The organism is Nitrososphaera sp., from assembly GCF_036397675.1.
In the GTDB taxonomy this organism is placed as follows: Archaea; Thermoproteota; Nitrososphaeria; order Nitrososphaerales; family Nitrososphaeraceae; genus Nitrososphaera.
On the sequence record NZ_DASWIL010000007.1, the window covers coordinates 1 to 53,677 of the forward strand.

General features: G+C 53.6%; 59 protein-coding genes and 2 tRNA genes. 21 read left to right on the top strand and 40 right to left on the bottom strand.

The genetic code is table 11. The features are described 5' to 3' along the window. Window positions 1-112: 112 nt before the first annotated feature. Window positions 113-952 carry an alpha/beta hydrolase gene (locus tag VGA14_RS00750; RefSeq protein WP_331001827.1) on the bottom strand — a complete coding sequence of 280 codons (840 nt, stop codon included), beginning with the start codon at window positions 950-952 and terminating at the stop codon, window positions 113-115. A 781-nt stretch (window positions 953-1,733) separates the two neighbouring features. Between VGA14_RS00750 and VGA14_RS00755 the strand changes: the two genes are divergently transcribed. After that, a complete protein-coding gene (locus tag VGA14_RS00755) occupies window positions 1,734-2,273 on the top strand; it encodes a nucleoside 2-deoxyribosyltransferase (RefSeq protein WP_331001828.1) in 540 nt (179 codons plus the stop codon). 14 nt (window positions 2,274-2,287) lie between these two features. Continuing rightward, a complete protein-coding gene (locus VGA14_RS00760) occupies window positions 2,288-3,346 on the top strand; it encodes a hypothetical protein (protein ID WP_331001829.1) in 1,059 nt (352 codons plus the stop codon). 481 nt (window positions 3,347-3,827) lie between these two features. Here the strand turns inward: VGA14_RS00760 and VGA14_RS00765 are convergent, their stop codons facing one another. The 14 genes from VGA14_RS00765 to VGA14_RS00830 all read right to left on the bottom strand — a co-directional run bounded on the left by VGA14_RS00765 (window position 3,828) and on the right by VGA14_RS00830 (window position 15,768). Then, window positions 3,828-4,349, bottom strand: coding sequence for a PH domain-containing protein (locus VGA14_RS00765; protein WP_331001830.1), 522 nt, complete (start codon window positions 4,347-4,349; stop codon window positions 3,828-3,830). Between the two features lie 364 nt (window positions 4,350-4,713). Next, window positions 4,714-5,370, bottom strand: a complete 657-nt coding sequence (locus VGA14_RS00770) for a hypothetical protein (RefSeq protein ID WP_331001831.1) — start codon at window positions 5,368-5,370, stop codon at window positions 4,714-4,716. A 3-nt stretch (window positions 5,371-5,373) separates the two neighbouring features. After that, window positions 5,374-5,883, bottom strand: coding sequence for a helix-turn-helix transcriptional regulator (locus VGA14_RS00775; RefSeq protein WP_331001832.1), 510 nt, complete (start codon window positions 5,881-5,883; stop codon window positions 5,374-5,376). A 968-nt stretch (window positions 5,884-6,851) separates the two neighbouring features. Next, entirely contained in the window at window positions 6,852-7,463 is a 612-nt protein-coding gene (locus VGA14_RS00780; RefSeq protein ID WP_331001833.1) for a hypothetical protein, read from the bottom strand. Between the two features lie 67 nt (window positions 7,464-7,530). Further along, complete coding sequence (locus VGA14_RS00785) at window positions 7,531-8,379, bottom strand: hypothetical protein (protein WP_331001834.1); 849 nt, start codon at window positions 8,377-8,379, stop codon at window positions 7,531-7,533. A gap of 95 nt (window positions 8,380-8,474) precedes the next feature. Next, window positions 8,475-9,923, bottom strand: a complete 1,449-nt coding sequence (locus VGA14_RS00790; protein WP_331001835.1) for a hypothetical protein — start codon at window positions 9,921-9,923, stop codon at window positions 8,475-8,477. Between the two features lie 59 nt (window positions 9,924-9,982). After that, a tRNA-Pro gene (locus VGA14_RS00795) sits at window positions 9,983-10,056 on the bottom strand. Between the two features lie 33 nt (window positions 10,057-10,089). Continuing rightward, window positions 10,090-10,854, bottom strand: coding sequence for an ABC transporter permease (locus VGA14_RS00800; RefSeq protein WP_331001836.1), 765 nt, complete (start codon window positions 10,852-10,854; stop codon window positions 10,090-10,092). Continuing rightward, window positions 10,847-11,797: an ATP-binding cassette domain-containing protein gene (locus VGA14_RS00805; protein WP_331001837.1), complete on the bottom strand. Its 951-nt coding sequence runs from the start codon at window positions 11,795-11,797 to the stop codon at window positions 10,847-10,849. Before VGA14_RS00805 ends, VGA14_RS00800 begins: the two co-directional genes overlap by 8 nt. 68 nt (window positions 11,798-11,865) lie before the next feature. Continuing rightward, window positions 11,866-12,003 (bottom strand): DUF5679 domain-containing protein, encoded by a 138-nt coding sequence (locus VGA14_RS00810; protein WP_292643083.1) that lies wholly within the window; start codon window positions 12,001-12,003, stop codon window positions 11,866-11,868. A 32-nt stretch (window positions 12,004-12,035) separates the two neighbouring features. After that, a complete protein-coding gene (locus tag VGA14_RS00815; RefSeq protein WP_331001838.1) occupies window positions 12,036-12,440 on the bottom strand; it encodes an RNA-binding domain-containing protein in 405 nt (134 codons plus the stop codon). Continuing rightward, window positions 12,437-12,997: an AAA family ATPase gene (locus tag VGA14_RS00820; RefSeq protein ID WP_331001839.1), complete on the bottom strand. Its 561-nt coding sequence runs from the start codon at window positions 12,995-12,997 to the stop codon at window positions 12,437-12,439. The genes VGA14_RS00815 and VGA14_RS00820 overlap by 4 nt, the downstream gene beginning before the upstream one ends. A gap of 30 nt (window positions 12,998-13,027) precedes the next feature. Beyond that, window positions 13,028-13,924: a sulfurtransferase gene (locus VGA14_RS00825; RefSeq protein ID WP_331001840.1), complete on the bottom strand. Its 897-nt coding sequence runs from the start codon at window positions 13,922-13,924 to the stop codon at window positions 13,028-13,030. After that, complete coding sequence (locus VGA14_RS00830) at window positions 13,921-15,768, bottom strand: nitrite/sulfite reductase (RefSeq protein ID WP_331001841.1); 1,848 nt, start codon at window positions 15,766-15,768, stop codon at window positions 13,921-13,923. Before VGA14_RS00830 ends, VGA14_RS00825 begins: the two co-directional genes overlap by 4 nt. Window positions 15,769-15,906: 138 nt before the next feature. On the opposite strand from VGA14_RS00830, the gene VGA14_RS00835 reads away from it, so the two are divergent. Genes VGA14_RS00835 through VGA14_RS00845 form a run of 3 tightly spaced genes read left to right on the top strand, consistent with a single transcriptional unit; the run spans window position 15,907 to window position 17,750 of the window. Continuing rightward, complete coding sequence (locus VGA14_RS00835) at window positions 15,907-16,386, top strand: VOC family protein (protein WP_331001842.1); 480 nt, start codon at window positions 15,907-15,909, stop codon at window positions 16,384-16,386. A gap of 47 nt (window positions 16,387-16,433) precedes the next feature. Further along, a complete protein-coding gene (locus tag VGA14_RS00840; RefSeq protein ID WP_331001843.1) occupies window positions 16,434-17,174 on the top strand; it encodes a 50S ribosomal protein L2 in 741 nt (246 codons plus the stop codon). 57 nt (window positions 17,175-17,231) lie between these two features. Further along, window positions 17,232-17,750, top strand: coding sequence for a DUF6659 family protein (locus tag VGA14_RS00845; protein WP_331001844.1), 519 nt, complete (start codon window positions 17,232-17,234; stop codon window positions 17,748-17,750). Here the strand turns inward: VGA14_RS00845 and VGA14_RS00850 are convergent. From VGA14_RS00850 to VGA14_RS00880, 7 genes are all read right to left on the bottom strand, one after another. Then, entirely contained in the window at window positions 17,740-18,285 is a 546-nt protein-coding gene (locus VGA14_RS00850; protein ID WP_331001845.1) for a DNA-3-methyladenine glycosylase, read from the bottom strand. The genes VGA14_RS00845 and VGA14_RS00850 overlap by 11 nt on opposite strands. Window positions 18,286-18,344: 59 nt before the next feature. After that, on the bottom strand, window positions 18,345-19,085 hold the full coding sequence (locus VGA14_RS00855; protein ID WP_331001846.1) for a proteasome assembly chaperone family protein: 741 nt from the start codon (window positions 19,083-19,085) through the stop codon (window positions 18,345-18,347). 37 nt (window positions 19,086-19,122) lie between these two features. After that, window positions 19,123-19,875 carry a hypothetical protein gene (locus VGA14_RS00860; RefSeq protein ID WP_331001847.1) on the bottom strand — a complete coding sequence of 251 codons (753 nt, stop codon included), beginning with the start codon at window positions 19,873-19,875 and terminating at the stop codon, window positions 19,123-19,125. Beyond that, complete coding sequence (cca, locus tag VGA14_RS00865) at window positions 19,841-21,169, bottom strand: CCA tRNA nucleotidyltransferase (protein WP_331001848.1); 1,329 nt, start codon at window positions 21,167-21,169, stop codon at window positions 19,841-19,843. Before cca ends, VGA14_RS00860 begins: the two co-directional genes overlap by 35 nt. Further along, window positions 21,166-21,717, bottom strand: a complete 552-nt coding sequence (gene thpR, locus VGA14_RS00870) for an RNA 2',3'-cyclic phosphodiesterase (protein WP_331001849.1) — start codon at window positions 21,715-21,717, stop codon at window positions 21,166-21,168. The genes cca and thpR overlap by 4 nt, the downstream gene beginning before the upstream one ends. A 93-nt stretch (window positions 21,718-21,810) precedes the next feature. After that, the gene (locus VGA14_RS00875; RefSeq protein WP_331001850.1) at window positions 21,811-22,017 is read right to left on the bottom strand and encodes a hypothetical protein; all 207 of its coding nucleotides are present in this window, start codon (window positions 22,015-22,017) and stop codon (window positions 21,811-21,813) included. Beyond that, complete coding sequence (locus VGA14_RS00880) at window positions 22,011-22,457, bottom strand: transposase (RefSeq protein ID WP_331001851.1); 447 nt, start codon at window positions 22,455-22,457, stop codon at window positions 22,011-22,013. The genes VGA14_RS00875 and VGA14_RS00880 overlap by 7 nt, the downstream gene beginning before the upstream one ends. Before the next feature lie 125 nt (window positions 22,458-22,582). Here VGA14_RS00880 and VGA14_RS00885 point away from each other — a divergent pair, with 125 nt between their 5' ends. Next, window positions 22,583-22,966 (top strand): hypothetical protein, encoded by a 384-nt coding sequence (locus VGA14_RS00885; RefSeq protein ID WP_331001852.1) that lies wholly within the window; start codon window positions 22,583-22,585, stop codon window positions 22,964-22,966. Here the strand turns inward: VGA14_RS00885 and VGA14_RS00890 are convergent. Further along, the gene (locus VGA14_RS00890; protein WP_331001853.1) at window positions 22,957-24,042 is read right to left on the bottom strand and encodes a homospermidine biosynthesis protein; all 1,086 of its coding nucleotides are present in this window, start codon (window positions 24,040-24,042) and stop codon (window positions 22,957-22,959) included. The two genes, VGA14_RS00885 and VGA14_RS00890, sit on opposite strands and share 10 nt — an antisense overlap. Window positions 24,043-24,114: 72 nt before the next feature. Here VGA14_RS00890 and VGA14_RS00895 point away from each other — a divergent pair, with 72 nt between their 5' ends. Further along, window positions 24,115-25,065, top strand: coding sequence for a deoxyhypusine synthase (locus VGA14_RS00895; protein ID WP_331001854.1), 951 nt, complete (start codon window positions 24,115-24,117; stop codon window positions 25,063-25,065). Between the two features lie 8 nt (window positions 25,066-25,073). Beyond that, window positions 25,074-25,862, top strand: coding sequence for an inositol monophosphatase (locus VGA14_RS00900; protein WP_331001855.1), 789 nt, complete (start codon window positions 25,074-25,076; stop codon window positions 25,860-25,862). On the opposite strand, the gene VGA14_RS00905 is transcribed toward VGA14_RS00900, so the two are convergent. From VGA14_RS00905 to VGA14_RS00930, 6 genes are all read right to left on the bottom strand, one after another. Continuing rightward, entirely contained in the window at window positions 25,859-28,606 is a 2,748-nt protein-coding gene (locus VGA14_RS00905) for a peptidylprolyl isomerase (protein WP_331001856.1), read from the bottom strand. The two genes, VGA14_RS00900 and VGA14_RS00905, sit on opposite strands and share 4 nt — an antisense overlap. 41 nt (window positions 28,607-28,647) lie before the next feature. Then, complete coding sequence (locus tag VGA14_RS00910) at window positions 28,648-29,298, bottom strand: MBL fold metallo-hydrolase (protein WP_331001857.1); 651 nt, start codon at window positions 29,296-29,298, stop codon at window positions 28,648-28,650. 24 nt (window positions 29,299-29,322) lie between these two features. After that, entirely contained in the window at window positions 29,323-29,721 is a 399-nt protein-coding gene (locus tag VGA14_RS00915; RefSeq protein ID WP_331001858.1) for a PIN domain-containing protein, read from the bottom strand. Window position 29,722: 1 nt separating this feature from the next. Continuing rightward, window positions 29,723-30,985 carry a translation initiation factor IF-2 subunit gamma gene (locus VGA14_RS00920; RefSeq protein ID WP_331001859.1) on the bottom strand — a complete coding sequence of 421 codons (1,263 nt, stop codon included), beginning with the start codon at window positions 30,983-30,985 and terminating at the stop codon, window positions 29,723-29,725. 41 nt (window positions 30,986-31,026) lie between these two features. Next, window positions 31,027-31,443 carry a S6e family ribosomal protein gene (locus VGA14_RS00925; protein ID WP_331001860.1) on the bottom strand — a complete coding sequence of 139 codons (417 nt, stop codon included), beginning with the start codon at window positions 31,441-31,443 and terminating at the stop codon, window positions 31,027-31,029. Window positions 31,444-31,658: 215 nt separating this feature from the next. Continuing rightward, window positions 31,659-31,880: a zinc-domain-containing protein gene (locus VGA14_RS00930; RefSeq protein ID WP_331001861.1), complete on the bottom strand. Its 222-nt coding sequence runs from the start codon at window positions 31,878-31,880 to the stop codon at window positions 31,659-31,661. A gap of 34 nt (window positions 31,881-31,914) precedes the next feature. Here VGA14_RS00930 and VGA14_RS00935 point away from each other — a divergent pair, with 34 nt between their 5' ends. Continuing rightward, a complete protein-coding gene (locus tag VGA14_RS00935) occupies window positions 31,915-32,415 on the top strand; it encodes a dual specificity protein phosphatase family protein (protein WP_331001862.1) in 501 nt (166 codons plus the stop codon). On the opposite strand, the gene VGA14_RS00940 is transcribed toward VGA14_RS00935, so the two are convergent. From VGA14_RS00940 to ileS, 3 genes are all read right to left on the bottom strand, one after another. Continuing rightward, window positions 32,416-32,562, bottom strand: coding sequence for a hypothetical protein (locus VGA14_RS00940; RefSeq protein ID WP_331001863.1), 147 nt, complete (start codon window positions 32,560-32,562; stop codon window positions 32,416-32,418). Window positions 32,563-32,596: 34 nt separating this feature from the next. Then, complete coding sequence (locus tag VGA14_RS00945; protein WP_331001864.1) at window positions 32,597-32,932, bottom strand: hypothetical protein; 336 nt, start codon at window positions 32,930-32,932, stop codon at window positions 32,597-32,599. A gap of 183 nt (window positions 32,933-33,115) precedes the next feature. Next, window positions 33,116-36,343, bottom strand: coding sequence for an isoleucine--tRNA ligase (gene ileS, locus VGA14_RS00950; protein ID WP_331001865.1), 3,228 nt, complete (start codon window positions 36,341-36,343; stop codon window positions 33,116-33,118). 108 nt (window positions 36,344-36,451) lie between these two features. Between ileS and VGA14_RS00955 the strand changes: the two genes are divergently transcribed. Both VGA14_RS00955 and VGA14_RS00960 read left to right on the top strand, forming a co-directional pair. After that, complete coding sequence (locus VGA14_RS00955; protein ID WP_331001866.1) at window positions 36,452-36,652, top strand: hypothetical protein; 201 nt, start codon at window positions 36,452-36,454, stop codon at window positions 36,650-36,652. A gap of 1 nt (window position 36,653) precedes the next feature. Then, entirely contained in the window at window positions 36,654-36,830 is a 177-nt protein-coding gene (locus tag VGA14_RS00960; RefSeq protein ID WP_331001867.1) for a hypothetical protein, read from the top strand. Between the two features lie 79 nt (window positions 36,831-36,909). On the opposite strand, the gene hflX is transcribed toward VGA14_RS00960, so the two are convergent. Next, window positions 36,910-37,983, bottom strand: a complete 1,074-nt coding sequence (hflX, locus tag VGA14_RS00965; RefSeq protein WP_331001868.1) for a GTPase HflX — start codon at window positions 37,981-37,983, stop codon at window positions 36,910-36,912. 342 nt (window positions 37,984-38,325) lie between these two features. Here hflX and VGA14_RS00970 point away from each other — a divergent pair, with 342 nt between their 5' ends. Together VGA14_RS00970 and ppa are read left to right on the top strand one after the other, a co-directional pair. Further along, window positions 38,326-39,264 carry a transcription initiation factor IIB gene (locus VGA14_RS00970; protein ID WP_331001869.1) on the top strand — a complete coding sequence of 313 codons (939 nt, stop codon included), beginning with the start codon at window positions 38,326-38,328 and terminating at the stop codon, window positions 39,262-39,264. A 38-nt stretch (window positions 39,265-39,302) separates the two neighbouring features. Next, window positions 39,303-39,836, top strand: coding sequence for an inorganic diphosphatase (ppa, locus tag VGA14_RS00975; RefSeq protein WP_331001870.1), 534 nt, complete (start codon window positions 39,303-39,305; stop codon window positions 39,834-39,836). 289 nt (window positions 39,837-40,125) lie between these two features. Here the strand turns inward: ppa and VGA14_RS00980 are convergent, their stop codons facing one another. From VGA14_RS00980 to VGA14_RS00990, 3 genes are all read right to left on the bottom strand, one after another. Then, a complete protein-coding gene (locus VGA14_RS00980; RefSeq protein WP_331001871.1) occupies window positions 40,126-41,340 on the bottom strand; it encodes an AAA family ATPase in 1,215 nt (404 codons plus the stop codon). Window positions 41,341-41,426: 86 nt separating this feature from the next. Beyond that, window positions 41,427-41,951: a hypothetical protein gene (locus tag VGA14_RS00985; RefSeq protein WP_331001872.1), complete on the bottom strand. Its 525-nt coding sequence runs from the start codon at window positions 41,949-41,951 to the stop codon at window positions 41,427-41,429. A 109-nt stretch (window positions 41,952-42,060) separates the two neighbouring features. After that, a complete protein-coding gene (locus VGA14_RS00990) occupies window positions 42,061-42,681 on the bottom strand; it encodes a hypothetical protein (RefSeq protein WP_331001873.1) in 621 nt (206 codons plus the stop codon). 162 nt (window positions 42,682-42,843) lie between these two features. Between VGA14_RS00990 and VGA14_RS00995 the strand changes: the two genes are divergently transcribed. From VGA14_RS00995 to VGA14_RS01025, 7 genes are all read left to right on the top strand, one after another. Further along, window positions 42,844-44,019 (top strand): TrmB family transcriptional regulator, encoded by a 1,176-nt coding sequence (locus VGA14_RS00995; RefSeq protein WP_331001874.1) that lies wholly within the window; start codon window positions 42,844-42,846, stop codon window positions 44,017-44,019. A 25-nt stretch (window positions 44,020-44,044) separates the two neighbouring features. Continuing rightward, complete coding sequence (locus VGA14_RS01000) at window positions 44,045-44,551, top strand: DUF192 domain-containing protein (RefSeq protein WP_331001875.1); 507 nt, start codon at window positions 44,045-44,047, stop codon at window positions 44,549-44,551. Window positions 44,552-44,682: 131 nt separating this feature from the next. Next, a complete protein-coding gene (locus VGA14_RS01005; RefSeq protein WP_331001876.1) occupies window positions 44,683-45,135 on the top strand; it encodes a hypothetical protein in 453 nt (150 codons plus the stop codon). Window positions 45,136-45,183: 48 nt separating this feature from the next. Beyond that, entirely contained in the window at window positions 45,184-45,885 is a 702-nt protein-coding gene (locus VGA14_RS01010; RefSeq protein WP_331001877.1) for a phosphoglycolate phosphatase, read from the top strand. Next, window positions 45,882-47,774 carry an arginine--tRNA ligase gene (locus VGA14_RS01015; RefSeq protein WP_331001878.1) on the top strand — a complete coding sequence of 631 codons (1,893 nt, stop codon included), beginning with the start codon at window positions 45,882-45,884 and terminating at the stop codon, window positions 47,772-47,774. The genes VGA14_RS01010 and VGA14_RS01015 overlap by 4 nt, the downstream gene beginning before the upstream one ends. Window positions 47,775-47,847: 73 nt before the next feature. Next, entirely contained in the window at window positions 47,848-48,669 is an 822-nt protein-coding gene (locus tag VGA14_RS01020; RefSeq protein WP_331001879.1) for a tRNA (adenine-N1)-methyltransferase, read from the top strand. Between the two features lie 34 nt (window positions 48,670-48,703). After that, window positions 48,704-48,796: transfer RNA gene (locus VGA14_RS01025), tRNA-Arg, on the top strand. An 80-nt stretch (window positions 48,797-48,876) separates the two neighbouring features. Here VGA14_RS01025 and VGA14_RS01030 read toward each other — a convergent pair. Next, the gene (locus VGA14_RS01030; protein WP_331001880.1) at window positions 48,877-49,446 is read right to left on the bottom strand and encodes a CoA pyrophosphatase; all 570 of its coding nucleotides are present in this window, start codon (window positions 49,444-49,446) and stop codon (window positions 48,877-48,879) included. A gap of 81 nt (window positions 49,447-49,527) precedes the next feature. On the opposite strand from VGA14_RS01030, the gene VGA14_RS01035 reads away from it, so the two are divergent. Then, window positions 49,528-50,292, top strand: coding sequence for a hypothetical protein (locus VGA14_RS01035; protein WP_331001881.1), 765 nt, complete (start codon window positions 49,528-49,530; stop codon window positions 50,290-50,292). On the opposite strand, the gene VGA14_RS01040 is transcribed toward VGA14_RS01035, so the two are convergent. The 3 genes from VGA14_RS01040 to VGA14_RS01050 all read right to left on the bottom strand — a co-directional run. Next, window positions 50,285-51,067, bottom strand: a complete 783-nt coding sequence (locus tag VGA14_RS01040) for an ABC transporter ATP-binding protein (RefSeq protein WP_331001882.1) — start codon at window positions 51,065-51,067, stop codon at window positions 50,285-50,287. The two genes, VGA14_RS01035 and VGA14_RS01040, sit on opposite strands and share 8 nt — an antisense overlap. Window positions 51,068-51,072: 5 nt before the next feature. After that, window positions 51,073-51,639 carry a hypothetical protein gene (locus VGA14_RS01045; protein ID WP_331001883.1) on the bottom strand — a complete coding sequence of 189 codons (567 nt, stop codon included), beginning with the start codon at window positions 51,637-51,639 and terminating at the stop codon, window positions 51,073-51,075. A gap of 41 nt (window positions 51,640-51,680) precedes the next feature. Continuing rightward, window positions 51,681-53,677, bottom strand: a 1,997-nt coding sequence (locus tag VGA14_RS01050; protein WP_331001884.1) for a vitamin B12 dependent-methionine synthase activation domain-containing protein, incomplete at its 5' end; no start/stop codon positions are given.

Below are 53,677 nucleotides of genomic sequence, written 5' to 3' on the forward strand. Positions count from 1 at the left end.
TTAATCATAATTCCACTCAATTTTATGAACATATCCATAGTTGATAGTGGCTACTTTCTGAGCGATAGTGCAATAAAGTTCCAGATATGCAATATGTCGTATATTCATCCGATTAATTTTTCTGTCCGAGAAAGTTCAGCAGCTCACGGTTGACTTGTTCGGCGTGGGTCCAGTTCAAACCGTGCGGCCCGCCCTCAACTTCTACCAGCCGGCTTCCCTCGACAAGTTCGTGCGTGCGCTTTCCCGTGACATCGATGGGAAGTATCCGGTCGGCGTCACCGTGAACGACCAGCGTGGGCACATTGATTCGTGCGAGATCCTTGCGAAAGTCGGTCAACCACGCTGAGACGCAATCCAGAGTACCCTTGGGTGAGGCGCCGGCTGCAACGTTCCAGCTGAACTGGACTGCTTGGTCGCTCACGCGCTTACCTCTAAAGACATCGACGTTGTAAAAGTTCGCGAAGAAAGCGGTTAGAAATGCAAGACGGTCTGCGGCTATGCCGGCCTTGATCCCGTCAAAGACGCCGCCGTCCACGCCGCCAGGGTTGTCAGGCGTCTTCAGCAGGAATGGCGGAATGGACGCTAGAAATGCTGCCTTTCTTACACGCTCAGATCCGTAGGTGCCCAGATAGCGGGCCACCTCGCCGCCACCCATCGAAAAGCCGACTAAAGCTGCGTCATGGAGATCGAGTTTCGTCACGAGCTTGTGCAGGTCTTCGGCGAATGTGTCGTAGTTGTAGCCGGATGTCGGCTTACTAGAGTCGCCGAATCCTCTGCGATCGTATGTGATGACCCTGTAACCTGCAGCTAGCAGGACTGACATCTGCCTTTCCCAAGAGCGACCACTCAGCGGCCAGCCATGAATCAGGATGACCGGCTTGCCGGTACCGTGGTCCTCGTAATAGAGATCGATGCTGCCAGAGTTTTCCTGACCGACATTAACGTATGGCATTGAAACTCTCCTGTCTTGAAAATGACAAATCAAGATGTCGAAGTAACATGTTTTACCACAAGAAGCCTAGCCCTTAAACCTGCCTCTCTTGTCCGCTTGCGCTGCAGGTATTGTAGTTATCTGTCTAGTCTGAATCTTTTGCTTTTGAGCCTTTGGTTGCTTCCCATCAACCACCTCGTAATTGTTTTGATTCCTCACTTGGCAGGTGGTGATTACTAACGAAAATGGTGGCACCACGCGATAACTTTACAGTACCCCACGGATAATACAGCGCCTGCCATTCGTTGTTGTACCATATGCGCGCGTAGATCATTCCGTACAAATTAGCGTTGCCCTGAAAGAAATGGGTACGGGGTTATAGGGCTGGCAGATTCATATCTTTACAAGTGGCCATCCTATGCCCTGACACCGCGGTGCTCATTTATGGCTTGTAAGGACGTGATACAACTATGATGCAGTCGCGTCTATAGGCTGGGAAGACATCAACATCCTGAGGCTGTTGTATCACTATCCCGTTAAAGGAATGGGGCCAGTGGTTTGCGTGCCGTTAACGGTTCGAAAATTGGGTTCAGACGGATATGAGTGTTGGAATTATTAAAGATGTCTGAATCTAAAGGAGTAGGCGCCCGCTGTGGCTTCTAAAACCGCTCGGGCTTCCTAGGATTAGATCCGGAAAAGTAGGGATTAGGGATTCCGACATTTTACAGTCTGACACTGATGGCTCCGCCCAAATTAAACAAGCTTAAATCAGAGCACATTCTCCCTAACCTAAGCACACTACATGGTAAAGGTATACCTAGCTTCACCTTACGGCTTTGCATACTCCACATCAGGGTTCTTGAAGGAATTGCGGGGTGTATTAAGAGACGAGGGCTGGGAAGTACTTGATCCGTGGGAGTTCGGTGAGCCTATGGTAAAGGAATTTCAGATGCAATCGGCTAATCTTTCGGACGAAGCAAGAGTGTCACGACTCCGAAAACTAAATGACGAGATTGGAAATTTGAATCGCGAAGCCCTAGATACGGCGGATATTGTGGTTGCGGGTCTGGACGGTCCAGATGTAGATTCTGGTACTGCTAGTGAGATCGGTTACGCCTATGCACGTGGAAAGATTATAGTCGGATATCGCGGAGACTTCCGCTTGACGGGAGAAAACGAAGCCGCGATGATAAATATTCAAGTACAGTATTGGATCGAACGGAGTGGTGGGAGAATCGTAAGGACTCTCCTCAACCTACTAAGTGCCTTGTCCAGTATCCAAAATAGTCAAAGAGAATGGCGACATGATGGGTTGGATGTGAGCGGGGTTCAACACAAATAAGAAGGTGGAATTTAGTGGTTGATCTGAAGGAAGAAATTTGGAATATTTGGTCTGACACTCATAACAGAATTGGTCCATTGAGAGAATTGGCTTTCAAGATTCAGGGATACGTTTCTAAAGATTTTTTCCTACAACTAGGATATGACAATTCACTACCGGACAAAGATGAACCTGACCAGACTCTACTTACCGTACCGCCTGAGAAATATTCTATGGAACACGTAGGGCAAGCTGAACAGTTGGCCATGAAGTACCAACGGAAAACTGAAGATCTGAAGAAAGTACAACCCTACGATATTCTTCAAATTACCAGTCGCGCTGGTCACCTGCTTGGTCTAACTGAGAAAATAATGGCGTATCGCGAATATCTATCTAACAATAAAACTTCTCCCCCACTTGCTCCGGCTATATCCAACCAACCGCCTAACTCGACAAGTCCGGCGCCCGCTTCAGGTATGCAAACTCTTGCGACTGAGTTCATCCTCAGTTCCGTAATGACAATAGTCGCGACAGCGCGTGACCTGTTAGATGCAGCGGATGGCCATCTCAAAAACTGGGAAACCAAGATCGGAATAAGAGAATCAGCTATTCTCCTGCTCGGATGGCTCGTTCCGGCTGTAGTTATTTACCTAGTCTTACATCCTATCTTTGGATCCAATATCTCGATTGCTGATATCTACAGAGTACCATGGGAAGTATTATTTTGGTCCTGGTTCGGGGCTGTATGCATGTCTCTCATTACGCTCGCGGAGGACATGCTGGAAGGCAAATTCGATCCACGCAAACTGGAAAAGTATCGCTACAAGATTCCTGTTTCCCCTTTTGTAGCTGCTGTAATCGTATTGTTCTTGACCACCCTCGGTTTTTCGGTGAATGAAAGTGCAGGTCCTGTGCAACATATTGTGGACAGTGAAGACCTTAGCAAGATCGGTGTTGTTATGATAATATCGTTCTTACTTGGATTTTTCGGAAAAAGAACACTCGACCTTTTGGACCAGGCGTGGAGAAGAATCTTTCCTGACACTCGACCTTCAGAAGGAAGTGATACCAAGAAAACAGATACCAAGAAATGATTCTCACAGTACTTTACCCGCGACTATCTCGATTACCACTTTGCTTTGCCAGTGGTTTTCGTGCCGTTAACGGTTCTAGAAGTGGACCCAACCATTATCAGAAAACTTGTACATTAGAGACTTTGTCCTCTCGGGTTCTAACACTCCTATGTAGCTATGTAGACTAGTCGCTTCGGTAACTCTTCTAACATAATAAGCGATTATGTTATTCCTTAGATTGATTGAAAGCCGTACCCTCAGCAGCTTTGTGTTATAGTGATTTTTCTGGCCTTCGAGCGTCATAACGAACGTAATGACTTGGATAGCTATAGCTTTTGCTACGCGGCGAAGATATCGCCATCACTTATTACCCTCTATAACACCCGCCAATGGAAGTCCCGATCCTTCCAAAGCTTCGTCAACATCCGTACTTAATTTAGTCTTGTGTTGAATCTTCGGGTATTAGAAAGGGTTATTGAAATTCGGTTGTCAAGTATTGAATTCAAAATCTCTTGAGCAGTTCCACCTTAAGTCTTTGAAACTCTTCTTCGGTTATCAATCCCTTTTGTTTCAATTCTCCTAGTCTTTCCAATTCCTTCAACGGATCGCTGGGTTCTTTCGCCTGAACTGGAGCATTCTTTTCCGCTGTCATAATCTGCCTTGGTAACTCTCCTCGTATGCCCTTCTGAATCAACATATTCAGCTGTTGTGCAGTCTGTTTGTCAACAGCTGGAAGTTTTTCTGGTTTTGAGTTAAAACGAACGATCAATTGTATCTCAGTTGAAAAAACTCCCCGCTTCAATTCTATGTTTGAAATATCCCTGTATGCTATATCATTAATTCTAGCCTTGAGACCGAAGAGTTTAGGGTCTTTATACAGAACTCTCATGTTTGTAACATAAATCTTGTCTGGAGTTGTGATTGAACCACCCGGCAGCCCTCTCCCTTGCGACGCTATCAGTAAAACCTCTTCGTTAGGCATGAACATTGATTTTACTTCAGGGTCTATCTCTTGCGTAGTCACAGCATTTCGTGTAAGATTGCTCATCTTCTTAAGGCTTTGGATGTTTCACTGCCTGTCCTGACATCTGCCCATCCGCTCACAGTTAACCCCGTCGCCTCAGCAGGAGTTTTTCCTTCCAGTGCGATGTGTGGCTTGACAAAGTTGCAATCTGTAATTCTGAAGCCGCATGCTCAATCTGGTGCTAGACATATTGATCACTTGTTTCCTTTGTGCAAGTTAATACCCACCATCCCGCCTACACCAACCGGCGTGTTTATTTCTTCGCAAGTCATCAGGGAACCATCACGTCGGCCCTTCGGGCCTCCTTCACTTAATGATCCCCTAGACTGATTGAAAATCAACTAACGCATCCGGCTGTCATGGCTTAACGTTTGGTCAATACTCTTTGGATTATTTTCTCAGCTTTTTCTTGAGCAGCTCGTGCCATGGAAGCTGCCTTCGTGAGATCTTCATCCCTGCAAATCATTTTGATGATGAGCATATCTCCCAAACTATTGAACTTTGGATCTATTCTCAATTCGTACCAACTACTGCTGTCGATATTCTTTCCTGTTGGCATGAAATGTATGTCCCCTTGAGAATAACCGCCTCCGAGGACTTCATTGATCAATTCTATATCTTTTGAATCCTGAAATAAGGTTGCAAATTTGGCGTAGACATCGGCACCATAATAATAATTCGCGGTTACATCAAATTCGTAGAAATAGATACGAGATTCTATACTTGTGTAGTTCTTACTAATTATCGCAATCATCTCACGCGTAGTTGTAATTGCAGTTTCGATGCTGGCTGCATGAACTCCAAAAACCCCTTTGTTTCCATCGAGATAAATATCAACACTTCCCTTTTGCCCTTGGAAGTTATCTAATACGTTAGCAGTTTGCTGGATTTTGAAGCCAGCACCAACGAGCCAAGTTGCGAATTCGCCAAAGTTTAGTATTGGAACAAGATACTTCAAGCGTATCCCCAATCTAACGTCCAAAAATTCAAATTTGCTTTTCTCTGGGATTTTCTTGACCATAACTTATGCACCGCTGTATGGACTTGTGAAATCTTGATAATACCGATTGCCAGCCCTTCTAATTCGGCCCCTATCTCGTGTACGCGCTCTAATTTGCGAGAACGATGATAAATCCTGAGGTTCAGTTTGTTTGAACATTACAGGCTTTTCAACTTGTGATTCATCCGTCTCGAATCTAGGTTTTGGAATCTGAAGAACATTATCATATAATGATTCCAAAACAGGCTGTGTAAGGTCGGAAACAACATAAAATGAATAGTTACCGCCTTCCCCTCGCTCCAAATAGTTCTTCACCAAGCCGCTGTTTTGCAAAGTAGTAAGGTGTAGTGTAAGACTACTTGGGTTTAGGTCAAACAAGTCCTTAAGTTCAGAGAATGACATCTTTGAGTTTTTCATAAGTGCTACGATAATCGCGGCACGATTGTCATCCCCTAAGGCCTTCATAAGAAGTCTTATCTCTTGCGGAATTTCACTAGCATATCGTTTAATGTTGTCCGCTGAATCCTCTGCCATTTAGTTCAATTTATTGAACTTGGCTTCAAGTATTTAATCCTTATTGAGTTTTGTTAAACACACCTCTTCGTCCAAATCGAAGGCGTATATATATGAGGTGGTATGTGCTAGCAAATTTCGCCCTTGTCTAGTCGTTGGGACGAGTTCAATCGCAAGTATGAAGATAGTGTGAATTCTCTCAAACCCCGCCTAATAATTATTATCTACGGATCTTATTTTCCGGAAAGTGAAAAGAATCTTCTTGAATGTTTGAAAAACTTCCTTATTAGTAATGGATACGAATCCACGTACATAGTCGAAGATTTCGATGAACAAGGGCTCAATTCATTAGAACTTAGCCAACGGTGTTTACTATTTGCCGATGTAAACTTTTTGATATTCACTGAAAAAGGAAAGCGACTAGGACTGGTCAGAGAGTTAGCATTTATAGCTCTATCTCCAGAAATGATCACTAAAGCTGCGGGCTGCGTCGCGTACGATGAAATATTTGAGCAACAATCGTCTATATCTGATTTGTCTGCGCGAGATTTGGGGAATCTGAGATTAGTCAGACATGAATACGGAACAAGAGCAGAATTAGAGTATGCAGTTCTTAGTGAGGCATTTTGGCAGTTAAGGCGACTTTCGCCGATTCTTTCCAGACGGCCACCATACGGTATCTAAGATCAGATTGTTAGCCAAGAATAATCAAATCATTATTTCTGATCTGGTAAAAAGAAAAACCATTCTGTTATAATCTACACTAAAAACATACGTAAAGACGTTAATACGTACACAAAGACTTTACGACGGTGGTAGATTTTCGTGCGTAAAGAGGGGGATGCCTCTTTTTACTCCTTGTCTATAAAAATAGTCTCCCCCATTTTCGTGCTCAGTTCTGTACGCTTTTTTGTATAGACTGGTATGGAGGAAAACGGTCAGAATATGATTCACGAATGGTGAAGATAGTTGCTGGATACTGGCAGATTTTACGTAGGGTATAAAGTATCGAAACCGAATTTTCTCATTTCGCGCTCCAGCCGTTTAGCACACTTTCTTACGTGTTTTATGCTCAGGATATGAAGTTCTCCTCTACCTACGAAAATTAATGCTGTCTCCCTCCCTAACCATCCTTTCATGACACCAATTTGAGGAAGGTCAAGGTCGATATTGTCAAACTTATATTCTCTATATTCTACATCTGGTTCGATATACGCCATCCCCTTTCTAACACAACAGAACCGAAACTTGTGAAAAGTTACCAATTGAACATCCTTGCCTGAGAACCTTCGGTCTTCCCTGCTCACTTGCTCAATACTTCCGATTAAGTCTTTCAATGGTTCAGCAATGACGCGCAAGAAGTCTAGCACCACGAAAGGCTCTCCATGACTTTTTGGCGTCGTTGCTGTTGGTTCTCGGGTAATTACTCCACCACATTCTCTATCATTCATGTATAGATGAAGTCGAAAATCTGAGTGGACATTCTTGGCGTAAACATCTATCTTATTGTGCTTGCGTGTTTTAATGCCGAAAAAAGCATCCTCATATCTAAAATCCGTTATGTTAGGTGCGACCATCTCAAAGGCGCTTTCGGCACTCATGATACCATCCTATAAAGGTCAGAACGAATATTTTAGGATTGAAAAGGTAAGGTGTTGCCTAAGAAAACTAACGACCGAATAAATTGCCGAAATAAATCAGAATAGCCAAGGCACTTGCAACTACTGCTAGAATCACTTCTAGATTTTTCAATTTCGAAAATGAATTTTCCCTTCCTTGAATTCCATTGCTGTTTGTTATATCACCAATTTTAGCTAGTTCTCTGAGGGGTTCTAAAGGGTCGTTGTGAGTAAAAGCCTGAAAGAATACCTTAATCGTCTCAGCTTGTCGGTCGGCGCTTTCTGTCAGGATTTTGGCAATAATTTTTTCGGAATTCCCATGCTTCAGATTGAGCGCCACACTTGCATATCGTTCATACCATTGCAGGCTCAAAATCAGGAGTTTGACCTTTTCGAATCCATCTTGTTTTTCACTTATGGTTTTGCATGTTCCTCTAGCCATAAGTAGTAGAAAATGCTCATTCTTGTCCCAGTAACCAAACACCGCGTGAGTTAACAAATACCAGAATACAGAAAGAATCGATAAAATAGGAATCCATGCAGGTCCAGGGAAAACATCAAAGTAAGATTGGGACGCCGCAAATACAAGCGCAACTTGGAATACAAAAATTATGAGCGTTAAGAAAAAAACCGATAACCAACCTCTGCGAATCATATTTAGGGTAAAGTGAGCTTTTTTCGCCTTAACGTACCCAATTTTTCCATAATCTTCGCTTTTTGTCGGGACAGTCGATATAAGGAAAAGAAATGCAATAACCGGCAACAACACAGAACCCTTAATTTGACCTACATACTCACGGCTTATGGCGTCAGCATACACAAATAATGCCATAGCTAATATCGGTAATACGCCGATACCTACAATGTAAATAATGTAATATGGAAGAATTTTAGTCAATTTATGTCTCCGCTTACGCGTTTGTTCTTTTAAACTTTAGCAATATTACAATATTACGACAAACCTTGTGGTTTCACAAGCCCCAATCAAGAAAATCAAATCGCTTTTGAAACTATGTGATTTAAGGAAAACGGCATTGAATCGTTACAAGTAGCATCATCGACTGAACTGAGCGAGCCAATCCAGAAACGCTTCCTATCACTATTGATATTGATCAAACGCCTCTCAGGTTTTATTCTTCCAATATCATGTAGGCGGCTTTGAATAATGCATGAGCGCAGATGGCTAACCCTATCCTCACTCATCTCGAGATAGATTCTACCTTGTTTGACTATGGTTTTGACATGCTCGAAGGTTTTGCCTTTCAACCTGCCAAGACCTCGCTTTTTCCAGTCGCCGCCGAATCTATAGATACCATTTTGGAGATAGTAAGCGTCGTTGCTGTGCTTGTCTAGGTTAAGCGCTCCTAGTGCATTTGAATGAATATCGACCTCTTTGGAAAAGCAGATAGAATCAGTTGCAAAAGAAACAACGCTATCCGAGAGGCGACTTCTGGCAACGAAATCATACATCCTTGCTCTAGTCTTGCCAGTGATAGATGCGCAGATGATAGGATTAAAGAGATTGCCGATATAGCCATGCTGCTTTTGAGCAGTCTTGCCGTAGATGGAATTGAGGATGGTCTTTAGCGGCAACTGTAGAGCGTCACCTTGCAATTTCAACTCCAATCTTTTGTTGTACATATTTTCGACAAATTCTTTGTAAGGTCTATCATCCAGATTCTTGGGAATAAACTGCCACGAGTTTTTTATACGGTAATGCTCTGCATCCCACAAGTCTCTCATTACCCACGAGTTTTGGGTTATTTTTTCTCCCGACTGTGCCCTGTAGTCAATCCATTCCTTTAGCGCGTTATAAGCTTCTGGCGTAACAAATGTCATGTATTCGTCTGGTTCGCCGCGGTAAACTTTGATTTTTGCTGCGACCACCTCCTCGCCCCTTATGATAGGTTCGATCTCTCCCCAGCGAAGATAGTCCCACGCGCCAAGTCTGATACCTGATGATATCATCGTTAGGATGATGGGTTTTATTCTTCTGTCCGGGTAATTGAGAACGGCTCGGATCTCGTCGATGGTCGGGGACCGGTCGTTGCTTGCGCTGCGGGCACGAGGAATGCCCTTGGCAATCTTTTTCCAGGCCAGCTGGATGTCGTTCATCTCGCAGAAAAGCTTGATTGGTTTGTAATAGTTCCTGAGAGTAGATTCAGTTATCTCGCTGTTTGTAACCCTCTCCTTCTGGAAGTTGATAAAGCGTATCACTGAGTTGAGGGCCCAATTTCCGTCCTTGCCGCACTCCCTAACGAACTGGCTTGCCTGTTCATCTAGTGTTCCTTCAAGACCGAGGTGGTCAAAGAATGCCTTTAGCTTTGAGGTATACTGGCGCCTCGTCTCCTCAGCCCTTATGGCATACAGGAACATGCCAATCGGGTCTTGGTTAGGAACTCCCAGTATTTCTGCCTGATCCGTTGATGATGGCCGGCTCAAACCCTTCGTTTCTCATCTCTTTTATGGTTTAGAGTCCAATTTAAGAACCGTTAAAGGAGTGGGGCCAGTGGGATTCGAACCCACGACCTCCAGCGCCCCGGGCTGACATCCTGCCAAGCTAGACTATGGCCCCCTGCCAAAACAGGATTACCGACCTCTATTAAACCTACACCGCTTTCATGCGCCGGAAAGACAGGATGCCAAACAGACCGAGAGCCCCGGTGTACGCGACCAGTATCGCAAAGTCGATGAGAGGATCGGCGCTTCCTATGCCAAGCATCATGCCGCGGAGAGCGCTTACACCGTAGGTCGCAGGATCTATAGTCGTGAGCACGCCAAGCCACCCTGGCAGGTTGTCAAGCGGGAACAGCGCGCCGGACAGGAAAAAGAGCGGGAACACGACAAAACTCACAATCATCTGGAACCCCTCTAGGCTGTACATGTAGCTACCAAGCGCAAGCCCAAGCGACGTGAGCCCAAACGACATAAGCAGGATGACGGCTACTGCCTGCACGAGAGAAACAGGCGTGAGTGGTATGCCTATGACCGCGCCTATCGCAAGAAGCATCAAAGCCTGCACAAGCGAGGTTGTCATGCCGCCAAGCGTCTTTCCTACAAACACCGTGCCCCTGCTCACCGGCGCGACCATCACGCTTTTCAAAAAGTCAAACTTGCGGTCCCAGATTATGTACGAGCCGTAAAACACCGACGTGAATATGATTGACATGGCGATTATTCCCGGGAAGATGAACGTCTGGTAGTCTACAAGGCCGACATCAAACCCGGCCGCCGATCCAATGCCAGAGCCTATCACGAACAGCCACAAGATAGGCGTGAACGTCGACGCGACCAGCCTACTCTTTTCGCGCAAGAAGACCTTGAACTCGCGCAGCCATATCGCGTACACCTTTGCTAAGTGAGCTTCAATCATACTTAGCAAACCTCTCCATGAATCCGCCTTCTGCCTCTTCCTTGATCTTCCTGCCGGTCAGCTGTATGAACACGTCGTTGAGAGTGGGGCTTGAAAACTCGGCCGACTCGGCATCTATATTCTGCAAGAGGACCGGCAGGCTGCGCCTCGCGTCCTTGACCGACAGCACAAGAAAGCCGTCGACAAACTCGGCCTTTTGCACGAAATCAAACTTTTTTGCAACCGCGTCCGCGCCTCTGTCCTGCGTCTTGATGCGGATGATGTCGCCTCCAAGCGACGCCTTTAGTTTTGCCGGCGTGTCCAATGCGACAATCCTGCCCTTGTCAATAACGCCAATCCTGTCGCACAGCAAGTCCGCCTCTTCCATGTAGTGCGTGGTCAGTATGATTGTGACTTTTTCCTCCTTGACCAGCTTGCGCACGTATTTCCACATGCTCTCTCTGCTTGCCGGGTCGAGGCCCAGGGTGGGCTCGTCGAGGAACATCACCTTTGGCTTGTGCAGGAGCCCGCGTGCAATCTCTAGCCTGCGCCTCATGCCCCCAGAATACGTCTTGACCCTGTCGTGCTTTCTCTCTGACAGCCCAACGAGCTCCAGCACGTCCTCTATCCTTTTTCTCCTGATATTGCCCGGCACACTGTACAGCAGCGAGTGGATGTACAGGTTCTCGTAGCCGGTGAGCATGTCGTCGCTGCTCGGGGCCTGGAAAACTATGCCGATGCTTTCGCGCACCTTTGCGGGCTGGCTTACTATGTCAAAGCCGTTCACAGTCGCAGTGCCCGAAGTGGGCTTTAGCAGGGTGGCGAGCATGTGTATGGTCGTCGTCTTGCCGGCGCCATTTGCGCCCAGCAAACCAAATACCTCGTTTTGCCCTATGTCAAGCGTCAGGCCATCTACCGCGGTCAGGCCGTTGTAGCGCTTGACAAGGCCCTCTATCTTTATCAAGCGTTATCACTTGACGCCTTCGGCTATTATATGTAAAGAAAAAGAAAATAAAAATGAAAAAAGAGGGTTTAACCGCCTATCCTGAACATCTTGGTGCCGCACTTTGGGCAGACGCCCTGTGTAGCAGGCTTACCGTTTTTCATGGTAATCTTTTTGGCGTCTTTCATTTCGCGCTTGGCTTTGCACTTGACACAGTATGCTTCCATAATGCCCCTATGCGGAGTGGGGCTAAAAAAGTCTACTGGTCGGGAACTAGCCAGTCCGTGAGAGTGTCTAGCTCCTCGCAGGCAAGGGTGACCCTGATGGGCCCCAGGGGAGATTCCCCCTCATCCTCGATGACCACTGCAATTCCTGCGGTGGCCGCCTGCTTGTTGAGGAGGAACCACGTGCTAGTCCCCGCCCTGTTGTCGAGCAGCATCCGCCTCAGCACGCCCATCGCGGACCTTGACCTTACCTGCTCGTATATCTTTTCAAGTGCCCCCGCGCCTGTGGTCTTGCCGATGACCCTGCTCCCGTATCGGAACTCGGGCGAGCACCTCACTATGCTGTTCATCGCGTCAATGATCTTATCCGGGTCCTCGGATGGGTTGACCGACGCCTCGACCTTTACCTCGATTAACGACGTGACGGGCGGCTTTCTCATTTTGCCTCCTCCAGCCAGCCGTTCACTATAGCCCACGCCCTCTCCTTCAGCTGGTCGATAGTTATCTCGTTGTTTGATATCGTCTCGTCGGCAAGCGCGATTGCCTCGCTGATGCCGACTGACAGCTCGCGCTTGTCCCGGCCGGCAAACTCGCCGCTCGACGCCGGCGCGTCAGACCTGCCCCTGTTGACTAGATACTTAAAGCGCGTGTCCTGGGAAGCGTGAATTGCCAAAAGCTTTACAGTCCCGACAGTTTTCAAGACTTCGATCTCCGGTATGCTGCGTATGCCATCTATCACCAGATTGTTGGTGTTGCTGTCCCTCTCTAGCTTTTTCAATATCAGGTGCGCGACCGCGCTCTGGCCCAGCTCCTGCCTGAGCTTTATCATCATGGAGCCCAAGTTTGCGTCCGTGGGTTCCAGTCCCCGACCCCTTGCCTCCTCGCGCACCGCGTCGCCCATCGTTATGACGGAAAACGCCTTTTCCTTCAGGTATGACGCGACCGTGGACTTGCCTGCGCCGGGCATCCCGGTGAGGCACACTATGAGCCTTGACAACGCTTGTTCTCCAATAAAGCAGGTTTATCTTTATTCCGCCGACAGATCCCAGTAGTTAGCTTCCCTGAACTCGTCCTTGGGCTTGCCAAGCGACTTCCACTCCTTGAACGACTTGGGATACAGCTTGACGTTGCTGTAGCCGGCAAGTTTCAGCGCATAGTACGCAAGCCCCGAAAGCGTCCCGACGCTGCCGCAGTAGGTGATTATTTCAGAGTCAGGCGTTATGCCGCGGTTTTCTATCATGCGCTTTAATTCGTCGGCCTTGCGAAGTATGCTTCCATTTGATCCAAGCATGGTGTAGGGTATGTTCGTTGCGGTGGGTATGTGCTCTGTCAGGAAATTGAGGCGCTCCCGGGAGTCGACCAGCAGTTTTCCCTGCTGCGACTGCGCCGATTCCACGTAGGACGCGTCCGCGTACATCTCTTTGTTTGTTGCAAGAGGATGCCTGGTAGGCTTGAACGTGTTTGGCTTCGTCTCGACTTCAAGGCCGAGCCCTTTCCATTGCGAAAACGTCATTTCAAGGAGCGCCGTGTTTGCGTGGCCGACGTACTGGAACGTCCACGCCATCCTTGCGGCCAGAGCGCCAAACGTGTCGTCGTATACCACGACCGGCATCTTTTCCGTGATTCCAAACTCTTCCAAGATCTTCACGACGCGCTCTGGGGTGTCGTTCTCAAGCAAGCGCGCAAGCGGCAGCGATGCCGCAGTCGGTATGTGGCCGGCGTTATAGTCTTCTGCCCTGCGCACGTCCACTACACGTGCCGCCTTTTTGCGAACAAGCGTGCGCAGCAAATCAGCGTCACACACAATTGGTAGCTGCACAAAGCTGGGCGCGCCCTTTGCGACTCTGGCAGCCTTGACTTTCTTTACGGATTTAGCCTTCTGTTTGGGCCTGGGCTTAACCTCTGCCCTCATTGCTTTTTTCAAGCCGCGCATTCTCCCCTTGCTGTCTTTGCAACGAACTTGGAGTCGCTTCCATAGTCGCGGTAGGCGTCAGGGTCGCTTTCGGCCGGCGGCAGCTGAATCGTGGAAACGAGGGCCTTTTTCATGTCGTCGAGGTTCTTGATAATTCCAGAACCCTGACCCCTCACGACCTTCACGATCCACTGGTGCAGGGTCTCGCCCTCTGCCCGCTCGGCCTTGTAGGTCTCTATTATCTTCAGTATGGTGTCAATGACGCGCTTTGCCGGCACGCGCATAATCGCCTTGCCAAGTTCCCCTTGCTCGCCGGCACTCCCACCAAACAGCATAGTGTATGTCGGCGACATCGTGTCGCCTATCCTGGTCGCGCCGCCGAAAAAGCCTACCGTCGCTATTTCGTGCTGGCCGCACGAGTTGGGGCAGCCGCTTATCTTTATGGTCGCGTCCTGGAGGCTGTCGTCGGTGTCAAGCCCGAGCTCTAGGAACTTGCGCTGCACTTCCTTGGCAAGCCTGTGCGAGTTTGTGATTGCAAGGTTGCACGACGTCGTCCCGGAACATCCCACGGTCGACGCAATCGTGAGCGCGCCGGGGTTTGCGAGGCCCGCTGTCGAGAGCCTGTCAAAGAACTCTCTCAGGTCGCTGCCGCGCACGTAGCGCACCGCAAAGTTCTGCTGAGGCGTAGTCCTTGCCACGCCTTCTCCAGAGAGCTCGCGGATTTCAGACGCCAGGACGCGCAACTGGCTTGCGGTGATGTCGCCTGCGCCAAGTGTGATGAACACCGTGAAAAAACCTTCCTGCTTTTGCGGCACCGCGTTTGTGTGCAGCCACCTTTCAAACGCCGGGCTGTCCTTTGTCACCTTGTCAAACATTGGAAGTTTTACCATCTCGTTAGATTTCGGGAGCACGCGCCTGTCTACCTGCGATTCGGCGTCGTACGTCTTTGCGGTCGCAAGCGACGTGGTCATCTCAACTGTCGTCCGCTCCTTGAGCACCATCTTCTGGAATTTCTCCCAGCCGGTCTCGTGCACCAGGTAGCGCATCCGGTTGCGGGCCATGTTCTCGCGGTTGCCGTTCCTGTCAAACAGCCGCACAGTTGCCATGCACGTAGACAGCACACGGTCCTCTGACGTGAAGTCCTCGAGCGGGTGGCCTATGAACGACGCGGCCCCAAGCCCGCCGCCAAGGTAGATGCGGAATCCCTTGACCTGCTTCCCGTCTATTTCTTTTATCGCCGGGACTAGGCCAATGTCTGCAACTCTTACCAGGCCGTGCTTTTCACAACATCCAAAGTTTACCTTGAACTTGCGCGGCAGGTTCTGGCACATAGGGTTGCGTAGGAAGAACCTCGCGACTGCCATCGAGTATGGCGTGGCGTCAAACGCCTCGTCGGGGCAGACGCCGGCAAAGTGGCTGCACATGACGTTGCGGACTGTGTTGCCGCACGCCTCCCTGGTGGTAAGCCCTGACTCTACCAGCCCGCGCATAACCTCGCTTACGTCTTCAAGCTGGACCCAGTGAAGCTGTATGTTCTGCCTCGTGGAGACGTGGGCGGAGCCTATCGAGAAGGCTTCCGACAGGCCGGCGATTTTCTCGACCTGCTCCGGGGTTATCTCGCCCGAAGGGATCTTTATCCTGACCATGCTGTAATCGGCGTGCAGGCGCGAGCCGTAGGCGCCGTGTTGCAGCCTGAAGCGACGGAAATCGTCTTCCGAAATCTTGCCCTGTCTGAAAAGCTTGACTTTTCTAGCGAAAAACTCGGTCTCTTCCTCCTTGCCCCATCTGGGGTTGGGCTTTGGTGGAGAGACGCCCTTTTGTTTCTGGTTTGCAGCGGCGGCCCTGGCTTTGGTCATCTACAGGATTAAAACGGTGTTTTAAATCATATATTTTTTGTGGATAGGGGAATTATTGGCAGCAGAGCTTGAGGCAGGCGGCAATAATACGTCATCTATGTGCATAATGCTTAATACAGTGAAATGGCAGAAACGCGCATGGCAAAGGCAAGCCCAATCCCAAAGGGATACCGCACTCTGACGCCGTCTATAGTAGTCAAGGACGCAGACAAGGCAATAGCGTTTTACAAGAAGGCTTTCGGGGCCAAGGAGCTCCACCGCATGCACCTGCCCGACGGAAAGACCGTCATGCACGCCGAGCTCCAGATAGGCGACTCGCACCTGATGATGTGCGACGAGATGCCTGACATGAAGTGCTACTCGCCGCAGAGCGTGGGAGGCGTCAGTTCTAGCCTTTACGTATACGTTAAGAACGTGGACAAGGTCTTTGACCAGGCAGTCAAGGCCGGAGCGACGGTCGCCATGCCTGTGATGGACGCCTTCTGGGGCGACAGGCACGGGAGCGTCATAGACCCGTTCGGGCACGTCTGGGGCCTTGCGACCCGCAAGCGCAACCTGACTGCAAAGCAGATGAAAATGGCCGGCGAGGAATGGATGGCCCAAATGCCCAAGCAGTAGAGCAAGCTTAAAATCACCTATCCGCGGGCTCTGTCACTGAACGGTAAATGGGCAAGAGAACACTGGTTCGCCGGCGTGGGCACGGGGGCAAGCAGTTTCGCGCAATCACGGTCGGCAAGATAGCACCGGCAAAGTATCCCAATTTCAAGCTAGAAGAGCATCATCAAGGTACCGTAGTTGACATTGTGCACGAACGTGGCAGGGACGCGCCACTGGCAAAAGTATTCTTTGACGACGGCAGGTACTCGTACGTGCCTGCGCCCGAGGGAACGACCGTCGGGAGCGTCATCGAGGTCGGCACCGGCACCGCCGCATCGCGGGGCAACATACTCTCCCTTGAATCAGTTCCTGACGGCACCGTTGTGTGCAACATCGAAAAGAACGCCGGCGACGGAGGCAAGCTGATAAAGTCCGCCGGCTCGTCCGCAATCGTGTTTGCGCACGGCACCGAAGGCGTCACCATAAAGTTCCCGTCAGGCAAGTTCCTCACATTAAACGCAAAGTGCAGGGCAATGGTCGGCGCAGTGGCAGGCGCAGGGAGAAAGGAAAAGCCGTTCCTCAAGGCCGGCATGCGCGCGAAATACATGCAGGCGCACGGCAGGCTGTACCCGACTGTTAGGGGCATCGCCCAGGCGGCGGTCTACCACCCACACGGAGGCGGAAGGCACCAACACATCGGGCGCCAGTCGTCCGTCAGCAGGAGCACCCCGCCAGGGCGCAAGGTCGGCAACATTGCTCCACGCAAGACCGGCCGCGGCAGGGTCAAGGACGCTCCGCAAAAGGCCTAGGGGCCTTTTTCCCCTGTTACATAAAACCTATATTCTTGGGCTCCACGTTTGAGTTAAATGAGAGCCGAGCAGTTTTCAAAGAACGTCCTGGCGCTTGACCCCCGGATCAGGTTTGCCGGCGTGGTCGAAAAATCCGGCCACCTGTACGCCGGTGTCAGGAGGGAAGAAACCCCTAACAAGCTTTCAGACAAGAGCACCGAGATATCCTTGGCGCAGTCCGCCTATATCGTCGACCTGCGCAAGATATTCACAAGAGAGCTCGGCGAGCTAAAGTCAGTCGTCTACACCTACGACAAGGTCAACATCATCAGCATTCCTGTCAAGGATCACGTCGTGGTCATCTCGACGGAGGCTGACGCCGCGCCGGACCAAGTCGTGGCCAAGGTGAGGGATTACGTCAGGTCGGTCGAAAAAGAGCTCCTGCTGTCGCCGCCCGCAAACGTGGTGACCGAGGAAAAGAGGGAGGCCATGCGCAACCTGCTCGACTCGGGGATATCCGACGAGCTAGTCGCAGAGCAGCTTGACCTTGACGTGGAGCTTGTCAGGGCGCTTGCAAAAGAGCTGACTAGCCAATAGTCTTGAACTTGTCAAGCGACTTCCAGAGGTACCAGGTGGCTATCGAGCGGTAGGGCCGCCACGGCCCGGCTAACTTCTCCATCTTTTCAGGCGTCGGAAGCGTCCACAGGGCGTACGCCTTCTGCATCGCCCTTCTCAGCCCAAGGTCGCCCACCGGCAGCACGTCGGACCTGCCCAGGCAGAATATGAGGAACATCTCGGCGGTCCACCTGCCGATGCCCTTGACCTCTGTCAGCCGCTCGACTACCTGCTCGTCATTCAATGATGCAAGCCCTGCAAGGTCGATGCTGCCAGAATGGACGCGCGACGCAAGGTCGCGGATGTACTCTGTCTTTTTGCCGGAAAGGCCGACGCCGCGCAGCCTTTCCTGCGGGGTCTTGAGAAGTCGCGCCGGAGTGGGAAACCTATCATTGTATATCTTCATGAACCGGCCGTGTATCGCATCGGCCGCGCTTCCTGCAAGCTGTTGGTACATTATCGCCTCCACAAGCGACTGGAACGGCTCGCCGCCTGCAGAGATAGAGTAGTCGCCCACCGACCGGATTATCTTGCCAAGCCGGGCGTCGGCCCTTGAGAGGTGGGCAATCGCTTCTTTCAGCCGTAGATCTGCTCCTTTGTGGAAGGCGGTACCTGCTCACTCCTTATCTTTTTCAGGGTCTTTTCTATGACCTCTGCTTCTTTCAATAAAGCCACCACGTCGCACTTTGCCCCCGGCGCAAGCTTGGCCAGCGCTTCTGCAATGGCCGCGCCGGCACGAAAGTCCGGCGCGTCGCGCACCACCTTTACAAGGAGCACTATAACGTCATAGTTGCGCCACGATCCCTCGTTGAGCAGTATCGCGGGGATGCCGGAGACGGTGCCGGAAAGCGCCGGTGAGATCCCCGCCTCGGCGGCCTTTCTGAGCGCGTGGAGAGTGCTTCCGACAGCGTACACCTGCGGGCTTAACGCGTCGGCCGCCTCGCCCTCCTCGTACGGCAGGTCTGCCGCGCTGACTATCAGGTCGCAGTTGCTGTGGAGGGCCCACTCGAGCATGAGGTTTGCCGCCGGCCTGAACAGCGACGCGTCCAGGTTCAGCTCGGACACGAACATGGCAAGCTTCAGCTCCTCGTTTGCGTAAACGCGTGCAGGGCAATTCGGCATCGCGTTGCGGACGATGGAAAGCGGCGGGAAAGCGGGCGAGTCTATCATCGCTACGAATTCTGTCTTGAGCGAGTGTATCAGACACTCGGACGCAATCGCGTTTGCAAGCCCGACGCTTGGAAAGCCATCAACGAGTACGCCCCCTTTCAGGTTCACGTTTTTCAGCTTGCGTATTTCAATTATGGGTTCGGCCAACGCCCAAGCTTGGCAGCGCTTGATTATAAAACATAGCTCAGAGGTCGAGCGCGTCCAAGAGCGCCTTCAGCCCCTTGCGGGTCTGGTCACGCTTGTATGCCCTCAGCGCGGATATAGCGGCTTCCCTGTCAATTTTGCCCATCGCCCTGCCAATCATAGCTGCGACCGCGCCGGCGACAAAGAGCGACTGGCCGGCTGCAGAGACGTTTGCGGTCCTGCGCTCGGTGCTTGCGGTCTCAAAGTCGATTATCGTCGCGCGCTTGGCAACGATGACGTGCCTGTCAAGCCTGCTCAGTTGGCCGTGGTCGAGGCCGGCCCTGTCAAGCAGGTAGCACTGCTCAAGCACTGATTTTGCCGTTTGCTGCGCCTCGTCCTTGCCTGCACATGAGGCCCACTCTGCAATGCTCGGCCCCTCAGCAAACTCCATAAGCATGAAATTCTGCGTATAGTCATAAAGGCGCGGGCCCACGCCGGCGTCGTTTGCTATCTTGTGGAGTCGGGCTTCGCCTGCCATGCTCTGCCTGTTGGCGTCCACCCTGCGTATCTTCAGCGCGCACATCTTTTTACCAACCTTTGCCCTGACCACGAGCCCGACGCAGCCCTTGCCGGCGATGCTCATGCCAGAGACAATAGTGTCACCTCCGGGGATGATCGAAGAGACGCCGAGGCCGCGCAGCTCGCCTAGGCGAGCCGAATAGTCGCTTTCATCAACCCGCGGATAAGTCAGTATCTTGGCAAGCTCTGGCGCGCTTGCGTCAAGACCCGAGAATGAGGCCCTCTGTCGATGCAAGCTCGTCAACTGCCTGTTTCACCAGGGCATTTGTCCCGCGGTTTCCAGTATAAATCTTGAGATTCCCGGTCACCATACCCCTTGCGACGCCGCTCCCATCCTTTTTCAAAAGAGACCGGACAAGCCGGCCGGCGTCGGTCTCCTTTCTCTTGACTATGGTGGAGACGCGCATCCCTTTGTCGGCCCATATTGCAAGTGGGCTCTTGGCCTTTGCGACAAAGCTGTCGACGTCTTTTGCCCTGAATATCTCGGGGCCCTTTCTTGCCGTGTAGGGGGCAAGCATGTGGGACTCGAGCAAGAACGCGAAAACACCGTGCGTTTCCTCGTCGGTGGCGCACGTTGACCTTATCACAGCAAAGCCTGCAATCTCCAGCTGCTTGGCAACTGCGTTCTGACTCCTCTTCATCTGACCCCATATCGTGTCAGGGCTGCGCTTGCGGTGCGAAAACTCGGCGACCAGCACGTGCGGGTACAGCTTCTTGTTTACCCTTGCCTTCAACCTCGAAAAGAACCTGATTGAAGGCTTTCTCAGAAACGCCCGCGCTGCGAGCGTGAACTTGCCGGCGCACTCGGGTGATATGGCAGTCCCGAGATTGCGCCTGAAGTCCACGGGGTCGATTATGATAAGAGGGCTTGAGAACCCCTTGACAACGTCGCGGTCATAGTCGCCTATTGCGATTACCTGTCCCTGCTTTAAATCCGCAGCCGCTGCCAGCACACCTTCAAGCGAGCCGTATTTTGCCACCAAGACTTCAGACACATAGCCCGAAAACCCGCCGGTGGATATCTCCGCGCCGTAAATCCCGGCGCTTTTCAGGAATTTCTTCAAGAGCCGCGCGTGGGCGCGCTTTTGCGCGTCAAACGCGCCTTGGACGTACTCTGTGTGGAACGGCGACCTGTCTGCCGCGCTCTTCCACTTCCCTTTCTCCACGTCGTAGCAAGGCACGACATTGACCCTGACGCCTTTGACAAACGCCTCAACATAAGGGTGGTCCGAGTAGCGCAGGTGCGCACCGTGATTTTTCAGGGAGGCCATGCCAAGCTCGACTCCCAGCTTTTCGAATCTCTTCTCGTCTAACGACGGGCTGACCTTGACGAAAATGTCCACGTCGGCGTCGCCCCTGAGCCAGGTGCCCTTGGCAAAAGAGCCGCCGTAGACGACTCCTGTCACCTCGGGGCCAGCCCTGCCTTTGACAAGACTCATAGCCTTCTCCGCTACCGCGGTTATCTTCTCTGTTTCCTTTGCGGTGGGGTCGCACGTCGCTAGCGCCCTTGCCAGCATGTCCGCAGTCATTCCTTTGCCTCCTTTGCAGCATTCACGGTATAAACGTTCGAGTATGTCGGGCCGGACGGCGCAAGCTCGCTCTTTTTCAGGTACACTCTGTTTATTATGTCGGTTCCAAAGGTCCTGCCGGCGTACTTTTCCACGCCGACTCGCACATGCCTGTTCTTTGAACGGAAGATGGTGAGGTGGGGCGAAAACGGCTTGTCAGGCACGAAGCCTATCGCCTGCATCCTAGAAATGACCTGTCCTGCAAGAACCTCAAGCTTCTTCTTACCCTCCTCGTCGATCCCGACCCAGACCACCCTTGCATTGCTCGGCCTGGGGAAGGCGCCCACACCCGTGTACGTCAGCGAAAAGGGCTCAAACGACATGCCCAACAGCGCTTCTTGCACTTGCTGCGCCTGCTTTTCTGAAATCTCGTCCAGGAATATGAGGGTAAAGTGAAAGTTGCCGGGCGCAACCGGCTTGACCTCTTTTGGACTCCATGCAGCCATCATCTCTTGCTGCAGTTTGCCGATTGCATCGCTGGTGGCTTCGACTGCGACAAAAGCCCGCACATTTCAGTGTGGAAAATGTGTATTTATATTATTTTGCCAAGGGCTGGTGTGTCGAATAGCTAGACCATGAACAAACACAGATTTCAGTCTGGCCTAGGCTGACGCCTTGCTCATGAACGTGTTATAGATGGACGCTTTTAGAAGCAGTTCGTTTACGATGTTCTTCCACCTGGCAGATGTCACATACTCACCAAACGTTCGCTTTAGAGAAGAGAATGCCGATTCAGCAATCCATCGCATGCCATAGCCGTGCCTCCTTTTCCATTTCTTGACATCTTTTAGCTGTTCCACCACTACCATCTTCCTTGGCATGCACCGTGTGCATGAAGTACAGAAGCGTTCTTTCGCACCTTGATGCCAGTGGAATCAACTGCTATCGTTACGTCTTTTTCTAGGTCTACCTCCGGGTTTAGTTTCACGTTTACCCTTGTCACCCTCCACCACATCGTCGTGTAGTCTGGCACCTTCAGTTTCTGCACGTGCTCTGACATCACGTTGAGGAACCCTTCCAGCTGCCTGTACGGCAGCAGGTATGCGTGTACGGTGGCGAGCAGCCGTATCAAGGAATTCGGATAGTGGTATTTGGCGCCTTCCTTTCCTTCGTTCATCGCCTTCAATTCTGCCCGCCAGTTCTCTAAAAAATCGGTATCAAACATTACTTCGCCGCGTCTTACCAGCGACTCGTTGTATTCATGCCAGTTAACCTTCCTTCTTTTCTTTGGCTTCTTCTCGTCCGTCAACAGACATTGTTGTTCATGCTACCATAAAGCTTGTTCTGGCAAAAGTAGGTGATATGCTGATGAGTTATTCAACACAACACCAAGGGCCCGACTGTATTAAATAACTCCGAATAGGCTTTCATGCCGTGGCAGGCGCGGACAGCTTTGCAGTCGAGCAGGGCAAGGGCAAAGAAGCTGTCGACTGGATGAACGAGTACGCGAAAAAGAACAAGCTGAAATTCGAGGCAAAGCTGGAGGGCTACTCGATGCAGTCAGTCAAGTTCGGCGTGTTTGAATTGATATCGTGGAAGGGCGAGTGGTCTGTCGCGAGAAGCATCATGAAAAAGGTCAGCGGCAAGCTGCGCATAAAGGCAATAGAGTCGGGCTACCACGAAAAGAAGGACCTTCTGTCGTCGATGTTCGGGAGCGCCGAGTTTGGCAAGGTCTACTCGGGCGGCTACTTGGTGGGCCAAATCGAGTTGACGTCAAAGGGCGGCAGGTGGACCTTGAAAGCAGAGTCCTACTTTTGACTCAGGTACATCTTTTTCATTTCCCTGACCCACACGTCCTTCTTGCCGTATATCTCCTTGTGCTTGCGCGACTTGCAGACTGACAGCGCGTAGCTGCAGAGCAACGGAAAGTAGACAGATGAGTCTCCATAAACGATGACGTTCCCCTTGTGCGAGGTCTTGATCTTGCCCCAGCTCTTGCCCTCCTGCAGCGTAGCGCCAGAGAGCCCGCCGGTGTCCGGCCTTGCGTCGGTCAACTGGATGAGGTAGTCCTGGCCGCCCTCCTTTATCTTCAGTATCTGGTAGAGCGCCGGCCCCGTCTGTTGGAAAAAGTTCTTTGGCACTCCGCCGCCAAGCTCCAGGCCGCCTGACCTCTCGCTCTTCCACAGGATGGCAGCAGACTCGGCGACATCAAGTATGGTGTTTGGAAACACGCCCTTGCCTTCAAGCAACAGGGGCAGCATGTTGAGGCCGATTGATGAGTCGCCTATTGCCGGCATGTACACAGGCGCCTTGTGCTCGTACGCTTTCACCAAGAACGACTTTTCAGGGTACCTGGCGTTTTCCTTGGCAGCCTTGCCGAGCGCGTACGAAATGTCTGCAGTCGAGGCGTTTGCCGGGATTTCGCTGGCCCTTTCTGCCATGTCCTTTTGCACCAGAAGGTCCTGCGCCTGTAGCGTTTCCATTTCCTTAATGTACACGTCGTAGATGCGCACGATCTGCTTTGCATAAAGCACGTCGTCGTCCACGTCGAAATGCCCTTGCTTGACCGGGAGGCCGTACGCAAAATGCAGGTCGTGGTAAACGTTTGCGCCGGTCGCTACTATCCAGTCGATAAAGCCTGCCTCTATCATGGCAGATATGGTTCTGCCCATGCCTATCGGCGTCATGGCTCCGGCAAGGGTGAGGCAGACAGTAGAATTGGTGTTTATCATGTCCTCTAGTATCTCGGCGGCCTCTGCAAGGCGCCGGGCGTTGTAGCCTGTCGCGCCGTAGAATTTTATCAAGTCGGGGACTGTCATGTTTGGAGAAACCTGCGGCGGATCTATCTTGCGGCCTGAAAAAGTGTGCCTTGGGTCGCTGCGGTCGCGCACCATCTTGTTAGAAATACACTTGCTTAAAAATTCTGTCAGATGAGATTTTTATTATAGGGCAGGCGATACGCTTGCATGGCCGGCAAGAAAAAGGACGAACTTTTGCACAGCGCAGTTAAAGACCACGCCATCGACAAGAACACCGACATCAACGCTATTCTAAAAAGCATGGAAGAATCCGGCGGATTCGAGTCGCGCAACCTTGCCGAAGGCGTCGACATTTTGAAGAGAATGATGGACGAGCCAAAGTGCACCAAGTTCCTGTCGTTTGTCGCCGCGCTGATGTCAACCGGCGCGCGGGGCATCGTCCGTGACATGTTAAAGAACAAGATGTTTGACGCCGTGATAACGACGTGCGGCGCGCTTGACCACGACATCGCCCGCTACTACGACAAATACTACGCCGGCGACTTTCGCATGGACGACAGAGAGCTTCTTGATAAAGCCGTGCATCGGCTTGGAAACGTGCTCGTGCCGATGGCTGCCTACGGCCCATTGATCGAGGAAAAGGTGCAGGCCCTCCTCGCCGACATGTACAAAGAGGGCAGGAAGGACATCGCCACCTACGAAATCACGGACAAGATCGGGAGCACGCTTGGCGAGTCGTCCTTCCTTTATTGGGCGCACAAGAACAAGATACCTGTCATCGTGCCGGGCATAGTCGACGGCGCAGTTGGGAGCCAGGTATGGCTTTTCCACCAGCAGCACCGCGATTTCAAGCTGGACATCCTGAAGGATCAAAACCTGCTTTCAAACCTGGTTTTTGACGCCAAGAAATCCGGCGCGTTCATGATAGGCGGCGGCATTTCAAAGCACCACACGCTGTGGTGGAATCAGTACCGCGGAGGCCTTGATTACGCAGTCTACATAACTACGGCGCCTGAATGGGACGGCAGCCTGTCAGGCGCGCTCGTCGCAGAGGCGATATCGTGGGGCAAGGTCACAACGAAAGCGAGGCAAACGACAATCCACGGCGAGGCGTCAACACTCCTGCCTTTCATCTACGCAGCTCTTCTCAAAAGGTAATACAGACCTTGGAACTGGACTACGTCCTGAGACATTCGCTTGCGGCAGGGAGGGACGCCGCCAAATTGCTCAAGGAGAATTTCGGCAAAAATGATACCTACAACATGTCTGTCAAGCACGACAGGTCGCTCGTGACAAGGGTTGACGCCGAGTCGCAGGCGCTGATAATATCACTCCTGAAAAAACAGTTTTCCGACGTGCCGTTTGTGGCAGAGGAGCAGGACAAGGGCGTCAACTCGAGCGTAAAGCGCGAGGGTTATTACTTTGTAATAGATCCGCTAGACGGCACGACAAGCTTTGTGATAGGCTTGCCGTTCTTTTGCACGTCGATTGCGTTGTGCAGGGGACCTGAAACGCTCGTAGGCGTGCTTGTAGACCCGAACCACAACGAGGAGTTTACCGCGGTGAAAGGCGGTGGCGCAAGGCTGAACGGCAACCCGATTGCAGTCACAAAGCGCCGCAAACTCGAGGAGCTGTACCTCAACGTCAACCACACCAAGTTTGACGATCGCCGGTTTGCAAGCATCAACGAGAACATTCTGAGAAAGATAAAGCGCTTCCACAAGCTCGGGAGCCTCTGCCTTGAAGTCGCGTACGTGGCTGCCGGCAGGCTTGACGGCACCATAAACAACGACCTGTCGATGTGGGACATCGCAGCCGCGGGGCTGATAGTGGACGAGGCCGGCGGCAGGTGGTCTCTCCTGGACGGACGTAAGCCGGCATTCCCGGTGTTTGAAAAGCTGGACATCGTGGCCTCAAACGGGCTCGTGCACAACGATCTGTTAAAGGCGCTCTAGCGGGGGACTATTCTTACAGCGATTATCCTTGCGTCGTCGGGGTTTGCAGGCTGTTCCCTCTTGGGTTCTTCTGTGCCGCCCCCTACCGTCTCGAGAGCCGCGATCCTGTCCACCACGTCCATGCCCTCAATGACGTGGCCGAACACCGTGTACCGACCATCAAGGCTTGCCTTTATCTGGTCACTTTCCTCGAGCACGATAAAGAACTGCGAACCGGCGCTATTGGGGTCGGTCGACCTTGCCATCGACACTATACCCCGTGAGTGCGTTATATCGTTGAATTCTGCCGGAACCATGTAGCCTGGGCCGCCTGCACCCCACAGATCCCTGTCCGCAGTTGCATTACGAGTTTGCGGGTCGCCTCCTTGTATCACAAAGCCCGGCGATATCCTGTGGAACACTTGGCCGTCGAAAAATCCGTCGTTTGCAAGCGTGATAAAGTTGTCCACGTGTCCCGGGGCCGCTTTGGGGTAGAACTCTACCTTTATCGTACCCTGCGCAGTCTCTATCTCTGCTATCTCCGAGCCCGGCGTCGTGTCTGCGAGCGTGCCAGTCGTGGGCGCGTACGGGTCGCCACGCGGGTTGGGGTCATAGTCGCGGTTTACCTTGTAGATGTGTATGCCAGTCACGATGTCGCTGTCCTCTTCATAGCTTGACGACGAGTAGACGAGGTGGAACGGCTGGTTCGGGCCGCCATCGGCGGGGTACTTGACGTTCTTCGAGTGAAGCTGGACAAAGCCGGACTGGTACGTCTCACTCACATTGACGATGTCGCCTGCCGGGCCGAACAGCACAAAGTTCAGCGGCTCGTAGGGCATCATCCTGCCAAGGAGCGTCGACTGCCAGAACGTGTTCTTGGCTGTAGAGCCGTCGCTTTCTAGGTATCTCGCCTCGCTGTAGCCGGCAATCCTCATTATCCACTGTTTCTTGCTCTCATCGCCGCCCTGCCCTAGAGTGAACAAGGGAACTTCGGCGCCAGACTCGTCGCCGGCAGTCCCGACAAACGCCTTCTGCCCAACTACGTAGACAAGGATGTAGTCGATGTCGAGGTCCTGCGCTATCTGGGCGCCTGCCTCCTGGTCGCCTACGAACATCTTGGCCACCGACTCGATGCGCGTCTGGTTCAGCGTCGCATTGTCGGCGACGGTGGTGCGCTCACCGAGCGTGGTTATCCAGTAGCCGTAATCCCACCACGCCGCGATGACCGCGTCCTCCTCTGTGTTTTGAGAGATCCACTCTGTGGCCTCGACCCAGTCGTCAGTCTGGGTCCTGAACACAGTGCCGCCGTTTGCTATCGCAGTCGGCACGTCGACGGCGCTCGTCCAGCTGGAGTAGGGCGGGTAGAACACGGGGACAAGCAAAAGCGCGATTATGGTCGCGACGTAGATTATCCTGGTACTGGAAGTCCCGGCGATGGCCTGCTCGGGCTTTTTCTTGCCCTTTGCGGCGGAGGCTTCCTTGCGCTCCATTACGTTCCTTGTAATTTCATAGAGGCCGATGCTCGCAAGCACGATGATTGCGATGGACGCAAAGACAAGCAGCCTGGCAAACGTGGCGCTCACGTAAACTCCGGTGATGCCAAGTATCAGCGCAAACACGACCGCGTCGTTGCGCTTCTGGAACGCAAGCCACACGCCGAGGCCGGCGAACATTAGCAGTATGGAATAGTCAAGGAAGTAGTCCACTATGGTGGGCGTGAGGTGCTCTGCCACCGACTCTACGAGCGCGTTCTCCGAACTGACAAACGGGTTGACCGCGTTGACGTACCTAAAGCTGGGAGCGTCGTAGGTGCCAGCCGCTACTAGGCCGATGCCTGTAGCCACAAAGGCGATGAGCAGTAACGACATGTTGCGCGCCCGCGCCTTGCCGCTTCCGAGCCGGCCTACAAAGTTGGCCGCCACCAGGTAGATGGTTGTACCGACCATCGCTATGCCCGGCAGGCCTGTGACAAAGGACATTCCCGGCCTGGGGAACCCGATTGCAGCAATGAGCGTGAACACCGTGAACGCGATCGCGACGTACATTGGTATCGTTAGGTCGCGCCTGAAAAACGGGAGCGCGAGGAAAAACAGCGCGATTGGGATGCTGAAATACTGGACGCCGCCCCACGAGGCGTTTGCAAGCCCGAGAAGCAGGCCCCCAAGCACGGCCTTTGGTAAGGCGTATTTTATCTCCTTATGCCTTATCGCCGAGATGAAAAGGTAGGTGGCAATGAGCCCGAAGAACAGGCCCAGTGGCTCGGACTTGAACCAGCCTAGGTTACCTCTGAGGATGATGGGCGGAGTAAACGCAAACAATAGGGAGGCAAAGAGGCCGGCCGTGGTCCCGCCAAGCACGCGCACGAGGGCAAACACGACTATGACCGTGAGCGAGCCAATTACGACTGGGAACATGATGGTAAAGTCCATCAGTGGCGCTCCGGCGCCAAACATCTGGTACATTATGGCCGCAGTCACGTGCAGGCCGGACTGCGAAGTCGCCGCAATGTCGCGGCCTTCCGGATACCACGACATCTCGTCGTGCCACTGCCAGTAGGCGTCAAGCCCGTTGTCTAGGATGAACTTGGTCGCCCGGTAGTCAAAGTAGGGGTCGAACTCGTTGAGGTAAAAGCCGTACTTTATGGGGTACGACCTCATTATAACAGCGATTGAAAAAGCGAGCGCAAGGACGGCTATCACAAGCAGGTGGCGGGTCGTGAACTCGAAACCGCCGGCTTGAAACATAGTCCTGCCGCCCAGAAACATCGCAGTTGTGGAGTTGGCCCCTATTTTTTAAGGTACTGCCATTATTCTCTTGACAATATCTCAACGGGGCATGCCTTCACGAGTCCCTTGAAGCGCCTCGCGTCGTCCTCTGTCCCGACTATGGACGCGTAGTGCATCGGGATCGCGAGCATCCTTGGCTTTATGCGCTCGTTGACTGCTTTTGCGGCTTCGTCAGCAGTCATGACGTACGTCCCTGAAACCGGCACCAGCGCGACGTCCGGCTTTGCAGACTCCATCTCGGGGATGATGTCAGTGTCGCCGGTGTGGTATATGCGAAGGCCGGCCAGCGTCACGACAAATCCTACTTTGCCGTCGGCCTTTGGGTGAAAGTCCTTGTTGGTGTTGTACGCCGCGACCACTTCAATCGGCACATCTTTCACGGTCAGCCTGTCGCCTGGTGCTACCAACTTTGCTTCAACTCCAAGCGGCTTTAGCTGCGTCGCACACTCGCGCGCCGCGACTATGCTCGTATTTGGGCCGACGACGTGCCGCAAGTCGTCAAGGCTGAGGTGGTCAAAGTGGTTGTGCGATATGAGCACTATGTCTGCGTCCTTGCGGTCGTACTGACCCTTGGCAAGCTTGTAAGGGTCGACGTAGACTGTCTTGCCTGCTACTATGCGAAAGCCGTCGTGCCCAAGCCAGCTGAACTTGACTCCCTTGTAATCTAACATGGAATAGAGCGGTTCAAAAATTAATTAAAGTTTGTCGTCTAGGTTGGGGTTTGCCACCATGAGCCTGTCACGGCTCAGCGTAAACACGAGCACGTTGTTTGCTATAAGCCGCCTGCGGAGCGCCGTGTCTATGGTTGCCACCGCGCACTTGTTCTCAGTCGCATATTCCACTATCGAGTCGTCGACGTGCGCCGCCTTTGGGGCGTGCACTTCTGCAAAGCGCGCCTTTGCCACCTCGAGTGCCGTTCTGGCAAGCGTCGAGCGCTTTGGGCCGGCTTTTTCGCCGAGCCTCTTTAATTCGTCCATGACGATGTCAGGCACTACAAAATCGAGCCTGCCAAATTCATGCTCCATCCGCTCGACGTGCTTTATGGGCTTGGCGACAAGCACCATCAAAAAGCTCGTGTCGCACAGGACCCGCATCTCAGACCGCTATTCCGGACCCGATAAGGCGCCACCTCTCGGCTATCCTGCGGCTGATGGCGACCCTGCTCTTTGGCAGGAGGCACACCGGCTTTTTCAGCTTGACCTCAATCTTGCCGTCCCGCACGCTTGTTACAATGCCCGCAGACGCGGCCGTGGAGATGTTCAGGCGCAAAGGCTCCTTTACCTTTATTGGCTCTACCTTCACCATGTCCTGCGTGCCTACAGCCGTGTCGAACAGATGGGTCTCGACTGTTAAACTGTCAACGTCGGCCGGCAGCGTGCCGGGCTTGCCTATCACGGAGCCGATGAGCGAGTCGCTCTTTGTGAGCGACGGGTCAAGTTTCGTTCCGATAGCGACGAGGCCGCCGGGCTTGACGTTTTCAACTAAACCAGCGCCGGTGCCAAGCGTCGATATGACGGACGTTATCGGCTCGTAGCGCCCCTTCTTTTCGTCGAGCACGCCGGGTCTTATCTCCACCTCGTCGCCTAACGAAAACTGGCCCTGCACCAGCGCGCCTCCGAGGACCCCTCCCTTGACCTGCTTGATGGCGGCTCCGGGCTTGTTGATGTCAAACGACCTGAGTACGTGCATCACAGGTGGCGCGTCCTTGACCCGCGCTGGCGTCTTCATATTTTTTTCAATCGACTCGATGAGCGCGTCGATGTTGAGCTTGTGCTGCGCGGACACCGGGACGATTGGTGCCTTCTCTGCGACGCTGCCTTTAACGAAATCCTTTATTTGCTTGTAGTTGTCCATCGCCTCCTCAACGGTGACAAGGTCTGCCTTATTCTGCACCAGCACCAGCTGCTGGATGCCAAGAACGGATAATGCCAGAAGGTGCTCGCGGGTCTGCGGCTGCGGCACTTTTTCGTTTGCCGCCATGACAAGTATCGCGCCGTCCATCAGTGCCGAGCCGGAAAGCATGTTTGCCATCAATGACTCGTGGCCGGGAGAATCTACAAAACTCACGACGCGGAGAAGCTCGCTCTTGCCGCCGCAGTTGGCGCACTTTGGCTGCGTCCCGTAGCATTCGGGCCTGGAGCACTGGAGGCACTTGTAAAACGCCGCGTCTGCATATCCAACTTTGATTGTAATTCCCCGGCGCAATTCTTCGCTGTGCGCGCTGGTCCAAACACCGGTTATCGCCTCAACGAGCGTGGTCTTGCCGTGGTCCACGTGTCCGGAGGTGCCGATGTTGACGCAGGGCTGGTACCCGTACTCTTTTACGTACCAGTCCGGCAGGGTCTCTTTCCAGTGCAACTAGTTATCGTAAAATTCTCGGGGATATTAATGTAGGGAGATTACTTTTTCTTCTTCTCTTCCTTGGCCGGTTCTGCCTCTGCGGCAGGCGCATCTTCCTTGGCCTTCTCTGGCAGCTTGCCTTCCACCAGCCTCAGGTTCAGCTGGTAAATTTCTTCGGTGACCATGTTGCCCCGGACGAGCTTGCGTATCCTGCCGCCTTCCAGGTGCTTTGCGCCCACGCCCTCTGACATCAGCACGTATTTCTTGACTCCACCGTGGACATCGGAGCGCATGGGAGTGCCAGATTTGTCCGAGCCGCCGGTTATCTTGACCTTGCCGCCCTCGATGCCGATAACAGAAGAGTCGACGACGTTGCCTATTCTCACGCCTACCAGCGGTTGGGCTGCCTTGTCCTTGAGCTCCTGTGATATGCTCCTGCCTGTTCCGTCTGAAATCACGAGCTTGAACTGCGCCAATGCAGAATTCAAGGCGCCTTTTGGATTTAATTAACGTTTGTTTATGTTGAAACGGTTAAAAGCTAGGCTTTCGAAAGAGCCGTGTGTCCGAGTCCAAGGAAGTCATCGAGTGCCCGCGATGCGGCTTTGAGATGAAGAACATGACAGCGTGCCACATGATCTGCACAAATTGCGGAAGTCACCTCGACTGTTCGGACAAATCTTTCTTTTGGTAGCTAGAGCGGGTTCCTGTCCCAGTTCATCTGATAGTCGTCGGCCATCATGACAGCCTTGTCCTTCATCGTCTCTAAATAATCGTCGTATTTTGCAGAATAGCCGCACTGCTTGCATCTAACGTTTTCCATGTCGTCGTCCACCTGAGCCTTCTTGCCGCACCTGGCGCACCTTGCCTCAAGCACAGGATTACTGCGAGGGCCGAGCATATCTGTTTTGTGCATAGCATTATAAGATCCAAAATCCAATTTTACCCAGTTGACCAAGATAGGCGACATGTACCGCCGGGTGCACGGCATGGTCTCTGACAGACCCACGAACTTCAGCTGGGTAGAAGAAAACATGCTCGCCGGCTCGGGCCTTCCGGTTACAAAGAACGAGGTCGACTGGCTGGTCTCGCAGGGCATAAAATCAATAGTCACGGTAAGGGAGGCGCCGCTCCCAAAAGAATGGGTCAACGACGGCATGGGATATCTCCATCTGCCGGTAGACGACTTTGATGCGCCCACGCCGGAGGACATCGACCGCGCAATCGCGTTCATCGAGCAGGAAATCGCAGCAGGCAAGCCGGTAATCGTGCACTGCGCGGCAGGCAAAGGAAGAACAGGCGTCATCCTGGCCGCTTATCTGGTAAAGGCAAGGGGCATGGGTGCAGCGGCGTCAATTGACAAGATACGCGACATGAGGCCCGGCTCCGTGCAGACGGAAGTGCAGGAATGGGCAATCACGATGTACGAAAAATACCTAGAAAATAAATGACTACTCGGGCACCGAGTCTATGACGAGCTGCCCGTTTTGCATCTTGACAAACAGGTACCTATTGTCCTTGAAGATGAGCGTTATCTCGTTCTTTTTCTCCTCGACATCGAGAAGTTCCTGCCCCTTTATGCCGTCGAACTTTGCCATGCAGGCTATAAGAAAAGTGGCGATATTTTAACGATCAGTCAGTGATTTCTTGGTCTAAGCTGTCAAGGCACTGTGCCAACAGCTCTTTGCTCCGGTTCATGATGTAGTCGGGAAACTGTTCAAAAGTAAACACGAACTGCTGCTGGAAGTTCGGCGGGATGTAGCCGCCGTGCGTCATGACCTGCACAACGACATATTGTTCATTAACAGTGGCTATCTCTTCCTCCTCTGCACCGTCCGTCTCCTCGATGGTATGCCTGTACAGCACCACCGGCATCCCCGTACGCGTGGCTAGGATGGACGCTCTCCTGAGCTTTTCCTGAAGCCTTGCGGTTACCCAGCTGTCAAGGGTCACCTGTTCGTTGATCAATTGCAGATATTTCCGCGAAAATATCTACTTAAGACAGTATGGCAAAAAACATTGACTAGCTGGGCAAAAGGCCCTACTTGCCAGTACCTGCGAAACTTGCGCTATCTGCCCCCGATAACAAACGCAGTTCCATCGGCGGATATTACGTTATAGCAGCAAAAATACACACCATTTTGTAAAATTTCATTCAACAGATATCTGGAACCTGCGTCCGTCGATTTCCACCGAGCTGTACTTGACGTTCTCGAGAGGCTCCTTTGACAGCAGGGCCGCTTTCACTCTTACCAAGTACGTCATCTCCTGCTTCATCTCTTCAAGCGACGATATCTCGTCCTCTTCAAGCCCTGCGACGTACGCCGCCGACAAAATGTCAGTGGGGTTGTACTGCCTTTCCTTGCGCAGCTGCTGCAGGTTTCTTGCTAGGTCGCGCAGTAGGCCCTTTGCAATCAGGGCGCCGTCCCTTTTTGTCGAAATCAGCACGACAAGGTTTCCCCGCTCCGCAAGCGAGTAACCTTCTGATGCCCTGTACTTCACGTCGATGTCGGAAGGCGACAGCTCGACTGCCTTACCATCGTATGCAAGTGAATACCTGCCCTGCGACTTTAATTCCAAAACAAGTGACGGCTTGTCGACGCCCTCAAACGCTTTCACGACGGTGTTGATGTCCGCCTTTACCCTAGGCGCGACGCCCTTTCTCACCAGAGAAACCTCGACTGCAACCGGCATCTTTTTCTCGAGCAGGCTTGCGGCCCTATCAAGCTGCGTGCCTCCGCTTATCTGCGTCGTCGTGTATTTTTCGGCGTTCAGCTGGCTTCTCAGCGCGTCTGCAGTCCCGTCCACTTCCAGCGGCTTCAGCTCGGTGTGCGTGCCGCAGATGATAGCCTCGCCGACGGGCCAGCGCCGCTTCAACCCTGCCAGGTTGCGAGCCGCGTTTGCCAGCGACACAACTTCCTTTATCATGTCAAACGCGCCTTCGACCTTGGCGTTGACAAGCCTCTCGTCGCGCTCCGGCCATGATTCTAGAAGCACGCTCTTTTTCCTTCCAAAGCAGGTCAGATACAGATATTCGCTGATGAAAGGCGAGAGCGGGTGGAGCATGACGTCTATTTTCTCAAGCACGTGGCCAAGGACAGCATATGTGGCAAGCCGCTTGTCCCAGTTCTCAGCGCTGTCGTCCCATATCACGTTCCTTGTCAACGGAACAAAGGTTTGGCTCAGGTGGTTGATCACGAACTCGTCTATCACCTTTGCGCCTTCGTGGAACCTGCAGCGCTCAAACGCCGTCGTGACTTCTGTGACCAGACTCTGCATCTTTGACAAGAGCCACACTTCGGTGGGAGCAAGCAGCTTGTTTTCTATGACCCACTGCAAGGTATGTTTCTCTTTATCGAACTTGTCAAACTCGCTGTTCTGCCTGAAGTAGACGTGCAGGTTGTGAAGCGTGCTCAGGATCTGATAAGTGCGCGTCTTCATCTCCTCGAGGCTGAAGTTGAGCGCCTCAATTGGCGACGACTTCCACATGAAGTATAGCCTGATGAGGTCGACAGGGTTCTCGCCAAGCAGGCCGCGCGCGTCAATGACGTTTCCGAGACTCTTGCTCATCTTGTTTCCCTTCTCGTCAAGCACGTGGCCCTGGAACAGGAACGACCTGAAAGGCGCCGAGCCGGCCATTATCACGCCCTGCATCAAGAGCGTGTATGCCCAGCCCCTTGTCTGGTCTATGCCCTCCGTCAGGAACGTTGCCGGGATGAGATCTAGATATTCTTGATCGGTGAGCGACGCGTACGGCGCGGCGCCTGAGTTGTGCCAGGTGTCCAGCACGAAAGGCTCGCGCTGCATGTCCGCGCCGCATTGTCCGCATTTTATTCTTACGTGGTCGATCCAGGGCCGGTGGAGCTCAAAGTCGGCGCCGTCCGGCAGTTCTGCTGCCTTGATTACGATTTCATTCCTTGAGAAGAGCGGCTCTTTGTGTCCACATTTACTGCAGGACCATATCGGCAACGGCGTGCCCCAGACGCGCTCGCGGGAAATGCACCAGGGATGTTGTTCACGAATGATCTCTACAAACCTGTTCTTTGGCTGCTCAAAGAAATAGTCGACGCCCTGCGCAGAAGCAAGAGGCCTTTCGCCCAGGTTTGAAATGATGTAGAAATACTCGCGCCGGGCAAGCCAGACCACCTTGTGGTGCGATCGCCAGCACGTCGGATATTGATGCTTTAATTTTCCCATCCTGACGGACGCGCCCGCCGCCTTCATCGCTTCAAACACCTTCATGTCCGCGTCGCGCACGAACATGCCGGCAAACGCGCCGGCCTTTTCCGTGAATATCACGCGGTCGTCTATCGGCACGAAAATGGGCACGTTGCGTTTATTCGCTATCTCAAAGTCGTCCTCGCCGTTTGCAGGCGACAGATGAACAAGTCCGCTCCCCGTCGCCGTGTCGACGAACTCCTCTGCGACGACAAAGTGAATGGAGCCGGCTTTTGCGAGCTCGTCAAGCCCCTGTATCATGTGCAATAATGGATGAATGTAGCGCTTTCCGTCAAGTTCTTTTCCATTGACCGTTTTTTCAATTTTGTAGTCTTCGACGCGAAGCTCCTTCATCAATTCTTCCAACCGATCCTTGCCGATCAGCCAGCGCTCGCCGCTCGCGTTATTTTCTTTATTGACCCACACGTACGAGTAATCGGCCTTGGGGTTCACGCCCACCATCTCGTCTGTCACAATCGTAAACGGCATCGTGGTCCAAACAATCAGGTAGGCGTCCTCGTCCGTCATTTTCACCTTGTAATAGAACGACGGGTCTTCGACCGTCTCGTACCCTTGGTTTACTTCGGCGTTTGAAAGCGAGGTCTGGCACGACGGGCAGTAGGCGACGACGCGGAACCACTCTTTCAAAACCCCGTTTTCCCACGCCTTTTTCAGGAATTGCCACTCGCGCTCGATGTAATCATCCCTGTAGGTCCAGTATGCTTTTTCGTAATTGAACGACATGCCTAGTAGCTGGTCGACAGCGACCCACTTCTCGTTGTTTTCGTGGATGATCTTCTTGCAGGTCTGGACTATTTTCTCGATCCCGACCCTGCTGATGTTTTCGGCCTTGCTGCCGGTAAGCCCTAGCTCTTTTTCTGCCGCAAGTTCGACTGGTAATCCCTGCGTGTCCCAGCCTGCGCGGAAAATGACTTTTCTTTTGCGCAGTGTATTGAACCGGTACCACAGGTCCTTGATTATCCTGCCCCGGAGGTGGCCGGCGTGGGGCTCGCCGTTCATCGTAGGAGGGCCTTCTATGTAGCCTACCAACTCCCTGCCTGCAAGCTCATTTTCTAAAAGGGCCCTCATGTCAATTTTATTGAGATAAGTGCGAACCTCGTTTTCGATCGCCTTGGCGTCGAAACGTGTGTTAAATTCCATCTACGAGATGGCGGGGCCGTGACCCGTTTATGTTTTTGGTTAGACCACCGGCGGCATCGACTCTGCTTCATCCGTACGTTCTTATTGGTACACTACCACTACGTAACGATGAACAAGCAGTTCTTATCTGTGAGAAGCCTTGCCAGCAAGTCCCCGGAATCGCCCGGCAAGCAGAAAATTTGCAGGAATTGTGATAAGCAAGCTACCAAGGAAGCATTATTTGATGTCGGCAACGGCATTTCAGTTCTTGAACGATACTGCGAATCATGCCTGGGCGTCATGCTCAAGGACATAGGGAGCATAGCGTAACTTGCCATATTCCAGAGAGTCGCCCAAGCTGATCCGTTCAAGTTCGCCAAAGAACGGACAGGAGCGAGTCATCGCCGACCGCGACGGCATCAAGCATTTCGAATACTTTGTAAACGGGAGCTGGCGGCACCACAGCGCAAAATGCAGGCTGTGGGTAAACAAGGAATGCCGCGTGTGACCAAAAGCCCTCTAGACGCGTCTGACTGATCTAACCGCGTCCGTTTCCTGCCCGCCGCCCGCAAGCCGTCGCGACGGCATCAGGCGTTTTTTGCTACTGCCTTGCTGAACACACTTTTGCTGCCTAAACACTGGCCGATAATTCCCTTCAATTTGTGTATGCCGTATCCGGTTTTCGATGATACTGCCATTGGGCTCTGTATCCCAAGGTCCTTGGCAATCACCGATATCGCTTCTTCCGAGCCCACCTTGTCGTACTTTGTAAAGATGACCAGGACCCTAGACCTATCAACCTTCAGCTCTTCGAGCACCCGCAGGCACGTGGAGTACTTTATCCGGATGGTCTGGGTGTCTTCTGCCGCATCTATCAGGAGCAGCACGACGTCGGCTGTCAGCGATTCCTCGAGTGTGGATTTGAACGCGTCTATCATGTACGTCGGGAGCCGGCTGATGAAGCCGACGGTGTCGGTAATCAACGCGTCCGTGCCGCCGACCTTGAGCGCACGCGTGGTAGTAGACAAAGTCGTGAATAGGCTGCTCGAGGTTTCCCTGTGCTCGTCGGTGAGCATGTTGAACAGCGTGGTCTTGCCGGAGCTCGTGTAGCCGACGAGGGAAATGACGGGCATGTTGTCCTTCATCCTCTGCTGGTGGTAGAGCTCGCGCGCTGTCTTTGCGCCTTCAAGTTTTTCCTTGATAAACGACATACGCCTTTTCAGCTCGCGAAACTTTACATCTACCACGTATTCTCCCATGCCGCCCTTTCCAGGCCGCTCGCTGCCGGAGGTCAGCCTTGCGTTTTCCCGCACTCGGGGGATCTCGTATTTTACTTCTGCAAGCTCTATCTGCAGTTTTGCCTCCGTCGTGGTGGCCCTAGAGTGAAAAATATCGAGTATCAGCCGCTCCCTGTCAATAACCTGGACGCCCGTGAGCTTTTCCAAGTTGTATATCTGCCTTGACGTTAGTCGCTCGTCGACTATGACCTGCTCTGCACCGGATTCCTTTACGAATTCCTTTATCTCTTCGGCCTTGCCGGAACCCATCCCATACTGGGACCGGTTCAGATACTTTTGGGTGAAAACCTTGATGCTCTGGCGATCCGCCGAGTCCACGAGACTCTTCGCCTCATCTTGGGTAAAGCTATCGGGGTACGTCACAAGGACCACTTTCCTTGACGTTTGGCTCATTGCAATCAGGACCAATCCATGCAGTCTTGAGCCGCGTACTCGTTCTTGTGTCCTCGGGAGCACGTGTGGACTGCTTCAGCGCTCATCGCGGACTGCAAGCTGTTGGTGCTCCCCTCGGGTACATAGATCCCCGGGAATACCTCACCACAAGTCTTGCACTTTAGCATCAGCCTTGGCATTTGACGTCTTCTACCAGGCCAGAAGAGTTTCTCACGATCATGATATCCCAATCACGTATAAGAAGCTTCGAGCCGCGCAGATAGTGGGCATTTATATGGCTCGGTGCCGAAGCACAGTTCTTCTGTTACAATAATGCAAATATCTACACTGTGTTCTGTATGCAGCGGCAGCCTGGTTTCGGATCAGGAATCCGGGGAGGTCGTCTGCAGTAGCTGCGGCCTGGTGCTGTCAGACAAGGCCGCAGAAGCCCGCGCAGAGTGGCGAGACTTTGGCGCCGAGTCGGTCAAGAAGGTCCGCACGGGCGCGCACACCTCGCTTGCAAGACACGACATGGGGCTTGCCACGGTCATCGGGAAGACCGACAAAGATGCAAGCGGGAGTGCCCTTGGCACGGACGCGCGTTACGCAATCAACAGGTTGAGGATGTGGGACTACAGGATACAACTCCACACGTCATTTGACAGGAACCTCCGGCAGGCTTTTGACGAGCTGAACAGGCTGAAGGCCAAGCTTGGCCTCTCAGACGCCATGGTGGAAAAGACCGCGTACATCTACAGAAAGGTCCAGGAAAGAGGGATGACGAGGGGAAGGTCCGTATCTGCCATCCTAGCCGCCTGCATCTATCTCGCCTGCAGGGAGCTGGACACGCCGGTGACCCTCAAGGACATAGCCATCATAAGCGACATCAAGCGCAAGGACATATCGCGCAACTACCGGCTCATCGTAATGGAACTTGACAGCAGGGTCCCCCTCGTAGATCCCATGAAGTGCATAGTAAAGATAGCAAACAAAGCACAGCTGAGCGAGCGGATAAGGAGGCGGGCGATATCCATCATGAACGACCTTGCCAAGACGGACATGCGCGCGGGAAAGGCGCCTATGTGCTTTGCGGCGACAGTCCTGTACATGTCCTGCAGAGACGACGGCAACGGCGTAACCCAGAGGACCATAGCAGAAGCGGCCGGGGTGACAGAGGTAACGATAAGAAACAGGATGAGGGACCTGAGACAGCTCCGTTCAGCAAAGCGGCAGACGGTTAACAACGGCCCGCGTAAGATGACGCTCCAATAGGATTATATCCAAAGCAGGTCGCGTTAATCCCGGTCAAATTGGCGCCCGTAGACACCCTCAAGGCCGGCAAGAACCCGCCGGAAGAAATCAACGTCGTTATCGAGATCCCCAAGGGGAGTAACATCAAGTACGAGATTGACGAGGAGTCAGGCGCAGTGTTCGTCGACCGCAAGCTATTCACCGCCATGTTCTACCCGTGCAACTATGGCTTTGTCCCGCAAACAAAGGAAAAAGACGGCGACCCCGTCGACGTTCTCGTCCTTGGCAACGACCCGGTCGTGCCGGCGGCAGTTATCACGGCAAACCCGGTTGGCGTGCTCATAACAGAAGACGAGGAGGGCCAGGATGCAAAAGTGGTAGCGGTTCCTGTCGCCAAAGTCGACCCGTCGTTTTCCGACGTCAAGGACATCGACAGCGTGCCGGCGCACATCAGGGACCAGATAAAACACTTTTTCGAACATTACAAAGAACTGGAAAAGGGCAAGTACGTCAAGGTCGCCGGCTGGGAGAACAAAGAGTCTGCGAAAAAGAAGATAAGCGAAGCGATGGAACGCTACAAGAAAGAAAAGTAATCCAAGAACCCCAAGAAAACTGTCGGCTTCAGAAAATTCACAATGAGTGCAAAAGCTCCCGAAGGGGGTTACACAGGGCAGTGCATCGAACTACCTGGGGCCATCAGCGAGGGTGAGACCATAGCTGAACTCGAGGAACATGGCCGAGGCAATCCAGCTGGTTCTCGACACGCTTGAAGAACAGACAAAAGGCGGCAGAAAGATAGATAGTCATCGAAATCCAAGCCCGGCGCTACATTCTATGGGATTCACGGCCATCATTAACAATATTAAAAAAACAGTAAAAGGCTCAGAGCGCCTTAAACTGGTCACTCCAGCGCATGTACGCCCTTATCATGTCCACGCTGACCGACGGCTTGCGGATCTTCAGGATCTCCTTAAAGTCGGTGTTGCCGATAGCGCGCGGGCTTGTGCCTGCTTCCATCGCTCTGCCGCTCTCGAACAATTCGTTTACGACGCGCAGCTGCACAGACTGGCATATGTCCTTGATGTCGCTTGCGCTGTAACCTTCGCTAATCCTGGCAAGCTCCTCAATCTTCAGGTTGCCCTCGGTGTTGAGCGGGCGCGTGTACTGGTTGAACAGGCTGTCCCTAGAAGCGTTGTCCGGTAATGTGACGTAGATCCTCTTCTGGAACCTCCTCAGGAACCCGGCTTCGAGGCTCCACGGCTTGTTGGTCGCGCCGATTACATACAGCTGCGACTCTTTTGACTTGCCGTTTATGCCGTCCATCTCCGTCAGGAACTGGTTCTTTACCCTGACTTCGCCTCCGACCTCGCTATTCCTGGTGCCAAGAAGCGAATCAATCTCGTCTATGAAAAGTAAAACAGGCACGCCCTCGCTCTCGTTGAGCTTGCGGGCCATGTTGAACAGCTTTGCAATGTTCTTCTCTGCCTCGCCGAGCCACTTGCTCATCATCGACGCCGCGTCGACGTTGATGAAGTAGCCGTCGATTTCAGCCGCGGCTGCTGCCGCAAGGAGTGTCTTGCCGCATCCCGGCGGGCCGTGAAGCAAGATTCCGCGTGGCCAGCCAAGCGGGAACAGGTCAGGCCTCTTCATGGGGTAAACGATAGACTCTCTGATTGCCCTCTTTGCGTCCTCGAGCCCTATTACCTCCTCCCAGCTCACCTTCGGCTTGTCCTTCATGACAAGGTCGTCAAAGTCGGCTTTCAGCGTCTCGACGTTGCCCGGCTTTGGTGGGTGAGCGTGGCTCTTACCGTTGCCGTTTGCCGGCTCGGCTCTGTTTTCAATTGACGCCGGCCTCTCCTCGTCGAGTCCGTGGGACATCTGGAGGGCCTTTATCCTGTTCTGGTAGGCGCTGGCCCTCTCCATGTAGACCTTGTTTAGCTTGTAATCCGGGTAGATCTGCACGAGCTTGACTAGTGCCTCGATGGCCTTCTGGTATGACTGTATAGCCATGCCGCGAGAACCTTGGGAGTCAAGCCTGATCGCCTCGGCTGCGTACTTGCTAGCGCTATTTTCAAGTTCCTGGGGTGCGAGACTCATAAACTACTGCTCAAGCAGAAATTGGTGCCCCGTTTGAATTACCCGGGTGTAAATCTATCTTGCCCAAGCAAGAAAAAAGTTTGCACCTATGCCGGCTCGGCCTCGCGCTCTTGCTCCGGCGCCGGGACGGCCTCAGCGACCGGGGGCTCTGCCACCTTTACTTCGGGTTCTCTTGCCGCTCGCGCCGCCTCTTCCATTATCAGATTTTGCAGTTCAAGGCTCGTGAGTGGCGCGCCGGGGTACTGGCCGCCCGATATTTTCGACACGGCCTCGTGTATCTCGGCAAGCGCTCTCTCTGCTATTGGCACCATCTTTTCAATGTCGTCCCTTATTCCGCCAACCGAGCCTGCCGCCGAGTCGATTATCATGATGAACTCTTCAAGGTACTTGGCGGCCTCCATCTTACCAGACATCTCTGTCAGGATGACCTCCCCGTTTTTCACAAGTTCCAACACCCTTGCAAGCTCTTGCCTGCTGTCGTCGCTGCTGGACCCGACGCGCGACTCGAGCCTTGCCCTCAGCATGCTCATCGCGTAGGCGTTGCGCTGAATGCTTGAAAGCGCCAGTTGCGCCCTTTCCCTCAGGGTAGCGGTGTCTCTGCGGAATAGCAATGCCTACCAATAGCGTGGGAATGCGACGAAAAGAGGCTGTGTTAAAAGATGTTGGGCTATTTGCCTATCCTGGGTGACCGGCTGCCCAGCCGGGACAGCCACGAACCGGCTAGGCAGTTTTTGGTATCAGGGGGAGGTCCGGTATGCCGGGAAACTCCTCCTTCATCACCTGTTCAACCGTCGCGGAGGCCTCTTCGACGAGCCTGGCCGCCTCCTCGTTTGCAGTCTCGAAGTTGATAGTGTAACCGCCCACCTGGCCGGCGTCCACCAGTATGCCCGACAACAGCTCGGCGATGACGCCAAGGTCCGTCTCCATCTCCGGGATAAAGGGCACCAGCGACGAGCGCACGTTCTTGACAACTGACATGGCGGGACTGAGGACGATGACGAGATCGCCAAAGTCCGACGCGGACCGGAGCTTTGCCTGTATCTTTTCTAGCGCCACTCTTGCAGTCGAGACGACGCGGCTCACCTGCCTTGCCGTCGACAATTCAGAAGACAGCACTGTCGAGTACTGGACGTTGTTCTCTTTTATCGAAGAAAGGAGCTTGCGGAAGGTTTCGGCGTCCTTCTCCTTCATGCCCGACTGCAGCGCCTCTAATTTCGTCACCTGGCCCTCTATTCTTTTTTGAACGGCCTCCAGCCTCGGCCTCAGTGGGCCTCCCGGTTTTGGAAGGGCGCTTGAATCGTCGTTAATAACTGACTCTGATTTTACCCATCTTGATGTCATTATGTCATACATCCGTGGGTCATGGATAATACGACCCGTGTGCCGAAACGTCTAGTCACCGCGGTCACACGGATGTGCGGTAACAGCTTAGCATTTTTTCGAACTTGGGCGTAATATGTTTGACAATCCGTTTTACCTTTAGCCAGCAAGACTATACGACGGATGGCAGTTGACACTATTGAAAATAATGATCTCCCTTCAAGCCTCGAGGAGTTCGGGCTATCGAAGTACGAGGCCCGGGCGTACCTCACCATGCTGGGCCGGGGCTCTCTTGCCGCAAGCGACCTTGCCTACTATGCCAACCTCCCAAGGACAAAGGTCTACCAGACAGTCAAAAAGCTCGAGAAAAAGAGGCTTGCAGTAGTGTCAAAGCAAAAGCCGCTCATCTGCAGCGCCATCCCGCCGGAGGAGGCGTTTGGCGAGATAGTGAACCTGCACGAGCGCAGGGTGAAGAACATGAGCAAGATAGTCGAGCGCCTGCAAGAGCTGAGCGACGAAGGCCAGCGCCCTAGGGGCTCGGAGGAGAGGCGCTACTTTGTCCTCGACGCCGACTCGGCACTTTCCAAGGTGGCAAGCCTCGTCGCAGGAGCGCACTCGTCAATAACGGGCACCATAGACGCGTGGGGGCTCAGGCTCCTCTCGCAGTGCAAGGGTCAGCTCGTAAAGGCGGCGACACACGGCGCCCGCATCAGGCTAATAGCCGGCACCCAGTGCGTGGGGAGCGAGTGGCTGTTCTCGCTCCCGGACGGAATCGAGCTGCGCATGGGAGACGTGCATTCCAACGTCATAATAATCGACTTGGCGCACATGGTTTCAATCGACTCGAGCAACGGCAAGGCCGCGCTTTTCACCTCGCTTGACGTCTACGCCGGCCTGCAGAGCAAGGGCTTTGAAGAGGCGTGGGGCAGGGCGACGGAGCTGAGGCACGTGCTCGAGGCCGAGCCTGGGGTCGCTGCAAGGGCGCTAGAGCTTGCCCGGGCAGTAGACAACGGGCTTGCCTCGCACATGCTTGAATACGCTGTGAACAGCGAGGACCCGTCGACCGGGCTTCTGGAAGTCATGGAGAAGAAATACGGAATAAAGCTCGCCGGTCTCAGCGCACCCGAAATGCTCGAGCTCGTCGATTCGGCATTGAAGATAAGCTGCGCGGGCGGATTAAAGCACGACAGGAGCAACAACATCCTCAGCCTGCACGCCCGGGCGGAAGGAATACACGTGCTTCCCTGGGCGGTGGTGCTTGCATCGTATTTCCGAAAGGCCGGCAACGACGTTCGGATAATGCAGAGCAAGTCCAGCCCGCAGCTTGTGCACGTGCGCCTGACAAGTCCGATGGCATAAATACCGAAAACTGCAATTACGTTTTGTGCGCCTTGCCATTGCAGTCGGACTGGGAGCAGCTGCCGTCGCGGTCGTAACCGCGGCGCTGTTTTTCTACCTTGCAATTACGGTGGTGCCAGGCAACCCTGCACCGGTTGCCGAGGAGGGCGGCCTTGAGGGCTACGACCAGACAGTCGTCTACATAGGTGACGTAGGCTTGCTCACAGACATCGCGGACGATGACGATAAGAAGAGTTTGGGCCTTGGCGTGCGCGACAGCATGGGCGAGGGAGAGGCCATGCTCTTTCCATTTAAAGTGGAGGGCCGCTACTCGTTCTGGATGCACGGCATGAAGTTTCCAATAGACATCATCTGGCTCGACTCTGACAAGACAGTAGTCCATATCGAGCACAGCCTAGAGCCGTGCACGTCCTTTGACTGCCCCACTTATGCGCCCAACGAGGACGCCGTGTATGTGCTAGAGACGGTGGCCGGGTTTTCAGAGAAGCGCGGCGTCGTGGAAGGCACAAGGGCCGAGTTCCAGCTAGGCTAAGAAAGATATCACATACATTACCACATATTCATGTAATATCTACATAATCTATTCAAGTAATAATTGTACATTCGGAGATATGCTTTTCTATGTTCCAAAAATTATTTATGCAAAGGCCACCATATACTTGCGTGTACGCAAAGCTATGCAGAATCGAAATTTTATCAAGTTACATCAAGGAAGTAAGCGTGGGCGACTTGCTGACGGTCCAGGCGCTCGTGACAAACCCGCTTGACTGGCATCACTTTTACGAAAAGATCTCCACGTTAAGGGAAGGAGAAAAGACGGACTTTATGGTCGTGACCGCCGAGGGCGACAGGATCCAAGGCAGCGGCGACATCGTCGAGTTGGGGAAGTGGAGCAGCCGGGGCCAGTACGGTTTTAAGATCAAGATAAGGGTCAGGAAGCAAAAATCGCTGAGGGACAGGAAGACCAGGACGCCGAAAAGGCTAGTCGAAAGGTCAGTCATGGATATCCGGTCGCAGCCGGCAACAATTGCAACTGCACCCGAGGTTTCATTGGAGGATGTCGCCAAGTTCAAGGAGCTGCTGAAAGGCTCGCTTGCGATGGACATCTCGCGCTAGCCCCCCTCCAATTACACTTATAACGTTCAGCCAAAGCTTAATTCGCGGTTGGCCATCAAGGTCTTTGCGGTCGACATCGACGGCACCCTAACTGAAAACGGGGGCGGGGCAGTCAGCCTCCCGGCGCTGGCGAAACTGCGCTACCTGGACAAGCTTGGCTACAGCGTAGTCTATGTCACGGGTAGGTCGTCGATAGAAGCGTTCGTGCTTGCCGTGTTTGGGGGGACCACGCGGGTTGCAGTCGGCGAAAACGGGGGCGCGATAACCGTTGCGCCACAGGAACACAAGCTCTTGGCAAGCAGGGAAAAATGCATGAAGGGATACGAGATACTGAAAAAGAGTCTGGACGGCGTCCAGGAAAAGCCTGTGTTTCCTAGGATGACCGAGGTCGTGATGTTCAGGACGTTTGACATAGCGGAGGGGCAGAAGGTCCTCGACGAGCACAATCTGCAATTATACCTCAACGACAGCAAGTACGCGTTTCACATCAACGAAAAGGGAGTGGACAAGGCGCTCGGATTGAAAGAAGCACTAAAGATTCTCAAGGCAGAGCCGGAAGAGGCAGTAGCGATAGGGGACAGCGAGACCGACGTGACGATGTTTGAAATATGCGGGCACAGCGTGGCCCTGGGGCACGCCGACGACGCGGTCAAGGTAAAGGCATCGCACGTGGTCGCCGGCAGGGAAGGGACCGGCCTTGTCGAAGCAATTGACCACGTCGCGCTCAACTATCTGGGGATAAAGGCTTGACTTTTAGAAAGCTAGTCGAAGAGACGCGGCAAATAGTGACTGCCAGCCTCGCCTCTGCCGGCTACCCTTCTGTGCAGTTTGACGTGTCCGAGCCCCCAAGAAAAGAGTTTGGCGACCTAACGTGCAACGTCGCCTTCCCGCTTTCAAAGCAGCTGAAAAAGCCGCCGGCGAAAATCGCGGCAGATCTAATCGAATTCCTAAGGCCGCTGATAAAGCAGGGGTCGCTTGTCTTGTCGGCCGAGCCGCACCCGGCCGGCTACGTCAATTTCATGGCAAACCACGCGGTGCTTTCCACGTCGACTCTTGACGGGTTGCTTTCAGATCCTGACGCGTACGGCCATCTCGACGCGGGGAAGGGCCGACGCATGGCAATAGAACACACGAGCGTCAATCCCAACAAGGCGCTCCACGTTGGCCACATGAGAAACGTCATCCTTGGCGACACGCTGTACAGGATAATGAAGGCCACCAACCACAAGACGACCGTGCTCAACTACGTTGACGACTCGGGACTACAGGTGGCAGACATCGTCGTCGGCTTCCGGTTTGCGGGGTTTTCAGTAGAGCCGCCGGCAGGCCGCAAGTTCGACCAGTATTGCGGCGACGACGTGTACGTGAAAGTCAACCAGATGTACGAAAAAGACCCGACGCTTGTGGAAAAGCGCAAAATCGTTCTGAAGGAGATGGAGGAAGGAAGATCGGAAATCGCACGGTTTGCAGCAGAAATAACCAAGAGGGTGCTTGACGAACAGCTGCGCACCTGCTGGAGGCTGAAGGCGCGCTACGACATCCTGAACTTCGAGTCACAGATTGTAGTCTCAAAGATGTGGGAGAGGGCGTTTGAGCTCTTGAAGAAAGAAGGCCTCGTGAAATTCGAAGAGGAGGGCAAGAACAAGGGCTGCTGGGTGATAGAGGCAGAAGGCGAGGAGGACAAGGTGGTGGTGCGAAGCGACGGCACCGCGACCTACGTTGCAAAGGACATACCCTACGCCACCTGGAAGATGGGGATTGTAAGCGACCCGTTCCACTATGTCGAGTATGGCACACAGTGGGATAGTTCGACGCTGCATGCGACGACGCTTGAGCAGGGAAAGGCCGGCTTGTTCCCCGGCGCAGACAGGGTTGTAACCATAATCGACTCGCGGCAGTCGCGCCTGCAGCGCATCATCTCACACGTGCTCGGGCGGATTGACTCCGGCGGCGACTACCAGCACCTAGGCTACGAGGCAGTCACGATTTCTGCCGGCACCGCAAAGGCGCTTGGCATCGACATAGGCGAGCGTCAGTTCATGCACATGTCTGGCCGCAAGGGCATTTACGTCGGCGCTGATTACGTGCTTGACCACCTGAAGGCAAAGGCGAAAGAGGAGGTCAAGAGCAGGAACCCGGACTTTACCGACGAGGAGCTCGATTCGGTCGCCGAAGAGATAGCCATTTCTGCCATACGCTACAACATGGTAAAGCAGGACCTGGACAAGATAATCACATTTGACATCACCGAGTCGATGAGCCTAGAAGGCGACACGGGCCCCTACCTGCAGTACGCCTATGCGCGCTCGCAGCGCATACTGGAAAAGGCCGGCGTCAAGGCGCCGTCGGTTGCCAAGTTCGAATTATTGAGGCACGAGGCAGAAACGGTGCTGATAAGAGAGATAGCCAAGCTCGACCTAGTAGTCGAAGACGCTGCAAAGTCGCTCTCGCCAAAGGCGCTCGCGCGCTACTCGTACACTCTTGCGACCGCGTTCAGCCTGTTTTACGAAAAGGTACCCGTGTTGAGGGAGCCTGATAAAGAAGTCCTAGCGGCCAGGCTCACTCTTGTAAAGGCGTTTGGAATAGCGCTGAAAAACGCGCTGTCGCTCCTCGGCGTGACTGCGCTTAACAAGATGTAGTCTTTCTCGTCGGAATACGTCAGAGGATATTCATTAGATTGATTTTTATCCTGTCCTTCTCGCTAACCTCTTTGTGAAGATAGAGGAAGGCTCGTACGTGCTGCTTTTCCACACGTCGCGCAAAAAGTGGCTCACAAAAGTGACGCCGGATAAAAAGATGCATACGCACCTTGGCATCATCGACGTGGGGGCGACAATAGGCATGGAGTACGGGTCGCTGATAAGGACGACTGAGGGCAAGGTCGTGTTCCTGATAGAGCCTACGATCCACGACTTTATCATGAAGTCGGAGCGCAGGACGCAGATAGTATACCCGAAAGATCTGGGTTTTATCGCCGCAAGGACGGGTATGAAGAACGGGTCAAAGGTGCTTGAGATTGGCACCGGGAGCGGAGCGACTGCGACTTTCTTTGCGAGCATTGTCAAGCCGGAGGGCCACGTCTACACATTTGACGTCAACCCCGACTTTATGGAGATAGCAAAGCGCAACCTGGAAAAAGCCGGCGTGGCAAAGCATGTAACACTGCACCACCACGACCCGCACCAGGGCGTTGACGTGCGCGACGCCGATGTTGCCATTATAGACCTTGGCGACCCGTGGACAGTGCTTGACGTGGTTCATGACGCGCTGAAAGGGAGCGGCGCGGTTGTCGCCATTTGCCCTACCATGAACCAGATCGAAAAAACCGCGACTGAATTGAAGAAGAGCGGGTTTGTCGACGTCGAGACCATCGAGCTTCTCATAAGGCAGATGGAGGCGCGGGAGGGTATGACCCGGCCCTCGATGCGCATGATAGGGCACACCACATATCTCGTGTTTGCGAGAAAGGTGCAGAAAAAAGCGGAAGTACCGGCAGAAGACGAGTCGGAAGTAGAAAGCAACGATATCGAGTGATTTAGAATAAATATGCAGGCATGGTGGTGGGGTTGGGCCCGTCGCCTAGTCAGGACAGGGTACTAATCTTAAAAAGAGCACAAGCCTCCGAAGCTAGTTGTCGTGGGATCGAAGCCCACCGGGCCCGCTAAATGTATAACCAGCGCCGTACGTTCATTTCATGCTCAAATGATGATCTGTTATCAGGGGAGCGTAGCGATGACCACCTCACGACGGTCTGATGAGTACTTCGTGCAATTGCTTCAGTATCCGGGCAGTCGCGCCCCAGATCACGTTGCTGTTAAAGGTGAACCTGACGGCGGTCTTCGAAAACCTGAAATGCTCTTTGTCCGGCTCCATCGTCGCAAGAGTTTCGACAAGCGGCGCGTCGAGCACTCCTGCAACCTCCTTTTCTGCGACGCGCAATTGCGACAGCCTGTCCTGCACAGTCACAAACGGCACGATAAAATGGTTTGAAGTCATCGTCCTGACCGGCTGGAGCGCCCCCACCACGTCGTTTGGCTCAAATGCAAGCCCTATTTCTTCTGAAGTCTCCCTGAGCGCCGTGTGCATCAGCGTGAGGTCGCTCTGCGTAAACCTGCCGCCGGGAAACGAGATCTCACCTCTGTGCATCTTCAGGTTCTCGCGCCTCTTGGTCAGCACTATGTGCGGTTTGCTGTTGCTATAGTGGATTATGGCAAGGACTGCGGCCGGCGTAGCGGGCGCGGCGTCCTGCGCGGCAAACGTCTTTTTTTCAAGCACGCCCTCCAGAGCCTGCAGGATTTCAGCCTTGCGCACAGCGCAGATTGTAAGACGCGGTTAAATTCCGTTGCGGCAGACCTTTGCGTTTAATAATGCCGGGCGGCGCTTGGATGCCAAGTGATGAAGGTAGCGTACGAGCTGAACCCGCCCAGGATAGCCCGGGACGGCCGGTTTGACCAGAAGCGCCTGGAAAAGAGCATGGACGCGCTGCGCGAGCGGGCATCATTGCTCAGAAGGTATGCCGACGGCGTGCACTTAACGGACTCGGTGCTTGGCGTGCCCCGTGTCTCTGGCGTTGCGGCAGCTGCGCATATCCGAAAGGCTGCCGGCGACCTGAAGGTCTCGTGCAGCCTCAGGACAAGCGACAGGAACGTGATAACGCTTTCCCAGGCCGCGGTCGACGCGGTGATGGCCAGAGTCGACAGCCTTCTCCTTTTACTTGGCGACGCGCCAGCCGACGGCCGCGCGTCAGGGTTAAAGCCTTCGCAGGCACTTGCGATTCTGCGCGACCTGGGCTTTGATCGCAAGGTAAAGCTCGACCTGTCGTTTCCTACAAAAATCTACGACAGGTGGTCGCCTGCGATGCAGGCCAAGCTTGCGGCAAGACCGCGCTCGTTTGTGACGCAGTCCATATCGTCACTTTCAGACCTTGCGGACATTGTCGACCTAGCTAAGCAGAACAACATCCGGGTGACTGCGTGCATCATGGTGCCTTCGGAGAAAAACGCCGAGTCGGCGAAAATGATAGGGCTCGACTGGTCCGGCTATGCAAAAGAGCCGGTCGAGTTTGTGAGAACGGCGGGCAGGCTTGCCGGCAGCGTACTTATCACGTCGCCGTGCAGCTTCCAGGCCGGCATCGACCTTCTAAAAGAACTCAGTTGACATCGCCGCTTTTGGCAATCTCGCCCTTTAGCTGTTCTAACACGAGCCGCTGGAATGGGCGCATGCCTTCGTCCTCCGGCAGGCGCGGCCTTCTGTAGTCAACTTGTATCTCTTTTTTCACTGTGCCCGGCCTCTTTGTGAACACGACGACCTTGTCGCCGAGGCACACCGACTCGTTGATGTTGTGCGTGATGAACACTATGGTTTTCTTGGTCCTTGCCCAGATCAGCTGCAGCTCAACAAGCAGTAGGTCTCGGGTCTGGCTGTCGAGTGACGCAAATGGCTCGTCCATCAGGAGCACCTCGGGGTCGATTGCAAGCGAGCGCGCTATTGCGACGCGCTGCTTCATGCCGCCTGATAACTGATATGTATACGCGTCCGAGAATTTCGTCAGCTGCATCATGTCCAGGTACTGCATCGCTATCTCCGAACGCTTCTCCTTGCTCAGCCCCCTTATCATCAGCCCGAACTCGACGTTGTCCTGCACCTTGAGCCACGGGAACAGGGCGTTTTCTTGGAACACCACTATCCTGTCCGGGCCGGTCTCTGAAACGGGTCTGCCGTCCAGAACCACCTCGCCCTCACTCGGCCTGTCAAGGCCTGCCAAGATGTTCAAAAGTGTCGACTTGCCGCAGCCCGACGGGCCGACTATTGACACGAACTGCCCGTCTTCTATCGACAGGTTAATGTTCCTGATGGCGCTGACCTCCTGCACCTGGCCTCCCTGCACCGTCGTAAAGCGTTTGCCGATGTTCCTTGCTTCGAGCTTGGCCATATCAATCACTTGAGGTCGCTGAGGTCCCCGTAATGCTTCATCTTTTGCGTCCGGAGCCTGTCAAGTATGGTCAGCGTGCCGCCTACTGCGAGCGCGGCGATGCCTGCCATGACTATAAACGATGCCGCGGCGCTGGACACTATGTTAGACGTGCCCACTATCTCGGCTATTGCCTCGGGGTCCCCTATTATGGCCGAGACTTCCAGCGCGCCGTCAGAAGAAGGGTTGGACACCACTAGCGTGTAATTGCCGGCGGTCTGCGCCGCAAACTGCTCGCTGAAAAACGGCAGGTCTACTTCCCTTTCGACCACCGTGTCACCTGATGGATCGGTAACCCTAACAGACGCTTTCACTGGGCTCTCCTCGTAGCCGGGGAAAGCGACAAAGTAGGCGCCCTGGTTCCCCCCGATGCCCTGCATTATGTCAAAAGACCCCCGGGGCGCAATGGTGTGCACGCCGGTTTTCTGGATCTCTGACAGGAACTCGCCGACATAGTAGACGCTTGCCGCAAGGCCTACCGCGACGATGGCGCCGCCCGCTAAAAGAAGCACGTAGCCCCTCTGCAACTGCAATTTACCCTAAATATACTTCACAATGATATATTCTTACGGGCTCAGAGGGTAAAGTATTCTGCCCCCGGATGGTGCACCACCAAGGCGGCAGTCGACTGGTCGGGCACTATCTGCCCCGACTCTGTGAGGGTCATGCCGGATTTTTCGGGCGCAAGTATCTGCCACACGAGGTGGTGTTGCATCACGTCGGGGCAGCTCGGGTACCCCCAGCTGTAGCGCAGGCCCCTGTTGCCGATGTCAAGCTCCTGCCGTATGCGGGCGTTGACCCACTCAGCCATAGCCTCGGCAGTCTCGACTGCAAGCCCGTGCAAGTAGTAGGCATCCGTGTAGCGGTCCTCCCTGTTCCATTTGTCGATGATTTCTGTGACTTTATTTCCGACAGTCACTGCTTGGAACGCGACTATGTCGTCCTGCCCGAAATAGTCTGCAAGGCACAGGTGCTTCTCCCTGGACGATCTGGGGAACTCGAACACTACCTGCCTGTCCGGCAAGTCGACTTCAAGCCTGCCTGTCCCCGGCTTGTTCAGGGTCAGGTTGTGGCAGCGGAAATAGCCGTAGACTGCCCTGGGCTCGAACAGTCTTTCCTTTGCGACGCGCTCTGTCCACTCGACAAACAGCTTTTCCGGGTCGCTCTCGCTTGCGCCCTTACCTCTCACCCCCCACTGGAGCACGAACAGCGACTTTTTGCTGATGTGCTTCCACACCTCGTAAAGGTCGAAATCGTCAAGCCTTACCTGCCTGTTCAGGTGTGGAGGCGCGGGCGGCGCGACCGGCTTTATCTCGCTGTAGGGAAGGGGTGCGCTGTCCACAGACGTTTCTTTCTCCGTCCACTTCTCTATCTTTTGCCTCCATTCGCCGACAAACTGACCGCGCTCCTGAGACACGAGTGCGTTCATCACCTTCAGGCCATCAAACGCCGTCTTGCAGTAAAACACCCCCGACTCGTACACGCCGCCGTCCTTTGCTATCCTGTTGATGTAGTTGCTGTTGATTGCAGCGCCTCCGCACAGCACCGGGACTGCGATGCTGTTCTGCCTCGCGTGCTCGACAAAGTACTGCATCTGCTTTGAAGTCGACACAAGCAGAGCGGAAAGCCCCAGGGCGTCAGGTTTGACCTCATCTATCTTTTCGACTATCTTTTGCATCGGCACCTGCTTGCCTAGGTCGTAGACGGTGTAGCCGTTGTTCGCGAAAATCGTCTTGACCAGGTTCTTGCCGATATCGTGCACGTCGCCGTAGACTGTGCACAGCACCAGCTTGCCCTTGCTCACACCTTCCTGCTTTATGAGATATTTCTCAAGCTCTGCGACGGCGGCCTTCATGCACTCCGCCGACTTTAACACAAAGGGCAGTATCAGCTCGCCTGCCCCGAACTTGTCGCCCACCTCCTTCATGGCCGGCAGCAAAACCTCGTTGAGCGTGCTGACTGCCGCTTGGTGGGCGGCCTCTCTGTCTGCCTCAAGCACTATCTTCCCGCCCCTTCTGAAAACCCTGCCGCCCGCCGTCCTGTCGGCTATTGCCTGCACGACGTCGTCTTCGATGCCGTCCTTAAGGCGGTTGACGATGCGAAAGTAGCAGCGCTTGTCCGCGGGCCACGACGGGTCGACTTCGACGCGCCTGCTTGCGCCGCTCCCGATTGTTGCCTTCTCACCTTCAAAGTGCGCGATGAGGTCCGCAAGGGCGTTGGGATGGTTGTTGAATATCAGATCGTCTGCAAGTTTCCTCTGCTCCGCATCCAGCTCGGGGTAGGGCACGATGTCCTTGGCGTTTATTATGACGGTGTCAAGCCCGGCCTTGATCGCGTGGTACAGGAATACCGAATTTACGATTTTGCGCGCGCCCGCCGGCAGCCCAAAGCTGACGTTTGAGAGCCCGAGTGTCGTAAACGAACCCGGGAAGCGCTCCTTGACGAGCCTGATGCCTTCAAGTGTATTTTTTGCAGAATCTGCAAATTCCTGCTCGCCCGTGGCAAGCGTGAACGTCAGCACATCGAATATGAACTGCCACGGCTCTAGGCCATACTCTTTGCCTGTGTCAA

Bases quoted from the DNA above. Each gene is read 5' to 3' on its own strand.
- VGA14_RS00750 (WP_331001827.1), bottom strand. From the start codon at position 952: ATGCCATACGTTAATGTCGGTCAGGAAAACTCTGGCAGCATCGATCTC.
- VGA14_RS00755 (WP_331001828.1), top strand. From the start codon at position 1,734: ATGGTAAAGGTATACCTAGCTTCACCTTACGGCTTTGCATACTCCACA.
- VGA14_RS00770 (WP_331001831.1), bottom strand. From the start codon at position 5,370: ATGGTCAAGAAAATCCCAGAGAAAAGCAAATTTGAATTTTTGGACGTT.
- VGA14_RS00775 (WP_331001832.1), bottom strand. From the start codon at position 5,883: ATGGCAGAGGATTCAGCGGACAACATTAAACGATATGCTAGTGAAATT.
- VGA14_RS00780 (WP_331001833.1), bottom strand. From the start codon at position 7,463: ATGAGTGCCGAAAGCGCCTTTGAGATGGTCGCACCTAACATAACGGAT.
- VGA14_RS00800 (WP_331001836.1), bottom strand. From the start codon at position 10,854: ATGATTGAAGCTCACTTAGCAAAGGTGTACGCGATATGGCTGCGCGAG.
- VGA14_RS00810 (WP_292643083.1), bottom strand. From the start codon at position 12,003: ATGGAAGCATACTGTGTCAAGTGCAAAGCCAAGCGCGAAATGAAAGAC.
- VGA14_RS00815 (WP_331001838.1), bottom strand. From the start codon at position 12,440: ATGAGAAAGCCGCCCGTCACGTCGTTAATCGAGGTAAAGGTCGAGGCG.
- VGA14_RS00830 (WP_331001841.1), bottom strand. From the start codon at position 15,768: ATGACCAAAGCCAGGGCCGCCGCTGCAAACCAGAAACAAAAGGGCGTC.
- VGA14_RS00835 (WP_331001842.1), top strand. From the start codon at position 15,907: ATGGCAAAGGCAAGCCCAATCCCAAAGGGATACCGCACTCTGACGCCG.
- VGA14_RS00840 (WP_331001843.1), top strand. From the start codon at position 16,434: ATGGGCAAGAGAACACTGGTTCGCCGGCGTGGGCACGGGGGCAAGCAG.
- VGA14_RS00845 (WP_331001844.1), top strand. From the start codon at position 17,232: ATGAGAGCCGAGCAGTTTTCAAAGAACGTCCTGGCGCTTGACCCCCGG.
- cca (WP_331001848.1), bottom strand. From the start codon at position 21,169: ATGACTGCGGACATGCTGGCAAGGGCGCTAGCGACGTGCGACCCCACC.
- VGA14_RS00875 (WP_331001850.1), bottom strand. From the start codon at position 22,017: ATGGTAGTGGTGGAACAGCTAAAAGATGTCAAGAAATGGAAAAGGAGG.
- VGA14_RS00890 (WP_331001853.1), bottom strand. From the start codon at position 24,042: ATGGTGCGCGACCGCAGCGACCCAAGGCACACTTTTTCAGGCCGCAAG.
- VGA14_RS00895 (WP_331001854.1), top strand. From the start codon at position 24,115: ATGGCCGGCAAGAAAAAGGACGAACTTTTGCACAGCGCAGTTAAAGAC.
- VGA14_RS00905 (WP_331001856.1), bottom strand. From the start codon at position 28,606: ATGTTTCTGGGCGGCAGGACTATGTTTCAAGCCGGCGGTTTCGAGTTC.
- VGA14_RS00910 (WP_331001857.1), bottom strand. From the start codon at position 29,298: ATGTTAGATTACAAGGGAGTCAAGTTCAGCTGGCTTGGGCACGACGGC.
- VGA14_RS00915 (WP_331001858.1), bottom strand. From the start codon at position 29,721: ATGCGGGTCCTGTGCGACACGAGCTTTTTGATGGTGCTTGTCGCCAAG.
- VGA14_RS00930 (WP_331001861.1), bottom strand. From the start codon at position 31,880: ATGCACAAAACAGATATGCTCGGCCCTCGCAGTAATCCTGTGCTTGAG.
- VGA14_RS00940 (WP_331001863.1), bottom strand. From the start codon at position 32,562: ATGGCAAAGTTCGACGGCATAAAGGGGCAGGAACTTCTCGATGTCGAG.
- ileS (WP_331001865.1), bottom strand. From the start codon at position 36,343: ATGGAATTTAACACACGTTTCGACGCCAAGGCGATCGAAAACGAGGTT.
- VGA14_RS00955 (WP_331001866.1), top strand. From the start codon at position 36,452: ATGAACAAGCAGTTCTTATCTGTGAGAAGCCTTGCCAGCAAGTCCCCG.
- VGA14_RS00970 (WP_331001869.1), top strand. From the start codon at position 38,326: ATGCAAATATCTACACTGTGTTCTGTATGCAGCGGCAGCCTGGTTTCG.
- VGA14_RS00980 (WP_331001871.1), bottom strand. From the start codon at position 41,340: ATGAGTCTCGCACCCCAGGAACTTGAAAATAGCGCTAGCAAGTACGCA.
- VGA14_RS00990 (WP_331001873.1), bottom strand. From the start codon at position 42,681: ATGACATCAAGATGGGTAAAATCAGAGTCAGTTATTAACGACGATTCA.
- VGA14_RS00995 (WP_331001874.1), top strand. From the start codon at position 42,844: ATGGCAGTTGACACTATTGAAAATAATGATCTCCCTTCAAGCCTCGAG.
- VGA14_RS01040 (WP_331001882.1), bottom strand. From the start codon at position 51,067: ATGGCCAAGCTCGAAGCAAGGAACATCGGCAAACGCTTTACGACGGTG.